The following is a 57671-nucleotide window of genomic DNA, read 5'->3' as shown; positions in this document are numbered from 1 at the left end:
GAAAAGAAGGTGCCTGCGACTGTAGCCGCTACAGGAACACCACGTTTGCTGATTTTCATAAAGCGTTTCGGTGCTTCGCCTCTTTCTGCCAATGAATAAAGCATTCTGGACGTTGTGTACAACCCAGAGTTTAAGCAAGATAGAACGGCTGTTAAAACAATGACGTTCATGACTTGAGCAGCTGATGAAACGCCGATGTATTCTAATACCGCAACGAACGGGCTTGTTAAAATACTCGCTGAATTCCATGGAAGCAAAGTCACAACGACAGCGATGGATCCGACGTAGAACACGATGATACGCCATACAACAGAGCGGGTAGCTGTTGTCACAGACTTGACTGGGTCTGCTGATTCTCCGGCCGCTATTGCCACAATCTCGGTTCCCATGAAGGAAAAGATGACGACGACAATTCCGAGTAAAACAGAGCTGAATCCATTTGGAAGGAAACCACCGTTCCCCGTTAAATTGGCAAGACCTGCAGTATGATGACCGCCAAAACCAAAGATAAATGCAAAACCGATGAGTAGAAAGAGAATAATGCTGACGACTTTTATTAATGAGAACCAGTATTCAAATTCGCCAAAAGATTTAACAGAAAAGATATTCGTTAATGTTAAGAGGATAGTGAGGATAAGACTTGTGAGCCAAACAGGTGCATCTCCATACCAATACTGAATAATGGCAGCACCGGCAATGGCTTCGATGGCGATGACGATCACCCAGAAGAACCAGTAAAGCCAGCCGATTGTAAACCCGGCCCATGGACCGATGGCATCACTCGCATATTGTGAGAAGGAACCGCTTGTCGGATAGGCGCATGCCATTTCTCCAAGCATTCTCATAATAAAGATCACCAGAAGTCCGGCAAAAGAATAGGAAAGAATGGCTCCAGGCCCTGCAGAATGAATGACAGCGCCGCTACCAACAAATAGCCCTGCGCCAATAACCCCAGCAATGGAGATCATTGAAATATGTCTTGTTTTCAGATTTTTTTGAAGACCGTTTGTCATGTTGGACATGTCTTTACCTCCAAACATTTCTCTTCATAGAGAAATTGTTTTTAGAATATTTTAAATTTTATCATACTGAATTGTCATTCAGCATTGGACAGGTTATCAAACTGACATTTCAAACCTCTTAACATGATGTTAAAAAGTATAAAGGATTTGAGAGATTATGTTCCCTCTTTTTCCTCTGTTCATTCTTAAAAATAGCATAAGATAGGATGGGGAGAAGTTGGCTCTCAAAATAAAATTATTCTGACAATTTTCTAGAAAGAGTGATATTGCCAGATGTTCATCACAGAGTGAATTGGAAAAAGGTTGATGGGAGTAGGTCTTGAGGTCAATTGACCTTATAAAAATAAGTTTACTTAGGTCAACACATTTCTATGTATCCTATTTTGCTGACACAAGCGAATCATGTTGCTGTAGACCCACACGGGCTTTGCTTTGTAAGATAAATAATAGAAAAGTGATGTGTGAGGAGGCGCGGTTCGACATGGAGCGCTATAACGAATTAAGACAAGGTGAAACAGGTGCTTGGGTCAGCATCATTGCCTATGTGATCTTATCAGCGGTGAAACTTCTAATTGGGTATGTGTTTCATTCAGAGGCTCTTTCGGCAGATGGATTGAATAATACGACGGATATTATTGCATCCCTTGCTGTGTTGATTGGGCTGCGTATTTCTCAAAAGCCGCCTGATGAAGATCATCCATACGGTCATTTTAGAGCAGAGAATATTGCGTCTCTTGTGGCGTCCTTTATTATGATGCTTGTTGGACTTCAGGTTCTGCTGAGTGCGGGCCGGTCGCTCTTCTCATCTGAGCATCAAACGCCTGATATGATCGCAGCTTGGACGGCAGCAGGAAGTGCTGTGGTGATGTACGGCGTGTATATTTACAACCGCAATCTGTCCAAACGGATCAATAGCCAGGCTCTTCATGCAGCAGCAGCTGATAATAAATCAGATGCGTATGTGAGTATTGGAACATTTGTAGGGATTATCGCCTCTCAATTTCAGCTGGCATGGATTGATACGCTTGCAGCGTTTGTCATTGGCCTCATTATTTGTAAAACGGCGTGGGAGATTTTCAGAGATGCTTCTCATTCGTTAACGGACGGTTTTCATATAAAAGATATGTCCAAATATAAAGAGACCATTGAAGCAACACCTGGAGTGGGCGATTTGAAAGATATTAAGGCACGGTATCTCGGAAGTACGGTCCATGTGGATGTAGTAGTGGAGGTCGAGCCGCACTTGAACATTGCAGAAAGCCATGATATTGCAGATGAGATCGAACGTAGAATGAAGAAGGAACATGATATTTTACACTCTCATGTTCATATGGAGCCAGCAGGTGAGACAAAAGAAGAGAAGAAGTCTTTTCCATCGTGAGAAGGCTTCTTTTTTCTACATGCTGATGTTTTATGCAAATGCGCGTTGTATGGTAAAGTTAGACTATATGAAATTTAACGGAAACGTGATAGGAGGATCAGGATGGCATTTGATGAACCGATGCATTCAGATTTACAAAAAATCGTAGATAACATCAATAAAGTCATGGTTGGGAAAAAAGACATTGCGATATTAAGCCTTGTTGCGATTTTGGCGAAGGGGCATGTGCTGCTAGAGGATGTGCCTGGTGTTGGGAAGACGATGATGGTTCGTGCTTTGGCAAAATCGATTGGCTGTGAGTTTAAGCGAATCCAATTCACTCCTGACCTTTTGCCTTCAGATGTAACAGGTGTGTCGATTTATAATAAAAAGACAAATGAATTTGAATTTAGGCAAGGACCGATTATGGGGCAGATTATTTTGGCTGATGAGATCAACCGGACCTCTCCTAAAACACAGTCGGCATTGCTCGAAGCGATGGAGGAAGGCAGTGTCACAGTGGACGGAGAAACAATGCCGCTTGCGGATCCTTTTTTCGTCATGGCGACGCAGAATCCAGTGGAATATGAAGGGACCTATCCGCTGCCAGAAGCGCAAATGGACCGGTTTTTATTCAAGCTGCAGATGGGATATCCGACCATGCTGGAGGAGCTAGAGGTGCTCAATTTGCAGGAAAAGCAGTCCCCGATTAATACGCTCCAAGCAGTGATGACAAAGGATCATATCCATGCGTTGCAGCAAGCTGTTCAGACCATTCATGTGGATGCATCCATTAAAGAATATATTGTGGAAATCGCTCAAGCGACGCGTCAACATCCATCTGTTTATTTAGGTGTGAGTCCAAGGGGATCGATCGCCCTCATGAAAGCGGCTCAGGCGTATGCACTGTTGAATCAGCGAGATTATGTGATTCCTGATGATGTACAGTATTTGGCGCCATATACATTGCCGCATCGAATGATTTTGACATCAGAAGCGACGTATGAAGGGAAGAAGACGGAGACACTGCTGCGACAAATGCTTGAGCAAATTGGCGTGCCAGTTCAAAAGTCGATGACTCAATGAAGTCACGTCATCGTTTCGCTGTTTCATTATGGTTACGGGTAATGATGCTCATCATCCTCACTGCGGCAGTCTTTTGTTATGCCATGTTTCAGGGGGGGTTTGTGAGTTGGTTCCTTTTTTATGCATTTTTACCATATACTTTGTATGCTTTGCTGTTTGCGCTCATTCCGCTGCGAGCGACAGCCAAAAGGACATTACAGCAAACCCGCTTGAAGGCGGGAGACGTGCTGTCCGTTGACCTTGAAATCAAGCGGACAAATCCATTTCCATACGTTTACGTCTTGATTGAGGATGATCCGCCGGACACCTTTCATTTACAGGAACAAATTGAAATGAAGCAAATGCTGTTTCCATGGTTTCGGAAAACGTGGCGTTTTTCCTTTCAATTGAATGATGTCAAGCGCGGGGAACATCATTTGTCAGCGGTTCGAATCAAAACGGGTGATATGTTTGGTTTTGTGGAGAAAGAAGTGATCATTCCGTTAGAAAAAAAGCTGCTGGTCTATCCGAAAATGCTGGATCTTCAGGTGGAGTCAGCTGAGTCAGCGAATGAAAATGGAGGCAAAGCGGTTCACTCGTGGTTCAATGAACCGACCCATGTGACAACAGGCGTGCGGGAATACCAGCAAGGAGACCGTTTTGCTTGGGTGGACTGGAAGACGACGGCTAGAAGGGATCAGCTGATGACGAAGGAATTTGAACAGAATCAAACAAAGGATCTTGTCGTGTTTGCTGATTTTACAGATGAAGCGGTTTTTGAGACCGTCGTGTCTATTACAGCTTCTGTTCTCCAAACGGCAGTGAAAAAAGGGGTGCCTTCAGGTTTTGTACCTCTAGGAGATCAGCGTGCCTTTCGAGTGGATCAAGGAGAACTTCATTTACAGGACATGCTCTATTATTTAACAAGGGTGCAGCATCAACCTTCTCGCGCACAAGAATATAAGGCGTTAGCAGCGAGTGAGTACCAGCACTCTGGAAAATATGTCGTCACGGGTCAGCTGCAAGAAGAGCTTGCTGCGAGCCTGCTTGGAAATCGAAACAGAAAGAACATCACTGTTCTTTTAGTGAAGAGAGCCTTGGATCGATTCACGCCAAAAGAAAAACAGCTTGTAGACCGGCTCAAGGCATCTGGAATACGCACGACCCTTTTATTTGAAGACCGGCTGCACGAAAGAACTGTGAGGTGACAAACATTTATGCTGCATACGCATCAGCGGCAAAGCCGTTTTGAGTTGTTCATCTATTATGCTGTAGCATTTCTGCTGCTTTGGGAGTGGCTTCGTCCGCTTCAAGATTTTACAGAGACGAGTCATACGTCTTATTTCATCATTTTTATAGGGCTTACGTGTTTGTTTACATTCTTTCGTTTGAAGTGGTATGTGACGTTTCCTATTTGTACTGGCATGATCTTGCTCGCCTTATATTTGATCTTTTATCAAGCAGAGCCAAGCTATCCGGCTGCATTATTTGCTGATATCAAAGATAATATCACCTTCATGAGCACAGGCATGTGGAGTGACATGTACCCCTCTTTCCGCACATTATTGTTTTATATTTTGCTGTGGCTGCTTGTCTACTTGCTTCATTATTGGGTGGTCTATCAGCAGCGTATCTTTTTCTTTTTACTCATGACGATTGTGTATGTCACGATTCTGGATACGTTTACGCCATATGATGCTGCCTTTGCGATCGTTCGCATTATGGTGTTTGGTTTTTGTTTGCTTGGGTTGCTGTATTTCGATCGACTGCGTTCGGCTGAAGGCATCCGGGTGTCACAGAAGGCGCGTCTAAAATGGTTTTTGCCCATGCTGGCGCTCGTTCTTCTATCAGCGGCACTCGGCGCTTCTTTGCCAAAGTCTGATCCGAAATGGCCTGATCCTGTCCCGTTTTTTAAGGCGGTGACGAATCAAGATAACGCAGCCGGGCAGAATAAGGTGGGATATAGTGCAGATGATTCAGCGCTTGGCGGACCGTTTAGTGAGGACCGCACACCGGTCTTTAAATGGAGCGGAAAGGAGCCGTCTTACTTTCGTGTCGAAACAAAAAGCATCTACACAGGAAAGGGCTGGAAGGATGCCTCAAATGATACAAAGCCTACTCGGCTAAAGGACGATGATGTGCCAAATCGGTGGTTTACCGAGCGTGTGAAAACAGAGGTGCATGAAACGAGAGTCGATATGGAATCTGACTATCGATTTAATCATGCCGTCTATCCAATTGGGACGATCACACTGATGCCAATGGAAAATATTCCGCTGCAAATGATGGGGAAAACGGAAAAAATTGTCCCATCCAGTCAAAATCCGCCGAAAAATTTAGGGAACTACCAAGTCACCTTCTTATCTCCTACATTTATCCTTGAGGATTTGCAGAGGATTAAAGTGCCAACAAAGAAGCAGGTAAATCAGGAGGTTGGCCGTGAATACTTGCAGCTTCCTTCCTCATTGCCAGAGCGTGTGAAGACGCTGGCAAACAGCTTAACGGAAACGAAGGATAATATGTATGATAAAGCCAAAGCGATCGAGGATTATTTAGGATCTGCGAAGTTCTCATATGAAACGCAAAATGTCGCTGTGCCTGGTCGTAATGAAGATTATGTAGACGAATTTTTATTTGATACGATGATCGGCTACTGTGATAATTTTTCATCCTCTATGATTGTGATGCTTCGTTCGATCGGGATTCCGGCGAGATGGGTGAAAGGATATACGTCAGGTCAGTTATATGAAACACAGATGGATGGAAACAATGTGTATGAAGTGACCAATAACAATGCGCATTCATGGGTAGAGGTTTATTTTCCAAACAGAGGCTGGGTCACCTTCGAACCGACAAAAGGATTTACGAACCCAGAGACATTTACGAATGAAGCCGTTTCAAGCGATCAAACGGATGATCAAAAGGAAGAAGATCAGCCTAGCTCTGATGCACGCGAAGAGCAGCCGGCAGAACAGCCGCAGCAGCAGGAGACAGAGCAGCCGGCAGAACCAAAGAAACAAACAGCACAAGCAAAGCCAAGTATGGTGCATGTTGGTTCAATCTTGGGATTTGCGGCAGGATCTATGGTCCTTCTAGGGTTGATGAGCTGGTTGCTTTATCGATTCAGAGCAAGATGGCTGCCATTCTTTATTGTGAGAAAGGTGAAACGTCTGCCAGAGGAGGAAGCATTCTTCTATGCGTATGCTGCTTTATTAAAGCAGCTGAAGCGCAGGGGAATTGAGAAAAAACCTGGCATGACGCTAAGAGAATTCGCTTCATTGATCGATGACAAGCATGGAGATCATCGCATGTCTGAGCTGACGCAGCTCTATGAGCGGGCACTCTATCGAGGAGAGGATGCGTCGGTGCTTTGGCGGCAATCGGCAAAGTTATGGGAAAATTTAATAAACAGGAGATAGTCTTGACCCCGTACCTTCCTGTTGTTAGAATAGGTGAATATTAAAACCTTCTAAAATACATGAAATTGAAGCGTTCGGATGTGAGTCTGGGCGCTTCAAAAGCGTGATTCACACTGAGAGCAGGTTTTCTCCTCTCATTTTTTCTGTGCGTTTATAAAAAACTATATTGGACATAGAGGTGACACCATGACAAATTTAGTAAATGAAATGATTTTGGTTCTAGATTTCGGCAGTCAGTACAATCAGCTGATCACACGCCGTATTCGTGAATTTGGTGTGTACAGTGAGCTTCATCCGCACACTTTAACTGCTGAAGAAATTAAAGAAATGGCGCCTAAAGGAATCATCCTTTCTGGCGGACCAAACAGTGTTTATGATGAAGGATCTTTCCGCTGTGATGAAAAGATTTTTGATCTAGACATTCCGGTTCTAGGCATTTGCTACGGCATGCAGCTCATGACTCACTATTTAGGCGGGAAAGTAGAAGCGGCAAGCCAGCGTGAATATGGAAAAGCAGATATCCACATTAATGGAACGCCTGCTTTATTCAAAGACCTTCCGACTGATCAAGTCGTTTGGATGAGCCATGGTGACCTCGTTGTTGAAGTACCAGAAGGCTTTACAGTTGATGCAACAAGTGCACATTGTCCAAACTCAGCGATGAGCTTAGCTGAGAAGAATTTCTATGGTGTTCAGTTCCATCCAGAGGTTCGTCACTCTGAGTATGGAAATGACCTATTGAAAAACTTTGTCTTTGGCGTGTGTGACTGCGATGGCAAATGGTCAATGGAGAACTTCATTGAAATCGAAATGCAGAAAATCCGTGAAACAGTAGGAGACAAACAAGTATTGTGCGCATTAAGCGGCGGTGTGGATTCATCTGTTGTGGCGGTATTGATCCACAAAGCCATCGGCGATCAGCTGACATGTATTTTCGTTGACCACGGTCTTCTTCGCAAAGGCGAAGCAGAAGGGGTTATGAAGACATTTAGCGAAGGTTTCAACATGAACGTGATTAAAGTAGATGCGAAAGATCGTTTCTTAAATAAGCTAAAAGGTGTATCTGATCCTGAGCAAAAACGTAAAATCATCGGTAACGAATTCATCTATGTATTCGATGATGAATCGGACAAGCTAAAAGGAATCGACTACTTAGCACAAGGAACGCTTTACACAGATATCATTGAGAGCGGAACAGCAACGGCACAAACAATCAAATCTCACCACAACGTAGGCGGTCTTCCAGAAGACATGCAGTTCGAATTGATTGAGCCTTTGAATACACTATTCAAGGATGAAGTCCGTGCCCTAGGTTCAGAGCTGGGCATTCCTGACGACATCGTCTGGAGACAGCCATTCCCAGGTCCAGGACTAGGTATCCGTGTACTAGGTGAAATTTCTGAAGAAAAACTAGAAATCGTCCGTGAATCGGATGCAATTCTACGCGAAGAAATTGCCAACTTCGGCCTTGAGCGCGACATCTGGCAATACTTCACGGTTCTCCCAGACATCCGCAGCGTAGGTGTTATGGGTGACGCAAGAACATACGACTACACAATCGGTATCCGTGCTGTTACATCTATTGATGGTATGACGAGTGACTGGGCAAGAATCCCTTGGGACGTGCTTGAAAAGATCTCAACTCGTATCGTGAATGAAGTGAAGCATATTAACCGTGTGGTGTATGATATTACGAGTAAGCCGCCTGCTACGATTGAGTGGGAATAGTTATAATAGAGCTAGAAACCTTTGTGTATCAAGGGTTTTTAGCTCTTTTTTATTTTTAACTGCACTTTTTCCTTCCATTTTAATGTGTTCATTCATCATTCCATCTCTTACACACATCAATCCATTGTGAATAACCGGAGTATTTTTCTAATTGTTTTATTGTTAGTTCAATAGCACTTTTACTGCTCCCGCAGGCTGGATAGACTGTCTCAAAACGTTTTAGTGACATATCTAAATAAACAGAAACGCCATTCTTTATAGCAAAAGGACATACTCCGCCAATTTCATGGCCGACCAAGTCAACGACCTCATTAGGAGAAAGCATTTTAGCTTTTGTTTTAAAATATTCCTTGAATTTTTTGTTATCAACTTTTGCATCGCCAGAGGTAACAACTAAAATAGCTTGTCCATTTACTAGAAAGGAGAGTGTTTTTGCGATTCTTTCAGGTTCGCAGCCCAATGCAGAAGCAGCCAAGTCTACGGTTGCACTAGATACTGAAAATTCTTGAATTCGAGTATCCATATCATATTGTTTAAAATAATCTTTTACTTTTTTGATTGACATGATGATTTCTCCTTTTTATTAGTATTGATTTGACATTTTCTCGATTTTAAAATGGTCCTTTTAAGATAAGCGTCATTCATTCTGTTAATTTTTAAGTAATCTTTTTTTTCAAAATAACAAGTACAGTCTCTCCAAATACTAATACAATGGAGTCATTATGATCATTATCTATTATTTAAACGATATTGATGTGGTGTTAGGTGATACTTTCTCTTAAATAAACGAATGAAATGCTCTACATTCTGATAACCAACGGCTGCCGCAATATCATCTATTTGTAAATGGCTACCAGTGATCATTTCGCAGGCTTTTTCCAATCTTATTTCTTGTCGAATCTCACTAAATGATTTGCCAAGCTTACGAGCTATATATTTAGACAGATAAGATTGTGAAAGGTTAAATTCCTCTGCCATCTCCTGAATTGTTATATGCTCACAACATTGCTGAATATATTGGAGCATTTGAATAATACGTATATCACTATATTGTTTGACCTGATTTACGTTCATATGACTTGGTTTGAATCTTAATAAGAGACATAATAATATCTCAAACAAATTATTCATAATCAATTGGTAACTAGGAAACCGATTATAATTTTCTGTAAATAGTTGAAGAGAGCAGTCTAGCAAATTTTTATCCAAGCGACTATGGAAAATAAGAATATTTTTATTTTCTTTTATATACAATGCATTCAAAAAGAACTCTGAAATGACATTATTTCCTTTTAACATTTTAAAAAACACTTTTTGAAAAGTACTTTTACGGATCATGATTTGTATTGCGATTGTATTCTCCATTACAATTGGCTTGTGTATTGTGTCAGGTGGAATAAAGGCAATATCTCCTGATTGTAAAGCCATTTTTTTATCTTCCACTTCTACATACATCTCATTTTCCAGAACATAGATCATCTCAAAGAAATCATGGATAGCCGACAATTGAGGCATAAAACGGCTATACTTTCTCACTTCGATATCATTCTCCTGACCTAACCACATGGTATCCTCTTTTTCAAATTCATTCTGCCCTTTTAGCAAAAATTCTTCTATATATATTTGCTTATGCATGAAATTGTTTTTATCATAATCCTTCAAAAATAATTGCAACGATTGATTGTCATGCTTTTTCTGTTGGTATTGTTGATAAAAGATTTCTTGCTCGTTATATTCTCTTAAATATTGCATCGCTTCATGTTTTTCAAGTTTATCTTTTTCCATCTACATCCAAACCTCTAGTCTATTTACTGCAACCACCAGGGCCTTCACTGTTGCTTCTATAATATCTTTATCAATTCCAGCACCCCAATGCATTTTTCCTTGATATGAAATTCCAATCTGTGCACAGGCTTTTGCTTGAGAATCCTTGCCCAAAGAATTCTGTTCATAGACTTCCAAAACATACTCGAGATGAAAATATGCTTTTAACGCATTACTGATTGCATCTAAACTTCCAGTGCCAGTTCCTTGTATTTCAATTTGTTGATGACCTCTCAGCAAAGTTAAGGTGACTTCCTGCTTCTCTCCTTTATGAAATTGATAATCAAGCAGCTGGAAATGAGGGTGAAAATCAACATACTGCTTTTCAAAAATATGATATATTTCTTCGACAGACAATTCCCTATTTGTCTGATCAGATACTTTCTTCGCTTCATATCCCATGGCTTCATTCATTTTATAAGGAAGTTGAATGCCATAATTTGTTTCTAGTATATAGCCTATGCCGCCTTTTCCAGACTGGCTATTGATTCGAATCACATCCGTTTGATAATTCCTCCCCAAGTCAACTGGATCTACTGGGATATACGGAACGTCCCATTTATCAACATGATTTTCCTTTCTATATTTCATACCTTTAGATATAGCATCTTGATGTGACCCAGAGAATGCTGTGAAAACCATCTCGCCAGAATATGGCTGTCTCTCATGAACAGTAATTTTGGTTAGTTTTTCATATTTTTTACGAATAGCTTCTAGGTTATTGAAATTCAATTTTGGATCATAACCTTGTGAATACATATTCATCGCCAAGGTAATCAAGTCTACGTTCCCTGTACGTTCACCGATACCAAATAATGTACCTTCGACTCTTTCTGCGCCAGCTAGCACGCCAAATTCTGCATCACTCACCCCAGAGCCACGGTCATTATGAGGATGAACAGATAATGTCACACTGTCTCGGTAAGACAGATTTTTGTGTATATACTCAATCTGACTTGCAAAGATATGAGGCATTGAATATTCAACTGTTGTCGGAATATTGATGATCGCTTTATGATTTGGTGTCGGTTTCCAAATATCTAAAACACTCTTACAAATATCTAATGCATAATCAACTTCTGTTCCTGGAAAGCTTTCAGGACTATATTGAAAATAAATATCGCTTTCTGTTTTTTCGGCCAGTTCCTTGACTAAAATAGCTCCATCCATTGCCATTTGTTTCACTTCATCTTTTGTTTTCTTAAATACTTGTCTGCGCTGCGCTTCTGAAGTCGAATTATATAAATGAACAATCGCTTTCGGTACCCCCTTAATGGCTTCGAAGGTTCGGCGGATAATATGCTCTCTCGCTTGCGTGATCACCATAATCGTGACATCGTCTGGAATCATATGATGATCAATCAGTGTCCGTAATAGCCTAAACTCCGTATCAGAAGCAGCTGGAAATGCGATTTCAATTTCTTTAAAACCTATCTCTACTAGTAACTGAAACATTTCCAATTTTTCTTCTAAGTTCATAGGAATAGGTAATGCTTGATTTCCATCCCGTAAATCCACACTGCACCATATCGGAGCACTTTCTAATGTTTCTTTCTTTACCCAATCATAAGTAAGGTTCGGTGGCAAAAAGTATTTCTTTTCGTATTTTTTGTGGTTAAACATAATCGATTCCTCCTGTAATTGGAATATAAAAAAAGCCTATCATCTCCAAGATTTAACTTGGAGACGAAAGACTTCTTCTTACGCGGTACCACCCCTGTTTCATGATAACCATACATTATCATGCCCTTATTCGGATACAGATTGTTATATCTTATATCCTTCCCATATAACGGTGGGGTACCGACCTTAACTACATCAATACTTTTCATTTCACTAAGGCTACTCTAAGGTGAGTTCCCTGCCTTTTTGTTATTGCTTCTCATCAACCAGCAACTTTCTGAAAACATTTCGGCAAGTACTATTCCTTATCAACGCATTCTAATTTTTCTGATTTTTTCTATTATACCAAGTCTACAAAAAAGAGATAGTGATAGGGATATCTTTTTTAATTGATTTTTTTTGTCCTAAGGGTGCTTATCTTCATTTTACTTCTGTTTTAATGTGGTATCCTCCTCACCAAATAAAAATCCAAGGCCACAAATAAAGGTGAGTGAATTCAAAGCGAACAATAAAATTGCACCAATTTTTTTCATGGCAATTAACCTCCTCTTAAATTCAGTCTGTCAGCCTTCAAAATTTAAATTCACTGGTTCATCCTCTAAATGATCCACAGTATTTTGTTCTGTCACTGGCACACTTTCATCTACAATTTTAAAACTAAGTTCGTCCATCCAAATTTGCCCTGGACCTTGTAGTAAAATGCCAAACGCAAGAACTTCACTTTTTACTGGAACATCTAGTACTACACTAAAGTGATTCCATCCGTTTGTTCCTGTAATAGGACGGTTCATCATATTGTCAAATGCAAGAACTTCACCTGAAGAATGGTCGATTCTCATCCATAAACCAGCTGAACCTTTCACATCTTCACTTTTGACAAAAGCAGAAAATTGAAGCCGTTCCCCTCTGTAACGCTCAGATTTAATTTGCTGCATCAATGTTGCGAAACCTCCAGCTTTTTCATCTTTTGCTTTTAAATAAGCGGAGTTAGTCCCACTGTGTACAATTCTGTTATCCAAACCTGTTTCATAGTCAGATGGGGTGTCCCCTGTCATAATCCAGCCAGTAGGTGTGTTCTGATTATCAGCCATAATTGTTTCCTCCTCATCAATCACATTCCTTAATAATTTCCGATAACGTGCGGGTGACATGTCATATATTTTCTTAAAGGCTCTAGTGAAGGATTCCTGTGAACTAAAACGATACTGCAATGCGATGTCAATCGCCCTTTGGTCCGTATGAATTAAATCCTTCGCCGCTTGGGTCATTCGACGTTCCCTAATATAATCAACAACTGACTTCTTCATCACTTTTTTGAACATACGGTGAAAGTGAAACCTAGAATAACCAGCGTGTTTCGCTAGAGTTTGAAGCGGTAAATCATCTTTCAGATGCTGTTCAATATAATTTAATGTTTCTTGAATCATTTTTTCATGTTCTTGATAGGACAACCGACCACCTCCTTGCCTTACGAGTTTAGTATAGCGGAAATCATCTTTTAGAAACTTGACTTTTTGTGCTATGTTGCAATTTCAAAGAATAGAGGGACAAGCATTTTAAGAAATATATAAGGAAACTTTCTGTTTGAGAAATTTAATGATTATTTGTAAAAGGCTATTAAAAAATAAACAATTAGCACAATTGATCAAAAAAAAGATGAGGGAAGTAATAAAATAAAAGATAGAGGGGGGAGAAACAATGGATTACTACGAGAGAATACAACATTCGATTGAGTTTATTGAGAAGAATCTCCAAAACAATATAAGTATAAAGGATATTTCCTCGAAATCCTGCTTTTCAGCGTTTCATTTTCAGCGTTTGTTTCAAGCCATTACAGGTTATTCTGTGCAAGAGTATATTAGAAATAGAAGGCTCACTGAAGCTGCTAGATTATTGAAAGAAACAAAGCAGAACATTTTACACATAGCGATTTCTTTCCAGTATGGTTCTCAAGAAGCATTTACTCGCGCCTTTGTACAATTCTTTGGGGTGACACCGGGTAGGTTTCGAAAAGAGGAAATGGTGTTAAAGCAACAAAGCAAAATGGATTTTTTATCGTACCAATATAAGCTAGACAGTGAACTCAATATGAATAAACCTGTTATGACTCAATTAGGCAAGTTTTATATCATTGGTTACGAATATCAAACAAATCTTCAGAATGAGGAATATTTCACGGACATTCCTTTGTTTTATATGGATTTTTGGAAAAAAGAAGTATTATCAACAGATTCCAAAGAAAATAGCACCTCATATGGCTTATGGTGTATCTACTCATTTTCAAGATGATGGCCGTTTTTCGTTTGTTGTAGGGGAAGAAGTGGAGGAATCCGACGATATAGAATTAAATGAGGGATTTGTAAAAATAGTGATTCCTGAGGGGAAATATGCAGAATTTAAAGTGAGTGGATCGCATGAAATGGTGCAAAATACTAGAAGATATATTTATGGTAGCTGGCTTCCAAATTCTAATTATGAAAGAACGAGTGGACCAGATTTTGAAATAACAGATGTCTTACATTCGAATGGCCCAAACGATATCAAAATGAGAATCTATATTCCTATTGAGGAATAAACAAAGGGGATCAAGAGATGAAAATAGAAAGTCTTTTTGGAACTTTTCCTGTATTAGCGTCAAAGAATCTATTGTTAAAAAAGGTGGATGAACACCATTTACCAGAGTTATTTTCAATTTACGACAATGACACAGTCTTTCAGTATTGTGGGATCATTCCCAAACATAACCTCCAAACGGTAAAGAAGATGATCGCTCATTTTGAACGAGATTATACTAAGAAAAGCAGAGTGAAGTGGGGAATCTTTCAAAAGGGCAAGCCTCATACGCTGGTCGGCATCATCGAAACAATGGACCTCAATCAAAAAGTGAATGCGGTGACGATTGGCTATTTCTTGGCAGAAGAACATTGGGGCAAGGGCATCGCAACAGAAGCTGTCTTTACACTTGTGACATTTCTGTTTGAAGAGATTGATATCAATAGAATTCAAGCGGAGGTCATGCCGGCAAATGAGGTATCAAAAAAAGTCCTTTTGAAAAATGGTTTTATCAAAGAAGGACTGCTTAGACAAGCTGTTTTATGGTCTGGCAAAGGAATTGTTGATTTAGAAATATACAGCATGTTGAAAGAGGATTACATGCATGATGAATAAGAAGCTTGATAACATGATGCTGATATGGCGTTTAGGATATCAGCATTTAGTTATGATCTTATTTTTATGTATTTGGGAACTCCTTTTAGAAAATAAAAAAGCGAAGCCTGTGCTCGCTCATTATGGTTTATATCATTTCGTTGGAAAATCGAATTTGTCTATCTTTTAGTTCATCATAAAATGTGAAGTGTTGTAACTTCAATTCTTCACAGACTTTTTTGATGATCCATTTGCCTCGTTCTTCAATCCTGAGATTGACTTTATGTAGATACTCACTTAATTCTTGTTCATTTTGAGGTTTTAATTGATTGTAATTCCTATGCTATCAAAATGTCCTTCCCAAAATTTACTCACTGTCCATTCTTCATCATTATTCACATCAGGTTGAAGGAAACAGGATGCCTCGAAAAATACCTTCTTCAAAAATACCTACAAACACCATGAAGAAACAAAGTGCAGTAAAGGAAGGTAAGGATAGATCCTAATGCTTGAATATAAAAACGTGAAATCATCACTTTGAATTGAATGATTAAAGGTGAGGAGAAAGCCGTCGTATCAAAGATTTGAACAGTTTGTGTGTGGATAGGGTACTATTCATCCGCAAATGAGACTCTCTTTTATTCACATTATTTGTGAAAAAGGAGAGTCTTTTTTATGACTGAAATTACAGACTTACTAGATGATTTTAAAATGAAAAAGATCAACATCATTAGGATAAGCCGCGAGTCAAGATCGTGGCTTACCTTTTTGTGTTTTCCCATGTTCGGAGCAGGTGCAGTGCATTTAAGTACATTCACCTAACATAGTGCATAGGATAATTTGATAAACTCTGAAGGGATTGAGAAAAATGTATTACTATCCAAATATGTATCCATATCATTATCCTTATTATGTTAATGTACCAATGAATAACTATGGTAGACAGTCTGTTTATTGGAATATGCCCGTTGAGGGACATGCAAACAGTTCTTTTCGTTTTTCCAATAGTGATGCTGCAAGCATTTTATCAAAAGATTATGGAGCAGAACCGTTTGCCGTTAATATCAATGAGGCTACAAAGAAAAACAATACGTATCGTACCGCTTTATGGACAGGAACTCATTTGCAAGTTACCTTAATGAGTCTCAATGCTGGCGAAGATATCGGTTTGGAAATGCACCCTAACGTTGACCAATTCTTACGTGTTGAACAAGGTCAGGGGATTGTTCAAATGGGCAAAAAGAAAGATAAATTAAATTTTAGAAGAAATATCTATGATGATACTGCAATACTGATACCTGCTGGAACATGGCACAACGTAACCAATACAGGTAGTATTCCGCTTAAACTTTATTCAATATATGCTCCTCCTAACCACCCGTTTGGTACTATTCATGTAACAAAGGCAGATGCAGTGGCTGCGGAAGAAGGTGACGGTCACGGCAACAAAAATACAGTTATTTTTGGCAGAACTCCAGATGAATGGATAAAGCACACGGAATTTTTAGTAAATGAAGGGTTAGAGGATGTTAAAAGAGGAATAAATGCTACACACATTCTTCAAGAATTTATTCTAATGGGCGTTCTTGTAGGGAAAGGGTATTCTCCCGAAAATGCTTATGAAACAGTAGAAGAATGGGAACGGACAGGAGAATCTAAACTTCTTCAGCTAAGTAAAAATATGTAGAATTAGAGTAAATGCATATAGTGAGGAGAAAAAACCTTTTGATAAAAGATTTACTTAACCTTTAGGTTCCACTAGTTAACAATACAAAAGGAGTATGATTTCATTAATAATCATACTCCTTTTTCTGTATTTAAAACTAATGAAAAAAGGATTATATTGGAAAAGTGATTCATGTAAATTGACATCATTACACCTTCATCTAAAAGGCTCCTGCGAGACCTCTTTCAAATGCTTCAAGATGATTCAAAGAGGCGTTACGAAGTTGTGAAAAAACTGTTCTCATATCGTTAGGGATATCAAGTGATAAAAATCTTTCATACATAGAAATATTGTCTATTTCCCCCTGAACACCAGCAGCATATGCTGCCTTAATGTTTTCTGGAGTCGAAACGAATGATTGTGATATATCTAGAGGTAAAGGAACTTGATAACGTTCAAATAGGGGTAACAACGCATTTATATGTCTCATTTCGGCTTCTTTTATTTGTGCAAATGTACGAATATATCCAAAATTTCCTAGAATATTGTCATATCTTGCTTGTGCCAAGTATTCGTCTTGAAGGGCATAAGTCAGCATTTGAGGGACGGACAATGTGGGAGCACTTAACGCTCCTTTAGCACCGTAATTTTCAACTTGCCGATTAGTGTGTGTTACCTTTGAATGTTGAAAAAAAACAAAAACCATACAGCGTGATTTTGTTCATCTGCTGCTGCACGCCGAAATCTATCTTTAATAGTAACATCCTGTGCCTTATCTGCTATATCTAAATAAAAATCAACCGCTTCTTGTTCATCTTTAAAGGCAAATTCGATTCCTACTCTATACTTATCTGGACATTCCTCACTGATTTTAAAAGTTGGCTGCCTACCTGTTAGATTTCTATAAATTCTGCTGAACTCTTCAAGATGACGCCTTTCATCTTTTTGTATCTCAAGTATTTTGTTACTTTCATCCTGTGTAGGTGCTTGTTTGGCTAACTTTTCATAACAAGCAACAGCACTATACTCTGCATTAATTGCTTTCTGAATATCATTTACAAGTTGAGTGTCATTTGTTGTACGATCATAGTTATTATCATAAAGACCATAATGATTGTAATTTTGATTTGAATACATGATTGTCCTCCTTCTGTTTAATTGTCAACGTATCTTATGTCTTATACATAGGTAGGTGTGCAAGGTCAATTATCGGAGATATAGTAAGTTAGAGAAATTGGAGGTTTCTTACCCCTTATGTTTTGGATTGAATCTGGAGCATATTATGAAGTCTACTGTGAAGTTCCGTGTTAATTTGTAGGTAGATACAGAAACCAAGCTCATCCACACAAGCATTCTTTAAATTTCCGATATTTTAAATAAAAATATCTCGATCATTCAGCCAAGCTACTCTTCATCAAAATACGTATCCCACTCACAGTCCTCAATTTTATAAAATTCATTCACTGTCTATTCTTCATCGTTGTTCACATAAGGTTGAAGGTAATATATTTAGACGAATTTTTTTCAACAGCCTAATGGTTGAAAGAGTTCAAATAGTGAATGCATAAATAAATAACGGCCCGAATTCATCCAATGTGATAATACAGTGAAATTCCCAATGCAGTGGGTGGCAGTAGCGAATTTTTCAAACTTATGGTTGATATGAATATCAGAAGTTAGTTTTTTAGAATGATTGAAAGTCGTAATGAATGTATTCATTGTTTCTCCACGGAGCAAGTTGTAACGATCTAAATAAAGCTGTGTTTTGGCTTTGGTTCATAATCAGTACTCCAAAGTAATTGATAAATATAAAAAGAAGGTTCTTTATCACAGTCAGCTTTGCGACCAGCTTTTTTGGTGACATTACAGATTCCAATTTCTTTGAGTTTACGACTTTTATAATCTAATATTAACTCAATAGATGATTTATCTTTTGATATCGGTTCTTTGATATAACTTTGTTTAAAATCCCATTCCCATGGCTTTATTTCAAGTTCTTCGCACTTTTGAAACCATTCTGTTATCCAAGTGTACTCCTTCATATCTTTCCTCCTGTTCTACTCATTTTTCAGTATGAAGCATTCGATTTTTAATTCTTCTCCACAACATCAGCGCAAGAACCAGCAAAATGACACATTGAACCGAAAGTAAAAGCATTTGCATTGCCATAGGCGTTTGCCCATTTGTCATTTGATCCACGATATTATGCACCGCGTGCCAGATGATGACCCATTGCAGGCTGTGAGTAAGCGCCACGATTTCAGCCGCAACGAATCCAAATAAAAAGGCGAATATGATTTGTGCCACTGTTAAGGTGAGGCTTTTTCCACTTAAAAGATTAGCAGCATGACCAAGACTGAATAGTACGGCGGAGCCCCATATGGCAGTGCTTAGATTGATTCGTTTTAAATATTGGAACAGAATGCCGCGAAAAATACCTTCTTCAAAAATACCGACACAGACCATGAAGAAGCAAAGCGCCGTAAAGGAAGAAAGGAATAAATACGTGTTTAATCCAGCAATAAACGGGATGGCCTCAATGAAAATGATGGGAATGACCCACATACCAAGAGACCCTTTTCGAAAACCTATTTCTTTCAAGTGAAAACGGCTTTTTTGAATAATGAATAGAAGTAAAAGACACCCAGCCAGCATCGCACTGCCATTGATGATATAGATGGTCATTGGATCGGTCACTTCTTTGATGGATATATAAACACCTGCACTTGTTGGAATGATTAAAGAAAACAGCAGTAGAAGCACAGCTTTTCGAATGATTGTGATTGGTTTCATGTTTTGATTCCTCCTCTAATCTCAGAGTAGTGGAATCAAGCAGAAGCCTCAATCAAATGTTCCTAACATGTCAATTTTTAGCCCTAAGATGCATATTAAGATGTTGTTCGTTTTTTCGCTGCTGTAAAAGCTCATTGATTTCCGCAGCGGTTGCTTTGTCTTTTTTATACAAGAGGTACTTGATCAAAAAGAATAATGCCATAACCACAAGGAAATTCACGATGAACGAAAGGAGACTGATTTCCCCGCTGACGATAATGATAGTTGTCATAATCATACACATCACAAGGACAACATACAGGATTTGTTGAAAAAGAATCCGGTGATGGCTATATGTTTGTTTTGGGTATAGCAGGAAAGTCAGTGCGCTTGAAAAAAAGGAATTTAAAATGATCGCTTGTAAAATGTAAATCGGCATTGATCCAAACGTGAAACAGTAAATCAACACTAACGCCGTAAAGATGATACAAAATGTGATGAAAAGATTGCTGATGTAACGTTCCATACTATTCACTTCCTCCGTAATCCAAGCTTCTCTTTTAATGCTTTAATATAAAAACGAGAAATCATTACTTTTTCTTCATTTGTAAGGATTGCCTCGAAACGGCCACTCGTTTTAGGAGAAATGGTGACAATTGAATCAATATTCAGAATCATCGATTTCGAGATCCTGACATAATCATATGCTTCAAGCCGTTCTTCAAGTTCAAACAACTTTTCTTTTATGAGAAACACCCCATCTGTCGTATATAAAAACGATCTTTTATCAACACTTTCTATATACAAGATGTCGTGATAATAGATCTTTTTCATGCTTTCTTTCTCAGGGTCTTTCGCTAGGAAGAAGGGGACTGATTGCTCCACTTGCTGGATAAGTTTTTCAATCGTCGAATTGAGCTCATAAATGTGAAAAGAAACATACTCTACTTGCGGCTTTTGAATGAAATGAATATCTGTTTTCATTTATTTTGTTCGTAATCCCTCTTCAAAATCGCATACATAAACACATCATCAAACCCATTCTGACCAAGATCATACTCTCTCAATAAACCCTCTCTCACAAAATCAAAGTTCTCCAATAATTGAACAGAAGACGTATTTGCTGGATCAATGATGGCTTCAATCCGGTTCAGATTCATCTCCCCAAATCCATATCGTAACACTGCAGCAATCGCCTCGCTCATAATGCCTTTTCGCCAATGATCATGGTGCAATTCATAGCCGATTTCCGTGCGGCAGTGCTGTTTTGCTAGATTGAGAAATCCGCAGCTGCCGATGATGGCTGGATTCTCTTTTAGAGAAATGCCCCACCGGATGCCTGTTTGTTCTTTGAAGATGTTGTCATACCACTTGATTTCTCCTTTTGTGTCTTCAATCGTTTTATGAGCATCAATTCCCATGTAGCGACACACCGTTTCATTGGATAAATAGATGTGCATATCTTCAGCATCTTCGATCGTCGCTTGTTTTAAGATTAGTCTTTCGGTATGTATTGTTGGAAATGATTGTGGAAATATCAGCTTATGTCTAGTCATATGTATCTCCTATTGTTTATTTTATTTAAATTATACCTGTATTGGTACAATTTGTGGAATGCTCTGATATAATATGAATTTATTATCGAGGGAATCATTTACATTCGAATTATACAAAAGAAAAAGAGGATAAGAAGGAATGGGCATTTTTTTGATCATGATTTGTATCATGATGATCACCGTATCTTTAATGATTTATTTATTTAAAAATGGAATCATTCGTTCTAAAGTGTTAGTGATAGTAGGTTCTGTTTTAGGAGGAACCGTACTAGTTGTTTGGATAGCAATGTTTTTTAATTTTCACTCTATCACTTTAACAGATGAATCGATAGGTCATTTTAAGATCGGTCAAACATTCAAGGGAGATCATCATTTTGTGGAGAATTCTCAATTCTCTCATCCTAAACAGACGGTCTATATGGAAAAAGAAAATCAAGATTTTTTAGTATCAGTTGATCAACATCATCGAGTTATATCTATTTACAATCAGTCAAAACAAAAAAATCTTCAAACATCTAAGGGAGTTAAAATTGGAGAAGATTATTCATCTGTGATACAAACATATGGAGATCAATTCAAGAACCTCTGGTTTGTCGAAGGGTATAGCAAAGGTATACAATATCAAGATCAATCAAATGGTCTCATTCTGGAGTTCTTTTTCAATGACAATACACTAGCACTCATTGAACTTCGTAGTAAGCGGAAATAAAAAAGTAGAAAGTAAAAACAAGCATTTCAATTGAAATGCTTGTTTTTATGTTGTTTTTTCATAACATGCCTTACAATAAAAAACCCCTTCATTTCTCAGCCAAGCCTTCACTTCTGTCATACCTCTTCTCTTTGGATAGACCAGCTTGACGTACTCTTCTTCGTTTCCTTCTATTTTTTTCTGACAGCTAGCACACGTGGGTTCTTCGAATCGAAACAATCGACATACTCCTTTTTGTAGATATTTCTTCCATTATATCAAAAGTTCAAGTTGATCTTTCGACTCCATTCTTCACTTTTTTTGTTTTTGTCCGACATATGCTAAGTAAAAGAAATTTCCGTTTGTTGAAACCGTTTGAGAGAAAGCTTGCTCTAACAGGTGTAGGAGGTGTGAGTGAGATGAAGCAAGTGTGTCTAATTAAAAAAGCACAAAAAGGGAATGTCCCGGCATTTGAGAAATTAATGCTGATGTATCAGGAGCGTTTATATAAAACCGCTTTTCTCTACACAAGAAATAAAGAGGATTCGTTAGATGCTGTTCAAGAGACGGTATTTAAAGCGTTTAAGCATCTATCTGACTTGAAAGAACCAGCTTATTTTTCTAGCTGGCTGACTCGGATTTTGATTCATACGATTTTTGCGATGAAGAAAAAGCAGCAAGATGTTGTTCCGTTTGAACAGCAGCATGAAAGCGTTGAGCGTCATGATTTTTTGGAAGACAAGTTAGATTTAAAGCATGCTCTTGATGTGTTAGACGAGCAATATCAGGTTGTGATTCAGCTATTTTATTTTCAAGATTATTCGATTTCGATGATTTCTGAACAGATGGGGATGCCTGAAGGAACAATTAAAACTCATTTGTATCGTGCAAGAAAGTTATTAAAGCAAACATTGGAAAAGGAGGAGAGTGTCGATGGAACGAAAAGAAATGAAAAAGCTTTATGATGAGATTGAAGTACCGATGGTGGAAGTAACTTCTGCGGTTCGCCAAGCAATAGGAGATGTGAAAGCGGAAAAGAAAAGACGTTGGTTCACATGGAATTGGCGAACGCCAATATACTCTGTCATTGTGCTGATCGTCCTTTACTTTTCATCAGGCTTCCTTTTTCCTTCTCTTAATACAGCGATGGCACGTGTCCCGATTATTGGGCAGTTTTATATGATGTTTCACGATAAAGTAGGAATGTCTCTTTTTCAGAGTGATATGGTGAAGCATGTTAATGAGGGGGCTGAATCAAGAGGGGTTACTGTGAAAGTAAACAGTGTATACTATGATGCCGGGCGGCTTGTTTATACGTTTACGGTGGAGAATTTCCATACAAAAGAAGAATTTGTATCGTTCAGAGTGAATGCAGAAAAAATCGATGGAAACTTCCAACTAAATTATGATAAAACAGAATTGAAAAAATTAAAAGATGGCCGCTATGTTGGACAGACGGAAGTCTATACAAATGGACAAACGATCAAACAAGGTCAGCAAGTGCCACTTGTCATTTCGAAGATAGGGGATATTGTAGGGAATTGGCGCTTCAAGTTACCTGTGGTCAAGCAAAAAACCACTTTATTATCGGGACAAAAAGACGTGTCTATTTTAGATGGGCGTTATCAAATAAGGAATGTAAAGGTAGAAAATGGAGTGAAAGGCTCTGCTATTCAATATGCCATTGATTATAATGGTTTTGCCAAAGATGATAGAGTCAGTATAGATGGAATGAAGGATAATTTAGGGAATGAGTATGAGCTTGAGATTGGAACCGTTTTAAGAAAAAAACAACTGACTTCTGACAAAACTAGAAAAGATCATTTGACGATTTTGAATCAACCGATTAATCCAAAGGCGACTGAATTGACATTTTACACGGATGTGAGAAACGAACGAGAATACAGCCACATTATTCCTCTTCAGACAAAGCTGCCTGTTCAGTTCAAAACAAAGCATCATGGGGTCGGAATCAAAATCAATAAAATAGAGCAAAAAGACCGATCTGTGATTGTTGATTATCAATTTACTGGAGTAGATCAAAAAGAATTAGATCAGGATGTGATGGAGAATATAGGTGAATTCATTGGATTAGGCGATGTTGAAAAGATGAAATCATGGCCCGATCCACAAGCAGACTATGAAAGCGGATATTACTTGAAGGGGAACCATGCGAATGTGACGAATTTAAAGACAGCTTCCATGCAATCCACCTTTGAATTTGATGATAAGAATTTAGAGACTTTATCATTAAACCATTTTTCTTTTAAAGAATATGGGCTTTATCTTGATTTGACTGAACTGAACATGTTGGCACCACAGAAAGCGATAAAGGTAACCATTCCAGTCAAAAAAGAAACTTCAAAAGCTAGTCGATAAATAAGAGAGCGAACATGATTATACATGTTCGCTTTTTGTCTGTTGTTCCGCCAGTCGATGACGGTTGAACGAATACCTGATCAACATCAACGCCGCAAAACTAGCTATCCCACCAATCCAACTTAAATTCGTTACATTTGTATACTGTATAATCACGCCGCCCATGGACGATCCAAGCATCATGCCGATGTTCATTATTGCTGTATTAAAGCTCAGCACGGTTTCTGATGCCAGGGGTTTAAGGGAGATCAGATAGTATTGCTTTGCTGGCGTTGTCGTCCATGTTGCGATGCCCCATATGGCTAGTGTGATCAAGACGCTAATTGTAGAGAATTGTGTGAAAAATAAGGCGAAGAGAGCGAGCATCTGGATCATGATGCTGATCGAGATGGTTCGGTTTGGTCCCCATTGATCAACGGCGAAGCCGCCAAATCGTGAGCCAATAAAAGCAGCGATTCCTAAAATGAGTAAGGCGATACTTGTCATTTCAAGAGAAAAGCCAGCGGTCTGTCGTAATAAAGGCGAGATATAAGCGAATACCATTGTGTAGCCTAAGATCCAAAAGACGGTCGTGGCTAAGCCGCTGATCACCCTGCTATCTTGAAGGAGATGTAATTGTTGCTTCAATGGCAGATGTGAATGTCCCTCCATGGGTGGCAGTAATTGATAAAGCAGTAATAAAAGACAAGCAGTACCTAGTGCAATGATGAGAAAAATATAGTGCCAATCCACATGACCTGATAAAAATGTGCCAATAGGGACACCAAGTACGAGTGAAATGGTAAAACCAGTAATGACCGTTGCCATCGCGCTTCCCTTTTTTTCTGGAGGGGCGATCTGCGCTGCATAATTCGTGGCGACGACAATATATAAGCCGCCACTCATCGCCATGATAATTCGGGATAGCAGGAGCAGCACAAAGTGATGGCTAAAAAAGGCGACCACATTGCCTAAAATAAACACAAAAATAGCCGATAACAGAACCTTTTTTCGGTTCAATTTCGATGTTGCCATGACTAAAAAGAGAGCGCCTACTGCATAAAATAGAGAGTAAACGGTGATAAGCTGCCCGGCAGCAGGAATGGAGATGTGTAAATCAACTGCAATTATATCTAGAATGCCAGACACGACGAATTCTGAAGTGCCTGTGACAAATGAACCGACAGCTAAAAGAATAATCAATAGCTGATGAGATGTGTTTTTCATTTTTGAACCCTTCCTTCATTTTGATACGTTGTATTTAGTTTAAATTCCGTGCTAACATAAGTAAAATTGATGTTTTTCATGAAGGAGATGAGTGAATACTCATGAGCTTTGTTCGCTTTGATATTATTGCAAAAGTGGTCGAGCTTGGCAGTTTTACCGCAGCAGCTGAAGCATTAAATATGACGCAGTCCGCGGTGAGTCATGCAGTGGCGAGTTTAGAAACGGAGTGGGGTGTGTCTTTATTCATTCGCGACCGAAAAAAGGGCATTATGCTGACAGACATCGGTCAAACCCTTCTCCCGCATATTAGAGAAGTGTTAAATAGGGTGGAGAAGATTCAGCAGGAAATTGCGTTAACGAAAAATATCGAAACGGGCTTGATTCGTATCGGAACATTTGCCAGTGCATCTGCTTGTTTATTGCCTAAGCTGCTTGTGAGCTATCAGAAAAAGCATCCGAAAATCGAATTTAAATTTTATGAGGGAACGTATGAAGAAATATTAGAGTGGCTGGACTCTGGCATCATTGATGTTGGTTTTGTTGTGAAAGGCCATGCAGATGAAGCCTTCGACTTGCTGCCGCTGATCAAAGATGAGATGGTGGTCGCCTATCATCCAAATCATCGATTTCACCGGCAGTCCATTGTAGATATCACAGATTTGGCGGATGAACCGTTTATTATGCCGACTGGCATGTATCAATCACATGTAGAGGATATTTTTGCTGAGGCTCAATTGAAGCCAGCTACTTTATTTGAAGTACACGATTGTACGACCATTGCTCGTATGGTTGGGGAAGGGCTTGGTGTCACGATAGGTCCTGAGCTGTTTTTAAAAACGCAGCAGCTTGTGCACATTCGTCAGTTGAATGTCTCTCATCACCGTGAGGTTGCGCTTGCCTGTCCGTCTCTTTCCCAAGCTTCTCCGGCAGTGAAAGAGTTTTTCCATGTAGCCGAAACGGTTTTTGTAAAAGAGAAGGATTTAGAGAAGGGTGTATAAAGAACTAGATGTGATTTTCCAAATTCGTGTAATAAGACGAATGAAGCGGACATTTCTTTGAAAATTGTTCGCTTTTCGTATTGTGTTTTAAAAATGAAGTTGGTACAATAGACACAGAAATCAAATAGATAGAAGTCGTATAATCGCGGGGATATGGCCCGCAAGTTTCTACCAAGCTACCGTAAATGGCTTGACTACGTCAATTCACACTCGTTTGATATAAATCATGCATTGTTCTTGTTTTATGTCACGGTCTGAATTCACACTTGTAGTCAAGCGTCCCAAAACTGTTGGGGCGTTTTTTATTTGACTTGTGAATGGGACAGACTAAAGCAAAAGGACATGAAGGGAGTCAGTTGGCTTTGAAACAGTTTTTTCAGTTTGATGAGTTAGGAACGAATTACCGCAGAGAAATCATCGGTGGTTTAACCACATTTTTGTCGATGGCTTACATTTTGTTTGTCAATCCGATCACACTTGCTTTAGTGTCTGTACCGGATTTTCCAGATAAATTACGAATTGATCAGGGCGCTGTCTTTACAGCGACGGCGTTAGCCTCTGCCGCAGGGTGTATTCTGATGGGGTTGATTGCCAGGTATCCGATTGCGATTGCACCGGGTATGGGATTGAATGCCTTTTTCGCCTTCTCGGTTGTTCTTGGCATGGGCATCACATGGGAAGCAGCACTTTCTGGTGTGTTTGTTTCAGGATTGATCTTTGTTGCCCTTTCTTTAACAGGTTTCCGTGAAAAAATCATCAATGCCATTCCGACTGAGCTAAAGCTAGCGGTTGGTGCGGGTATTGGTCTATTCATTACGTTTGTCGGTCTGCAAGGCTCTGGCATTATCGCCAATAATGATAATACGCTCGTTTCGATTGGAAACATTCACAGTGGTCCTGTCTTATTAACGGTGTTTGGTATCGTTGTGACCGTCATTTTAATGGTTCTTCGAGTGAATGCAGGTGTCTTCATCGGGATGCTTGTGACAGCTATTGCAGGAATGATTGTTGGTCTTGTCCCAGTACCGACGCAAATTGTGGGAAGTATTCCAAGCTTATCTCCAACCTTTGGACAAGCCTTGATTCATTTGCCAGAAATCTTCTCGATTCAAATGCTTGTCGTGATTTTAACGTTCTTATTCGTTGGGTTCTTTGATACAGCAGGAACGCTTGTGGCTGTTGCAACACAAGCTGGTTTAATGAAAAATAATGAGCTGCCGCGTGCAGGAAGAGCACTTCTGGCGGATTCATCTTCAATCGTTGTAGGTTCTGTCCTTGGAACATCGACGACAACGTCTTATGTTGAATCCAGCTCTGGTGTAGCTGCTGGTGCGCGATCTGGATTTGCAGCTGTCGTAACGGGTATTTTCTTCTTGCTTGCGATGTTCTTCTCGCCGCTATTATCCATCGTTACATCGAATGTGACAGCACCTGCTTTAATCATTGTCGGTGCACTGATGGTGGCTCCGCTTGCGAAGATTGCCTGGGATCGTTTTGAAATTGCAGTACCAGCCTTCTTAACGATGATTATGATGCCACTCACATACAGTATTGCAACAGGGATTGCGGTTGGCTTTATTTTCTACCCGATTACGATGATCTTTAAAGGGAAAGCCAAAGAAGTACATCCGATTATGTACGGATTGTTTGTGATCTTTATTCTCTACTTTGCTTTCTTAAATCATTAATTGTTGACAAAGGGTTAAAATGATCTTTATTTTAACCCTTTGTCTTCTTTTTTCAGTGTGATAGAAAACCTTTGCAGTCTAGGAAGGACGAGCACTGACGCGGAGCGAATTTGACATTCGTGAGCACCAGCGCGCAGGACTGACAAAGAATGCGAGGGTTTGTCTACACGCTGAAGCAGCAGCTCATGGAAGCTGCTGTTTTTTTGTTTTGTCTAATTTTCTTACCATTTTAAAACCTCTGCTGCCCTTTATCCGTCTATTCGTATGAACGTCAAGGAATCTTGACTGAACAGAGAGACTCCGCTACTTTAATAGGAGTCATCGGAACAGGACATTCGTATGAGCCTGTTTGGATTGTGCTGGATAGGAGTTGATATGAATGTTAGAAAAAGATCAAGAGCAAAGTACATCAGACTTAAAAAATGAAGAGCCATCAATAGATCAAGAAACGAGGCAATCCCGCCTCAGCAGAAGTGCCGCAAAACGTGGAAGAACCTCGAAAGCAAAAGCAGCAGCGGCTGATGAGCGTTCTGCCATTCAGCGTATGCTGCAAGGTGTAGGAGGCGCGTTTAAGCGCTATGGCTCATATGGACTTGCGATGTTAAAATCACCGAGTCGGGCCATCAATCAAGCGGAAACATTACGGATGAAGTATGCCTGGATCTCGATTGTGTTATTCAGCGTGTTTTTTGCTTTAGGCAACTATGTTCAATTAAAGGCGTCAAAGACCCGTTTATTAGGCTTTGGCATTCATTACTCTTTTGGTGACGCCTTTTTGAGGGTAGCGGTCTTTACACTCATCCTGTTGACATTGATGATGCTTACCGTCTGGTTACTCGGAAAGTACATGCTAAAAGGAAACATATCACTGAAAGAAGTGATCAAGAAGTTTGGCGCTGCGCTTGTGCCGGTTTTAGTTTTATCCATCCTTTGGCTTGTATTTGCCATGCTGAATATTCCATATGTGACCGTCATATTATCCGTGATGATGTTTGTCGGCCTTCAGTTGATTGCGGTCGTACTCTTTCGCTCGATTCAATCGGAGCATGATGCCGAACGTGGAGATTTGATGTATGCGGGCTGGGTCTTTTTATTGGTTGAGCTTGTCATCATCGCGCTGCTCTGGAGCATTGTCGGAGAGTATTTGATTCCATCACTTGTTCCTGTTCGATTTGGATAAACACACTGAAAGCCTCCTTTTTTGAAAAAGGAGGCTTTCATGTTGAGAAGAGGAAAAAACGGGTAAACTCTTGGTAACAAAGACCACCTTTGTTGTCGAAAGATATATGTGTTTTTCTCGCGCAAATTTGATTGTATCAAGGTATGTTCTCTAGTAGAATATGGGGTGCTTTATTTGATTTTTAGTGCAGGGGGTTCGAATCGTGCTTCAACAACTTTTATCCAATGCGTTCACCATGGTTTTGATCATTTTAGTGATTAATATTGTCTATGTTTCTTTTTCCACTATGCGTTTGATTTTAACAATGAAAGGCAGACGGTACGCAGCTGCTTTTGCTGGTACGATTGAAATGCTTATTTATGTCATTGGGTTAAGTATCGTACTTGATAACTTAGATCAGATACAAAATGTCATTGCGTATGCGCTAGGTTATGGGATGGGAATCATTGTCGGGATGAAAATTGAAGAGAAGCTGGCACTTGGCTACACAACTGTTAACGTGATCACAAAAGAATTGGATGTCGATCTCCCAAGACAATTGAGAGAAAAAGGATATGGTGTCACCAGCTGGGTAGCAGGCGGTCTTGAAGGAGACCGGACAGCATTGCAAATTTTAACACCGAGAAAATATGAACTGCAATTATATGAAACGATTAAAACGCTGGATTCAAAGGCGTTTATCATTTCGTATGAGCCCAAATCGATTCACGGCGGCTTCTGGGTGAAGGCTGTGAAGAAAAGGAGAATTAAAGAATGACCGCAAAACCAAAGAAGAAGAAATTCTATGTGGAAGACAACATGACGATCGATCAAGTGTTGTCCCAGATGGCAGCGGAAGGCTACTCGCCTGTCCGACGAATGGAGGAGCCCATTTTTCAGGAAAAGAAGGAAAATGGGTCGATTCAGATCATTCCGATTGGGAAAAAAATCGTATTTGAAGGAAAAATAGTCTAAATCCGAACATTAAAACGACGACTTCATAGATTGTTCGATAAATCCGTTGACATCATGAACATCCGTTGTTAAGATAAACATGAAATCAAAACACGAGCCTCATATAATCTTGGGAATATGGCCCATAAGTTTCTACCCAGTTACCGTAAATGACTGGACTATGCAGGATAGTGAACAAAACTGACATGGCGTTTCAAAAGCGAACAGCGCTTACCATGGCCCGGTTTGTGTTGCTTCCTAACAATGCAATGCAAATCGGGCCTTTTTGTTCGGCGTTTGACAAGCTGCTTAGGTTTGGGAAGCGTGTCAAACGATACAAAATCGAATATCAGCTTAAAGGTGGGGACAAAATGAAGCCGCTTGTAGGTGTCATCATGGGAAGTACATCTGATTGGGAAACAATGAAACATGCGTGCGATATCTTAGAGGAATTAGACATTCCGTATGAAAAACAGGTGGTATCCGCACATCGGACACCTGACTTGATGTTTGAATATGCGACAGAAGCAAGAGGTAAAGGACTAAAAGTCATCATTGCCGGTGCTGGAGGCGCAGCACATTTACCGGGGATGGTCGCAGCAAAAACGACACTGCCGGTCATTGGTGTGCCCGTACAATCAAAAGCACTAAATGGGCTGGATTCCTTATTATCCATCGTTCAAATGCCAGGCGGTGTACCGGTTGCTACAGTGGCGATTGGCAAAGCCGGTGCAACAAATGCAGGGCTTCTTGCCGCGCAAATGATTTCAGCATTTGATGAAACAATCGCAGCTCGCCTTGAAGAAAGAAGAGAGCAAACAAAACAGACTGTACTAGAAAGCAGTGATCAGCTTGGCTAAGCAGACCATTTTTCCAAACGCAACCATCGGTATTATCGGCGGAGGACAGCTTGGCAGATATATGGCCGTCAGCGCAAAACAAATGGGATACCGGGCAGCTGTGTTAGATCCAGTCGCACAATCTCCTTGTGGACAGGTTGCTGATACAGAAATCACAGGTGCATATAGTGACCTCGAAGCGATTCGACAGCTGGCAGAAATCAGCGATGTCGTGACATATGAATTTGAAAATATTGATTATGATGCACTTAATCAATTGAAGGAAGAAGCCAATTTACCGCAAGGAAGTGAACTTCTTCTTTTAACTCAAAATCGTGAAACGGAGAAAAAAGGGATTGTAGACGCAGGCTGTGAAGTCGCGCCTTATCGCATCATTCATGATGAAAAAGAGCTGGAAGACGCAGTGGCCGTGCTTGGTTTGCCAGCCGTGCTGAAAACATGCAGAGGCGGCTACGACGGAAAAGGGCAGTATGTGATCAAGGAAAAAGGACAGCTTCATGAAGCAGCAGCATTGCTCACACATGGAACTTGTATTTTAGAAAGCTGGGTCCCATTTCAAATGGAGCTCTCGGTGATCGTCACTCGTTCTATTCATGGGGAGATTGCGGTATTCCCAGTCGCTGAGAACATTCATAAGCATAACATTTTGTTCCAAAGCATTGTGCCTGCAAGGGTAGAGGAACGTATTCAGGAGAAGGCAAAAGAGCTGGCAACGACACTGGCTGAAAAGCTGGGGCTAGTCGGTACACTTGCTGTAGAACTGTTCCTGACAAACGAGGGAGAGCTGCTCGTCAATGAACTGGCGCCTCGCCCGCATAATTCTGGTCATTATACGCTCGATTTATGTGAGACGAGTCAGTTTGAACAGCACGTTCGCGCGATATGTGGTTTGCCGCTTGGCGGTACAGCCCTTTTCTCAGAGGGCATGATGGTGAACTTATTAGGCGATGAAGTGGACATCCCAACAGAGCATCCTGAGCTTCTCAAAGAAGCGAAGCTTTATCTATATGGAAAGCATGAAGTAAAAGCCGGCCGCAAAATGGGGCATATGACATTTATGAAACAGCTTGATGATGAATGGATGACAAACATCACAAAGATATGGACTGAAAGAGATGGAGGAAACGGGAAATGATCGAACGTTACGCACGACCAGAAATGTCAGCAATCTGGACAGAGGAAAACAAATTTAATGCATGGCTTGAAGTAGAAATTCTCGCTTGTGAAGCTTGGGCAGAGCTTGGTGTCATTCCGAAAGAAGACGTTGTGACTATGCGTAAGAATGCAAGCTTTGATATTGATCGTATTCTAGAGATTGAACAAGACACGCGCCATGACGTGGTTGCCTTTACGCGTGCTGTATCTGAATCTCTAGGAGAAGAAAGAAAGTGGGTTCATTACGGGTTAACATCTACAGACGTAGTGGATACGGCGCTTTCATATCTATTAAAACAGGCGAACGATATCTTGCTCAAGGACATTGAGAGATTTGTTGACATCCTAAAAGAAAAAGCAAAAGAGCACAAATATACCGTCATGATGGGCCGTACACACGGTGTACACGCTGAACCGACAACATTTGGCCTGAAGCTTGGTCTGTGGTACGAAGAAATGAAGCGTAACCTAGAACGTTTTAAACAAGCAAAAGCTGGCATCGAATACGGCAAAATTTCTGGTGCTGTTGGCACATATGCGAACATCGACCCGTTTGTTGAGCAATATGTATGTGAGAAGCTTGGCATCAAAGCTGCACCAATTTCAACCCAAACCTTGCAGCGTGATCGTCATGCAGATTACATGGCTACTCTTGCACTCGTCGCAACAAGCATTGAGAAATTTGCTGTTGAAATTCGTGGACTTCAAAAGAGTGAAACACGTGAAGTAGAAGAGTTCTTCGCAAAAGGACAAAAAGGATCATCAGCGATGCCGCATAAACGGAACCCAATCGGCTCTGAAAACATGACGGGAATTGCCCGCGTCATCCGTGGATATATGCTGACAGCTTATGAAAATGTACCGCTTTGGCATGAGCGTGATATTTCTCATTCGTCTGCTGAACGCATCATTTTACCAGATGCAACGATTGCACTGAACTATATGCTGAACCGTTTCTCAAACATCGTGAAAAACTTGACGGTCTTCCCTGAGAACATGAAACGCAACATGGACCGCACACTTGGCTTGATTTATTCACAGCGCGTTCTTCTTGCATTAATCGATACAGGCATGGCACGTGAAGAGGCATATGATACGGTTCAGCCAAAGGCAATGGAAGCGTGGGAGAAGCAAGTACCATTCCGTTCATTAGTAGAAGCGGAAGAGAAAATCACATCACGCTTAACACCTGAACAAATCGCTGACTGCTTCGATTACAACTATCATTTGAAAAATGTCGATATGATTTTCGAACGTCTAGGTCTTGCGTAAGAAAAGGGTCGCCTGCTTGTCAGGTGCCCAATCCTGAAAATTGCCAACATTCAAATTAGGAGGCCAACCTGAATGACTGTGAAACAAGAACTTCTCTACGAAGGCAAAGCGAAAAAAATCTATCAGACCGATGACGAGCATATTTTATATGTCGAATATAAAGACTCAGCGACAGCATTTAACGGCGAAAAGAAAGCTGAAATCGAAGGCAAGGGCAGACTGAATAACGAAATTTCGAGCTTAATCTTTCAAATGCTGCATGAGAAAGGGATCAACAATCACTTTGTGAAACGACTCTCTGACACAGAACAGCTCATTCAAAAGGTGCAGATTGTTCCGCTTGAAGTGGTAGTACGAAATGTGGTGGCAGGCAGTATGTCAAAGCGCCTTGGCATTCCAGAGGGAACAAAACTGGATACACCATTAATCGAGTTTTACTACAAAGATGATGCACTCGGCGATCCGCTCATTACAGAAGATCATATTCGCATTTTACATGCAGCGACACCAGAACAGGTCGAGGAAATGAAACAGATCACAAGACAAGTGAATGAAGAGTTAAAGCAAATCTTCTCAGACTGCCATGTAAATTTAATTGATTTCAAGCTTGAATTCGGAATAGATCACGAGAATCGTATTTTGCTAGCTGATGAGATTTCACCTGATACGTGCAGGCTTTGGGACAAAGATACAAACGAAAAGCTTGATAAAGACGTGTTCAGACGAAACCTGGGCGGCTTAACGAATGCATACGAAGAAATTTTCAAAAGACTTGGAGGCCATAAACATGTATAAAGTGAAAATTTTTGTCAGCTTAAAAGAGAGCGTTCTTGATCCACAAGGAAGTGCCGTGCAGCACGCCTTGCACAGCATGTCTTATCAGGAAGTAAAGGATGTCCGTATCGGAAAATACATGGAGCTTGTCATTGAAAAATCAGATCGTGATTTAGACACAGTCGTCAAAGAAATGTGTGAAAAATTACTGGCCAACACGGTGATTGAAGATTACCGCTATGAGGTGGAGGAGGTTGTCGCACAGTGAAGTTTGCAGTGATCGTCTTGCCTGGCTCTAACTGTGATATCGATATGTACCATGCGATTCAAGATGAGTTAGGTGAACAAGTTGAATATGTATGGCACGACGAAACGAGTCTAGACGGATTTGACGGTGTACTCGTACCAGGCGGTTTCTCTTATGGGGATTACTTAAGATGTGGTGCGATTGCTCGCTTCTCAAACATCATGCCGGCGGTGAAAAAAGCAGCTGCGGAAGGAAAGCCTGTTCTTGGTGTTTGTAACGGGTTCCAAATTCTTCAGGAGCTTGGCATTCTTCCAGGTGCGATGAGACGAAATAAAGACTTGAAATTTATCTGTCGTCCAGCTGAACTCATTGTAGAGAACAACGAAACGCAATTTACTAGCGGCTATCAAAAAGGCGAATCCATTACAATTCCTGTAGCGCACGGTGAAGGCAACTTCTACTGTGATGAAGACACTTTAGCGAAGCTCATTCAAAATGGCCAAATCGCTTTCACTTACGGAGACGATATTAACGGCAGTGTCAATCGAATTGCAGGTATAACGAATGAAGAGGGCAATGTACTCGGCATGATGCCGCACCCTGAGCGCGCGGTTGATTCATTACTAGGCAGCGCAGACGGACTTAAATTGTTTCAATCTATCGTGAAAAATTGGAGGGACACTCATGTCACTACTGCTTGAACCAAGTCACAAGCAAATTAAAGAAGAGAAATTGTATCAGCAAATGGGATTGAGTGATGAAGAATTCGCTTTAATTGAATCCATTATTGGCAGGCTGCCAAACTACACAGAAACGGGTATTTTTTCTGTCATGTGGTCAGAGCATTGCAGTTATAAAAACTCAAAGCCTGTTTTAAGCAAATTCCCGACAAAAGGAGAGCATGTTCTTCAAGGTCCTGGGGAAGGCGCTGGAATCGTTGATATTGGAGACAACCAAGCGGTTGTATTTAAAATCGAATCACATAACCATCCATCTGCGATTGAACCGTATCAAGGAGCGGCTACAGGTGTCGGCGGAATTATCCGTGATGTATTCTCCATGGGTGCGCGTCCAATTGCTGTATTAAACTCTCTTCGTTTTGGTGAACTGACTTCACCGCGCGTGAAGTACTTGTTTGAAGAAGTAGTGGCAGGGATCGCAGGCTATGGAAACTGTATCGGAATTCCAACAGTCGGCGGAGAGGTTCATTTTGATCAAAGCTATGAAGGCAATCCGCTCGTAAATGCGATGTGTGTTGGATTAATCAACCATGAGGACATCAAAAAAGGGCAGGCCAAAGGTGTCGGCAACACGGTGATGTACGTTGGTGCTAAAACGGGACGTGACGGTATTCACGGTGCAACATTTGCGTCTGAAGAATTTTCTGATGAATCAGAAGAAAAACGTTCAGCGGTTCAAGTCGGCGATCCGTTCATGGAAAAGCTGCTGCTTGAAGCGTGCCTTGAAGTCATCAAAAACGATGCGCTCGTTGGGATTCAAGATATGGGAGCGGCTGGCTTAACAAGCTCAAGCGCGGAAATGGCAAGTAAAGCAGGTTCTGGAATCGAGATGAATCTAGATCTCATTCCGCAGCGTGAAACAGGTATGTCGGCATACGAAATGATGCTGTCTGAATCGCAAGAGAGAATGCTGCTGGTCATTGAAAAAGGCCGCGAACAAGAAATCATTGATATTTTCGAAAAATACGATCTTGAAGCGGTATCAGTCGGTCATGTGACAGACGATAAAATGCTTCGTTTACTCCATCAAGGTGAAGTCGTATGTGAGCTTCCTGTTGACGCTCTTGCAGAAGAAGCACCGGTTTATCACAAGCCGTCAAGTGAGCCTGCATACTATCGTGAGTTTTTAGAAACAAAAGTTGAAGCTCCAGCCATCACAGATGCAGCCGAAACGTTAAAGCAGCTCCTTCAGCAGCCAACAATTGCAAGTAAAGAATGGGTTTATGATCAATACGACTACATGGTTCGGACAAATACGGTTGTTGCACCAGGCTCTGATGCGGGCGTACTAAGAATCCGCGGAACGAAAAAAGCCCTAGCGATGACAACAGATTGTAACGCACGCTATCTCTACCTTGATCCAGAGGTTGGCGGGAAAATCGCAGTCGCTGAAGCAGCACGTAACATTGTCTGCTCAGGCGCGCGTCCGCTAGCAGTGACAGATAACCTGAACTTCGGTAACCCGGAGAAACCAGAAATTTTCTGGCAAATAGAAAAGTCAGCTGACGGTATTAGCGAAGCATGCCGCACGCTAAGCACACCGGTTATCGGTGGGAACGTCTCTTTATATAACGAATCAAATGGAACAGCGATTTACCCAACTCCAGTTATTGGAATGGTTGGATTGGTTGAAGATACTGCTCATATTACGACTCAATCGTTCCAGCAGGCTGGCGATGTGATTTTCGTCATTGGTGAGACGAAGGAAGAATTCGCAGGCAGTGAGCTTCAAAAGATGACAGAAGGCCGTATTTACGGAAAAGCACCAGACATTGATTTGGATGTAGAGCTGACGCGTCAAGAAGCTCTGCTAGCCGCGATTCAAAACGGTCTCGTTCAATCAGCACACGATGTATCTGAAGGCGGACTAGGTGTAGCACTTGCTGAAAGTACATTTGGAACAGACGGTCTTGGCGCTGATATCCAAATCGATTTATACAGCGAAGCTTCCTTATTCAGTGAAACACAGTCACGCTTTGTTGTCACAGTCAGACCAGAGCACCGCGAAGCGTTTGCTGCGGCTGTCAAAGATGCGAAAGAAGTCGGAACGGTCACAAATGATGGTGTATTTACCGTCAAAAATCAAGAAGGACAACAATGGATTCATGCAGCGGTCAACGAGCTTGAACGTGCATGGAAAGGAGCGATCCCATGCTTGCTGAAATCAGAGGCTTAAATGAAGAGTGTGGTGTCTTTGGGGTTTGGGGACACGAAGAAGCCCCGCAAATCACATATTACGGATTGCATAGCCTTCAGCACCGAGGACAAGAAGGTGCGGGAATCATTGCAACAGATGGTGAGAACCTGACGTCACACAAAGGCCTTGGACTGATTACGGAAGTCTTTCAAAACGGTGAGCTAAAGGATTTGAAAGGAAAAGGGGCGATCGGACACGTTCGGTATGCGACAGCAGGCGGAGGCGGCTTTGAAAATGTGCAGCCTCTCTTCTTCCGTTCGCAAAACAATGGCAGCCTTGCCCTTGCTCATAATGGGAACTTAGTGAATGCAACGCAGTTAAAGCAGCAGCTAGAAAACCAAGGGAGTATTTTTCAGACCTCTTCTGATACCGAAGTGCTGGCTCATTTAATTAAGCGCAGCGGGCATATGGAATTGAAGGAACAGATCAAAAATGCGTTGTCTATGCTTAAGGGAGCATATGCTTTCTTAATTATGACGGAAACAGAAATGATCGTGGCCCTTGATCCGAACGGCTTACGCCCGCTTTCACTTGGTATGCTTGGGGATGCTTATGTTGTCGCTTCTGAAACATGCGCATTTGATGTTGTCGGTGCCACGTATTTACGTGATGTGGAGCCTGGCGAAATGCTGATCATTAATGATGAAGGCTTGAAATCTGAGCGCTTCTCGATGAACATTAACCGCAGCATGTGCAGCATGGAATATATTTATTTCTCAAGACCTGACAGCAATATCAACGGCATCAATGTGCATAGTGCGAGAAAGAATCTAGGCAAAAAGCTTGCCGAAGAAGCGCATGTCGAAGCAGATGTTGTGACAGGTGTACCAGATTCCAGTATTTCTGCAGCGATTGGATATGCCGAAGCAACAGGTATTCCGTATGAGCTCGGTTTGATTAAAAACCGTTATGTTGGCCGGACGTTTATCCAGCCGTCTCAAGCATTGCGTGAGCAGGGCGTACGGATGAAGCTGTCTGCTGTGCGCGGGGTTGTCGAAGGAAAACGTGTCGTGATGGTGGATGATTCCATCGTACGCGGTACAACGAGCCGCAGAATTGTCACGATGCTAAGAGAAGCGGGTGCGACGGAAGTCCATGTACGCATTAGTTCACCGCCAATCGCGCATCCATGTTTTTATGGAATTGATACGTCCACACACGAAGAGCTGATTGCTTCTTCTCATTCAGTGGAAGAGATTAGACAGGAAATCGGTGCAGACTCCATTGCATTTTTATCTGTAGACGGTTTAATGGACGGGATTGGCAGGAAGTATGATGATCCGCAGCGCGGTCAGTGTTTAGCATGCTTTACTGGGAAATACCCGACTGAAATTTATGAAGATACGGTTCTTCCGCATGTGAAGGAAACGGTCCTGACGAAATAATCGAATAAAGGAGCAGCAGTCAAGATGAGTTGATATGCTGCTCTTTCATTCTGCCGAAAATACATGGAAAGCAGCAGCTAAAAGGAGTGAATGGGATGTCAGAAGCATATAAAAACGCCGGTGTCGACATCGAAGCAGGGTATGAAGCCGTCAAACGAATGAAAACACACGTAGAACGTACAAAACGAGCAGGTGTCATGGGCGCTCTAGGTGGATTTGGTGGTATGTTTGATCTATCTGAGCTGCCATATAAAAAGCCTGTTCTTGTTTCAGGAACAGATGGTGTCGGAACGAAATTAAAGCTTGCCTTTTTAATGGATAAACACGATACGATCGGCGTCGATGCCGTGGCCATGTGTGTCAACGATGTGCTTGCACAAGGGGCAGAACCGCTCTTTTTCTTAGATTACTTAGCCGTTGGAAAAGCAGATCCGCTAAAAATTGAATCCATTGTCAAAGGTGTGGCTGACGGGTGTGAGCAGTCTGGTTCAGCACTTGTCGGCGGTGAGACAGCCGAAATGCCAGGTCTTTACACAGAAGAAGAATATGATATTGCTGGTTTTTCGGTAGGTGTCGTTGAAAAGAATGAAATCGTGACAGGAGACAGCATCAAAGAGGGACATTTGCTCATTGGACTGAGCTCAAGCGGAATTCATAGCAATGGCTACTCTCTCGTTCGTAAAGTTTTGCTGGAAGACGCTGGTCTTGATCTGCACCAAACGTATGAACCTTTTACAAGACCGCTCGGTGAAGAGCTTCTTGAACCGACAAAAATTTATGTGAAGCCCGTTCTCAAACAAGTAAAAGCCGGCAAAGTTGACGGCATGGCACATGTGACAGGCGGTGGCTTTATCGAGAATTTACCACGTATGCTGCCTGAAGGTCTTGGCGTTGAGATTGATAACGGCTCATGGCCAGTACCACCAATTTTCTCCTTTATTCAAGAAAAGGGTCAGTTGAAGGCAGAAGAGATGTTCAACGTGTTTAATATGGGCATCGGCTTTGTCCTAGCTGTAAAAGAGGACGATCTTGTGGATGTGATTAGTGAGCTTGAACAAGATGGAGAGAAAGCATTTCTCATCGGACGTGTTCAAAAAGGAGAAGGTGTCACATTCGGCGGTGGAAGCCTCTCATGAAGAAGTTTGCGATCTTCGCCTCTGGAAGCGGGACGAACTTTCAAGCCATTATAGATACGTTAAAAGAAGAACAGTGGCAGGCAGAGGCCGCCATTGTGATTTGTGATAAACCGGGTGCGAAGGTGCTGGAGCGTGCTGAGAAAGAGGGCATTGCCTCCTTTGCTTTTACCCCGAAGGCTTTTCCGAATAAAGCCGCTTTTGAACAAACGATCATCGAACAGCTTAGGCTTCATGAAGTAGAATGGGTTTTCCTTGCTGGGTATATGAGACTGATCGGTCCGACATTACTTGAAGCGTATAGAGGGAAAATCGTGAATATTCACCCATCTTTGCTCCCAGCCTTCCCAGGTCTTGATGCCATCGGACAAGCCTATCAAGCAGGTGTCAAAGTGGCAGGCATCACTGTCCATTTTGTCGATGAAGGGATGGATACAGGTCCGATTATTGATCAAGCCGCGATTTATATTGAACAAGGCGAAGAGCTTGCATCGATTGAAAAAAGAATGCATGAACTAGAACACACACTATATCCAAAAGTGATCAAATCACTTTTAGAATTATCTTAATGAGGTGACGAAGGCATGACGATCAAACGCGCATTAATCAGTGTTTCCGATAAAACGAATCTAGTACCTTTTGTGAAAGAATTAACAGAACTTGGTGTTGAAGTGATTTCAACTGGAGGTACACATAAGCTTCTTCAAGAGAATGGCATTGATGTCATTGGGATTTCTGAAGTCACTGGATTCCCTGAAATCATGGACGGACGACTCAAAACACTTCACCCAAACATTCATGGTGGATTATTGGCAGTGAGAGAAAACGATGAGCATATGGCACAGATTGAAAAGCATGGCATTCAGCCGATTGATCTTGTTGTCGTGAATCTCTATCCTTTCAAAGAGACGATCTCAAAAGACGATGTAACGTATGAAGAAGCAATTGAAAACATTGATATTGGCGGACCGGGAATGCTTCGTGCGGCATCGAAAAACCACCAAGACGTCACAGTGATTGTCGATCCTCGTGATTATGGTACAGTCGTTCAGCAAATCAAAGAAGGCGGCGTGTCACTTGAGAAAAAACGTGAGCTTGCGGCGAAGGTATTCCGTCATACAGCTGCTTACGATGCCCTCATTGCAGATTATTTAACGAACTTTGTTGGCGAAACAGAGCCAGAGCAGTTCACCGTCACGTTTGAGAAAAAACAATCCCTTCGTTATGGAGAAAATCCGCACCAAGCGGCGACTTTCTATGAAAATGCTCTTCCAAGCAAAGGCTCTTTGGCTACTGCAACGCAATTACATGGAAAAGAACTTTCTTATAACAATATCAAAGATGCAGATGCAGCTCTTCAAATCGTACGTGAATTTTCGGAGCCAGCGGCTGTGGCTGTAAAACATATGAATCCGTGCGGCGTTGGTACAGGAGAAACAATTGCTGAAGCCTTTGACCGTGCATTTAAAGCAGATGAAACCTCTATTTTTGGCGGCATTGTGGCGCTTAACCGTGAAGTAGACAAACAAACGGCTGACGTGCTGCATACGATTTTCTTAGAAATCGTCATCGCCCCATCTTTTAGCCAAGAAGCACTTGACGTGTTAACAACGAAAAAGAATCTTCGTCTATTAACACTAGATGTAGAAGCGAATCTTGAGAAAAAAGAAAAGCAGCTGACAAGTGTCCATGGCGGACTGCTCGTGCAGGATATTGACACGTACGGCTTAGAGGAAGCAACCATCTCTATTCCAACGAAAAGAGAACCAACAGAAGACGAATGGAAAGATTTAAAGCTTGCATGGAAAGTCGTCAAGCATGTGAAATCAAATGCCATTGTCCTCGCGAAGGATCAAATGACAGCAGGTATAGGCGCTGGTCAGATGAACCGTGTGGGCTCAGCGAACATTGCGATTGAACAAGCAGGTGAAAAAGCGAAAGGAAGCGCACTAGGCTCTGATGCATTCTTCCCAATGGGCGATACAGTGGAAGCTGCTGCGAAGGCAGGCGTCACAGCGATCATTCAACCAGGCGGTTCCATTCGTGATGAAGAATCGATTCAAAAGGCAGATGAATACGGCATCGCCATGGTCTTCACTGGCGTTAGACATTTCAAACATTAAGGGGATGACAGTGTGAACGTATTAATTATCGGCAGAGGCGGAAGAGAGCATACCATCGCATGGAAAGTGAAGCAAAGTGAACTTGTCAGCCAAGTATTTGTCGCACCCGGCAATGATGGAATGACAGATGCTGCGAAGCTTGTCCCAATCGATGAAGGTAATCATGAGGCATTAATTCGTTTTGCAAAAGATAATGAAATCGGCTTAACGATTGTCGGTCCAGAGGTTCCTTTAATTGCAGGTGTAGTGGATGCATTTGAAGAGGCAGATCTAAAGGTATTTGGACCAAATGCAAAAGCTGCGGTGATTGAGGGCTCAAAGGAATTTGCAAAAGACTTAATGAAAAACTATGATATCCCGACCGCCGCTTACGCTACCTTCACATCGTTTGAAGAAGCGAAGGCTTATGTGGAAGAAAAGGGTGCGCCAATTGTCATTAAAGCAGACGGTCTTGCAGCAGGAAAAGGCGTGACAGTCGCTATGACACTTGAAGAGGCGATCAACTGTCTGCACGACTTTTTGGAAGATGAAAAGTTTGGCGATGCGAGTGCATCTGTCGTCATCGAGGAATTTTTAACAGGCGAGGAATTTTCACTGATGGCCTTTGTCAATGGAGAAAAGGTGTATCCAATGGTGATCGCGCAGGATCACAAACGGGCATTCGAAGATGACAAAGGGCCGAATACCGGCGGGATGGGGGCTTATTCGCCAGTTCCGCAAATTTCAGAAGAAGTCGTCCAAAAAGCGGTGGAAGATGTCGTCAAACCGGCGGCTCGCGCAATGGTGCAGGAAGAGCGTCCGTTTACAGGCATTTTATATGCAGGCTTAATGCTGACACCAGAAGGCTCAAAAGTCATTGAGTTCAACGCACGCTTTGGTGATCCTGAAACGCAGGTGGTTCTCCCTCGTCTTGAATCAGATCTAGTTCAAGTCTTCCTCGACATTCTGGACGGAAAAGATGTGGACTTACAGTGGAAAGACACTGCCGCTATCAGTGTCGTTCTTGCTTCAGAAGGATACCCGGAGGACTACGCAAAAGGCACACCAATCGGTGCTTTGCAAACAACGGTGTCTGATGTCGTGACCTTCCACGCAGGAACAAAAAAAGAAAACGATCAATTCGTCACAAATGGCGGCCGTGTAGCGAATGTGACGGCATTTGACGATACATTTGAAGCGGCAAGATCAAGAGTGTATGAAGCGGTTGAAGAAATCATGCAGCCAGGTCTATTTTACCGCCGTGACATTGGCGCCCGTGCACTGAAGGCTACGGGGAAATCCGTTTAATTAAAACACCTTTCTATCTGATGAGATGGAAAGGTGTTTTTTGTTCATGAGAAGGGATGCCGATAGAATATGAAGAAGTAGTATGGGATCACGAATAGATATAGGGAGGAAACATGGAAATCAAAGCATTTATCATCTTTGCAATCGTCATGCTTATTTTATATCTCATAACTATAAATAACATCATGTTGACTGCCATTAAGCAGAATAAATTGAAAAAAGGCTTAGCCATTAGTTATATGATCATTTCAATTGTTTCTGGCATTGCTATTTCTTCATTTTTAATTTGGAAGTTTTTCATTAGCTAAGAGAGGATGAGTATATGGTGCAATTGAAGAAACTTGCAAACGAGCGTTTTTCTGCCTTGATCTGTATTGATTCATTTAATGAGCGAATCCGTTTGGATGACTATAGCGGCAGGGTGCGGGATGTGATTCAGTCGGTACTTCAGGAAGCGGCGGACTGTAAGGTTTCTAAGGTCATTGTGAAAGTAAGACGTGAGCATGTACCTCTTTTTTTAGAAAAAGGCTTTCGGCTTGAAGGGGTGTTTTCTCATTATTTCCTCGGAAGTGATGCGTACGGCATGTCGCTTTTTCTCACTGAGGATCGAATGAACAGTTCGTATTGGCTGGAGGAAGATAAGATCGTCGCATCCATTCAAGCGAAGGAGATGAAAAAAGACCAAGGCACGTGGCAGGATGAGTATGTGATGAGGAAAGCCGATCCGAAGGATATTCACAAGCTGGCAAAGCTCTATGATACGGTCTTTGAAACGTATCCTACGCCAATGAACGAGCCAGATTATATCCAAAAGGTAATGGCGGAAGGGACTGTCTTTTATGTTGTTGAACATGACGGACACATTGTGAGTGCAGCATCCGCTGAAATCAATGCGTTATATGGCCATGCGGAATTAACAGATTGTGCGACCCTTCCATCATACAGAAAACTAGGATTCATGCATCATTTGATTCTAGCACTTGAAAAAGAACTCCAGTCGATGCATATCTATGTCTTTTATTCTCTTGCACGTGCACTGTCCTATGGGATGAATCAAGTGTTTTATCAGCTCGGGTATACGTATACCGGGCGCTTCCAAAACAACTGCTATATTTTTGACAAAATTGAAGATATGAATCTATGGGTCAAAACGCCGAATGAATCATGAAATGGTTCTCATCTGATCTAGCAGACCAGATAGACGGTACGCCATGATACTGAGCTGCAGCTTCATCCGATCATCAGTGGATTTGAGGCTGCAGCCTGTTCTCGTTTCAATTTGTTTCAGCCGGTAGCTTAATGTATGTCTATGAATAAACAATTCTCCCGCAGATTTTTGAATATTTTCATTGTGTGCCAAATACACTTCGAGTGTATGGATCAGGTCAGCCCCTTGTTTTTTCGTAAAAAGCAAAGGACTTAACAGCTCCACGTAAAAGTCATGCAAATTCATACCCGCTTCATTCATTTCAAGAAGCATGCCATATAAGCCAAGCTTTTGATAATGAATGATGCTTTCGTCTGTTTTTAAAAGCGGAAGGAGCCTTGCTGCATACTGCGCTTCCTTCGCGCTTTTTGCAAAGAGACTGATCTGGTCATAGGCTCTCCCGATGCCAATGACAATCGGATGGACGGGAAAAAAATACGACCAAGTGCTCCGGCACTCCTCTGCTGCGCGATACCACTCCGCTTCTTGAAACGCTTTTTTTCCTGCGGGTGTCAGGACAAAAATGGAATCGAGTCTCGTCTTTAGTAAAAAGGGAATATGTCTGCGTTCAAAGATCGAGGTGAGTAATTGAGAGAGGCGCTGCATCATTTGATGATCGAGCTGTGTGTGCTGATGCTGAAATTGAAAGTAGATCACCACCTGCTCATCGCTCATATCATATTGCAGCTTTGTTGCTTGTTCGACCACGTAGCTTTCTTCTGTATATTGCTGCTGCAAAATATCATCTAACAAATGTCCCTGCATTTGGTTTTCTGTATCTTGAATGGCCTTTTGCTTCAGCCATTCAATCGCATACACTGCCCCGGCATGCTCGATGGCAATCGCATCTAGATGATGCCACGCTTCCTTTTTCTTTAAAGACACAATAAACCCGAAAATATCCCCCATCGCAATCACCGGACATGCGGCGAGGACAAACGCTCCGTACGTGTCATAGACGAGCCGGCCTTTCTCCTCTGCCTGCTTAAGAAGGGGCATGGTTTCAATTGGTTCACGATCTGTCAGAAAGCCAAAGGCAGGAGAGTACGTCACTTCATCTTTGATGAGATGAGCCGCTGTTTGATGTAAAAAGACATCAAGCACGACAATGTTCGCTGCAGTGAGATGTGCCAGTTCATCTGTAATTTGCGTCACATTTTTATTCCTTACATTTAATTGGGTCAGTCTTTGATGAATCGCTGATGAATATTTAAGCTGATGGAGCTGACTGCTCACGATTTGTTCTAGGACGGCTTTTGTAATGTCTGAGAAATTGATGTGCGGCGGAATTTCGATGAGCGGAATGCCGCTATTTTTCGCTGCTTGAATGAGTGATGCTGGAATGTCGCTTAAGTATACACCTTTATAAATAGCGATGGCTGATAGCCTTTGAGATTGAATCAATTCCTCAAGCCGGTCGCGTCTTTCTTGATTGTCCGCGAGTCCGAATCCGGTTGTGACGAGTAATTCCCCTTCGGAAAGCCTCGAGGTGTCCTCGATAATTTCCACGATGGTCACCCACTGTATGAGGCGGTCCAGTCCATTTTCTCCAGCAAGCAGCTTTGTTCCCTTCATGATATCGAGCGAGAGTGCATCTTTGACGAGAATCGCCATAGACTCATGACCTCCTTTTGAACACTCTTATACACGATGTATAAAAAATGCGTGTGAAATTCGGGCATGTGGCGAATGGAGGATGACTGCCCTCTTGATTAAGCTAATCTTATAACAAGTATACAAAATTTTCTTGCGATTCATGAAAAAAGAAAGATGCAGCTGCTGACAAGAGAGGGAGGAATGGCAAAGTGGAGACCCGGGATTACTTAATCAAACCGATGTTGAATCAGCATTATCCTGTGGCTGTGAAAGGAGAGGGGATTTATTTATATGATCGGGACGGGAAAAAATATTTAGACGGCTCTTCGGGGGCTGTCACGGCAAGTATTGGACATGGCATACGTGAGATCATTGATGCCATGACAGAGCAAGCGGAAAAAGTGAGCTTTACGTACAGATCGCAATTCACAAATGAACCAGCAGAAGAACTTGCCTATGAATTGAGTACGCTTTGCCCAGGTAACCTGAACTGGTCTTTTTTTGTCGGAAGCGGATCAGAGGCAACGGAAACTGCTATGAAAATTGCTATTCAGCATTGGCAGGAGCAGGGGAAGGCTGAGAAAAATCACATTATCTCAAGATGGATGAGTTATCACGGCATCACACTCGGTGCGCTGTCGATGTCAGGACATATTGCAAGGAGAGAGCGCTTTGAACCATTGCTCGAAAAGCATCCGGTGCTGTCTCCGCCATATAGCTATCGTTCATGGCTGCCAAAGGAAGAGGTCAAGCAGGTCGAATGGTATGTCCAGGAATTTAAAACCGTCATTCAGCGTATAGGAAAAGAGAGGATTGCCGCTTTTATTGCAGAGCCGATTGTTGGAGCATCGGGAGCGGCGCTTGTACCGCCAGACGGATATTTTGAAGCGATGAAGCGTGTCTGTGAGGAAAACGATATTTTAATGATTGCAGACGAAGTCATGACAGGCTTTGGACGAACTGGGAAAATGTTTGCGATGGAACATTGGGGCGTCGTACCAGATATTATGGTTCTCGGCAAAGGCATGAGTGCCGGCTATTCACCGATTGCGGCAGCCGTCTCAGCAGATCATGTTATCGCACCGATTCTGAGCGGTTCAGGTTCTGTGATGGCAGGTCACACCTATAGCGGCAATCCGCTTTCAGCAGCCGTCTCACTAGCTGTCATACGATATATGAAAAAACATCAGCTTCCTGAACGAGCGGATCTGTCTGGCCGATATTTAATGAATGCTTTAAAGGATTTGCAAACAAACCATTTCATCATAGGAGATGTGAGAGGAAAGGGACTGCTCATTGGCATTGAGTTTGTCGCAGACCGCTTATCGAAAACACCATTTCCTGCCCATGCTCAAATGACGCATTTAGTCGTTGAGACGGCCAAGCAAAATGGCTTGCTCGTTTACCCAGCAAGCGCTGGAGAGGATGGAGTGGGAGGTGCAGCGGTCATGATTGCACCGCCGCTTTCCATCACGCAGCAGGAGATGGATGAACTCATTCAATTATTTGAGCAGACAATCACGCAGGTCGAACAAGAAGTCATCAACCGAGGGTTTTTCCCATCTGCGATGTAGGGAGGAAAGATGATGAACAAAACAGCGAATGTTGATGAAGTGATCACGCATTTTAGGGACGGCATGACCATCATGTTTGGCGGGTTTGGCGGCGTAGGGTCCCCGCCATCATTGATCGACGCCATCCTAGAAGCGAATATCAAAGATCTGACATTGATCGGAAACGATGCAGGCTTCCCGCAAATAGGTGTTGGCCGGCTGATCACAGAAGGAAGAGTCAAGAAGATCATTGCTTCTCATATTGGCTCAAATCCAATAGCCGGACAGAAAATGCAGGCAGGTACACTAGACGTTCATTTTTACCCGCAAGGCATTCTAGCAGAAAAAATTCGAGCAGGCGGGATGGGCTTGGCAGGCATTGTGACAGATGTCGGCATGGATAGCCTCAATCTCGATGAGAAGCAGCTCGTTCCGCTAAACGGGAACACATATATCCTTGAGCCTGCGCTAACAGCGGATATTGCCATTGTGAATGCCCTCAAAGCAGACGAAGCAGGAAATCTGATTTTTGATAAAAGTGCACGGAATACAAACCCGATTGTGGCGATGGCAGGAGACTGGACCATTGCGGAAGTGGAAGAGATCGTGCCTGTGGGCAGTCTTCATCCAGAAGAAATCGTGACACCAGGGGTATTTGTGAACCAGATCGTGCAATCAAAAGGAGTGAACTGGACATGGGCATGGGAGACATCGATTTAAGACACCGCATAGCCAAACGCGCGGCGCAGGAAATTGAAGATGGTATGATCGTCAATCTAGGGATCGGCATCCCGACACTTGCAGCTGAATACATCCCAGCGCATTACAGGGTGTGGCTGCATGCAGAAAACGGCATTATGGGGGCAGGAGCCTCACCAGCACAAGGAGAAGAAGATCCGAATTTGTGCAATGCAGGCGGTTTTCCCATTACATTAACAAAAGGCGGTTCATACATGGACAGCACGACAGCTTTTGGCATCATTCGGAAAGGTATGCTTGATATGACCATTTTAGGTGCACTTGAAGTAAGCAGTCAGGGTGATCTTGCGAATTGGATTGTGCCGGGCAAACGAGTACCGGGGATGGGCGGAGCGATTGAGCTTGCGCAAAAGGCGAAAAAGGTTGTGGTGGTGATGAGCCACCTTGATAAACACGGTGAGTCAAAGGTGAAATCTGCCTGTACACTGCCCTTAACCGCTAAGTCTTGTGTGGATCTGATTATTACGGATATGGCAGTCATTGAGGTCAAATCACAGCTGCTCATTTTACGTGAAGTCATGCCGCCGTTTCAGCCGGAAGATGTCATAAGGGCGACAGAGGCCCCATTAATTTTAGCGCCTGATGTCAAATCTGTTGTGTAGAAAGGATGACTGACTTGCAGCCAATTACACGGATCAGAAGCTGGATGAGAGAGCACCAAGATGAAGCGATTGCGCTTCTTCAGCAAATGGTGCAATGTGAAAGCACCCAAGGGAATGAACAAGATGTGCAGCAAATTGTAGCAAATAAGCTTTCCGCAATTGGTTTTGATGTAGATGTATGGGACATTGGCGGAGAAGACCTGCTGGAACATCCGTATTTCTATTCCCCGAGGCGTTCCTTTAAAGGAAGTCCCAATGTCGCCGGACGATTGAAGGGGAAAGGCGGCGGCAAATCCATTTTATTAAATGGGCACGTGGATGTTGTTCCAGCAGGAGATACGAAACAATGGACATATCCGCCCTACAGCGGGCATATCATAAACGGGAGACTTTATGGACGCGGGGCAACAGATATGAAAGGCGGAAATGTTTCTTTACTCTTCGCACTAGAGGCACTGCATGCGCTTCAGATTCCGCTGAAAGGAGATGTTGTGTTTCATAGTGTCGTCGAAGAAGAAAGCGGCGGTGCAGGCACCCTTGCAGCCATACTGAGAGGGTATACAGCAGATGCGGCCATCATTCCAGAACCAAGTCATATGAAAATCTTTCCGATTCAGCAGGGATCTAAGTGGTTCAGACTGTATATTAAAGGAAGGGCAGCTCATGGCGGAACAAGATATCACGGTGTTTCCGCTATTGAAAAGAGTATGATCGTTCTTACGCATATAGCGGCACTTGAAGAAGAACGAAATCAGCGCATCACCGAGCCGTTATTTCAGCATATCCCAATTCCGATCCCCATCAACATGGGGAAAATTCAAGGCGGTGATTGGCCGTCCTCTGTAGCAGATCTGGTCACAATGGAGGGCAGACTTGGAGTGATGCCAGGTGAGACGGTTGAGCAGGCAGAGAAGGAATTAGAAAATTGGATGACGGGACTTGGGGAAAAGGATGAATGGTTCAAAGATCATCCTGTCGAGGTCGAATGGTTTGGGGCAAGATGGCTTCCAGGCTCAATCGATACGGATCATCCACTTTTATGTCTATTGAAGGAACAATATGAAGCAGTCAAGAAGGAGCCGCCAAAGATCGAAGCCGCTCCTTGGGGAACAGACGGCGGATTACTGTCACAGGCGGCAGGTATTCCGATCATCGTGTTTGGACCTGGAACAACGGAGCTTGCCCATTTTCCGAATGAATCCATCGACATTGAGCATGTGATTGAAGCAGCAGAAATTATCGCAGGTACGATGGTGGAATGGTGTGAAGCAGCGGAGTGATGAAAGAGGCAGAAAATAATTACAAAAAAAGAAGGCTGTCTCACTCAGCCTTCTCTTTATGTGTGTCCTGCTGCTCACACATATACGTCACTGGACAAAAACGAAGAATGCCAGATGCCAGTTTCATCCCGCCGCACATGATGCTGAAAAGCAGCATTTTACTCCATGGTTTTCTAGCATATAAAGAACCAGCCACAGTACATATTGTCATTCCGCAAGCAATTCGAATGAGCGCTTCCATTAAGCCGAGATTAGGTTTCATTGAAGGTGAATCTCCTTTTTTAAATATTTTAAGTGTGATTTCAAGAAATTGTAACGTTTCATTAATGCGTAACGTGGTTCGTTATGTTACGATAGTGCTAATACAAATGAAGGAGAGTATGTGAATGTCCGAACGTACTTTTAATTGGAGAAACAATGACATCCGCACACAAATCGATGTAGTCGACTCAAAAATAGTTCCAACACTCCTTTTAATGAATGGACTCGTGCTAAACCCATTTTTGAAACAATGGGTGAAGGCAAATATTTGGATACATGATGATCGAATTGTTTATGTCGGAGCAGAGCTTCCTCAAAATAAATCAGCTAAACGTGTGATTGATTGTGAAGGGAAATACATTGTGCCTGGGTATATAGAGCCTCACGCGCATCCGTTCCATATTTATAATCCCCAATCACTTGCAGAATATGTGTCTCAATTTGGCACAACAACGATGGTCAGCGATAACTTATTTCTTCTTTTGCAGAGCAATGAAAAGAAAGCGCTTTCCACTCTGTGTGAATTAAAACAGCAGCCATTTCAGTATTTCTGGTGGTCTAGATACGATCTTCAGACTGAAGTCAGATATGAAGATGAGATGCTTCCTATCAACTATCGCAAGGAATGGATTGATCATCCTGATGTCCTTCAAGGCGGCGAATTAACAAGCTGGCCAAGATTGATGGACGGTGATGATCTCATTTTATATTGCATGCAAGAAACGAAGAAGCAGAGAAAACGAATTGAAGGGCATTTCCCCGGAGCTTCCGAGAAAACGCTAACAAAAATGAAGCTGTTTGGCGCGGACAGCGATCATGAAGCGATGAATGCGGACGATGTGCTAAAACGCTTGTCCCTTGGCTACCATGTCTCACTTCGTCATTCTTCCATCCGCCCAGATTTAGTGAACATTTTAAGAGAACTGCACGAGCGTGATTTTAGACACTATGATCACTTTTTCTATACAACAGACGGAGCTGCGCCTCATTTTTATGAGGAAGGTATGATTAATCGTTTGATTTCAATTGCCCTTGAAGAAGGTGTGCCTATCATTGATGCGTATAATATGGCGACATTTAACATTGCAAAATACTATCAAATTGATGACCTATTAGGTGTTGTCGGTCCCGGCCGGCTGGCTTCTTTGAATATTTTAGATGATCCGATGAACCCAAATCCTGAAACGGTGATATCTAAAGGGGTTACTCTCAAATTGGATGGCGAGAACCAGCATCAATTTCAAGAAACTAAATGGAAAAATGGCGGGCTTGTTCCATTAGATTTATGCTATGATCTGACGATGAGTGATTTGCAATTTTCCATGCCGCTAGGTGTCAAAATGAGAAATGCTGTCATCATGGAGCCTTATACAGTGGAGATTGATAACTCGGTGAACCAGCTGTCCTGTGACCATGATCAAAGTTTCTTTAGCTTGATTGACCGAAAAGGCGAGTGGCGTGTGAATACGATGCTCAAAGGTTTCGCAAACAAAGTGCAAGGCTTTGTCAGCTCATTTTCGCTCACGGGTGACATTTTAGTGATTGGGAAAAATAAAGAGGACATGATGCTGGCACATAAGAGAATGAAAGAAATCGGCGGGGGGATCGTCCTCACAGAGAACGGGAAAATTTTGCACGAAATCCCGCTGCAATTATCAGGCTGTGCATCGGCTGAACCGTTTGAGACTGTTCTTCAGCAGATACAAACATTACGCGAGCTGCTCATTGAGCGAGGCTATCCATTTGATTGCCCAATTGATACACTTGTCTTTTTCCAAAGTACACATTTGCCGTATATTCGAGTGACACCAAGAGGAATATTTGATGTCATGAAAAAAACTGTACTCTTTCCGTCTATAATGCGTTAAAATATAACAGAGTGGAGCTGTATCATCTTTGCCACATTTCTGACAGCTGTTATAGGGCAGAAGTGAGCAATGGATCTCTTCGCTGCCATGTAAGTGAAAATGCTTATGTGGAGTTGTTGAAGCAGAGGGCTTTGACATGACGAGTGAAATGCCCTAATTGAAAAATGAATCTGTCGGTTACGCTGGCCGACCAACATATTTTGAATAATTGAGCGAGGCGGGGCGCATGTTTGTGGTCTCGCCGAGCTTTCCGCACAACCTGTATTTTAGGGCATACCTAATCAAGCAGAAGTGATTCTGATATCGAAAGCAAACAAGTTTGTCAGATTGTCGTACAAGGAAAATGACAGAACTTGTCGAATTTGTATACGATAAAGAAGCTTCGGCTTACGAAAGAACTGACGGCATTTCCAGCGTAGAACCAAACCTGTCATGATTCGTTCAAAGCTCATTGCTGAGGTTGAAAAAAATTAGTCAGGAAAGATACCGCTTTTCTTCATAGAATGTCGTGCGAAGCGGTGTGCCAATAGTAAAGGAGAAGATGTATAAAGATGCAAATTGATAAATTAAGGGGCAAAAGCTTAGATCAGTTATTCAACTCCATCTTATCCCTTAAAGACCTGGAAGAATGCTATCGATTCTTTGATGATTTGTGTACCATCAATGAAATCCAATCTTTATCACAGCGTCTTGAAGTAGCGCGTATGCTTCGCGAGGGGAACACGTATCATAAAATTGAGACGGAAACAGGTGCGAGCACTGCAACCATCTCACGTGTCAAACGCTGCTTGAACTACGGAAATGATGCCTATACGATGGCACTTGACCGCGTAGCAGAACAGCAGGCAAATGACGAAACAAAATAAAACAGCTTTCACTGTAAACAATCCTTTTCAACAAGAATGGAGTTGTTTACAGTTTTTTTATGGAGAGCGCTGAAAAGACAAGCAAGGACTGGCTGAATCAAGCGGTCCTGTTTTTTATTTTAGCTCGCCTATAACCTCACGCATCCTCCATCTCCTATCATTTGTCTAAGTTCTTTATACGCGATTGAGCCAAAATGTCAACGAAAAAAAGGTGCGAAAACGCACCTTTTCTCAAACTAGACAGATGGCTGTGTCCCTGAAAACATCGGCACTTCACTTGTCTGGCCATTTTCTTGTCTGTAGATAATATGTTTTTCATTAAAATGAATGGGAGATTCAATTCCAGCGGCTGCGGATAAGTTAAACAAACCTTCTCTTAGAGAAAGGATATAATTGCAGACTCGGTATTTCTTTTCTTCAATTGATAAACCCTTTTGCAGCTTTGGATCCGTTGTGGCGACCCCGACTGGGCATTTATTCGTGTGGCACACTTGTGCGCGAATGCATCCGACTGAAAACATGAGTCCCCGTGCGATATTTACAAAGTCAGCACCCATGGAAAGGGCAATCGCAATTTTATCAGGTGAGAGAAGTTTGCCGGAAGCAAAGAGTTTTACCTGATCTCTGACACCGTATTCTTTCAATATTTGATGAACCATTGGGAGCGCCGTGAAAATGGGCAGCCCTGCGGAATCTGCCAATTCATGAAAGGATGCACCAGTGCCGCCTTCTCCGCCATCCACTGTAATGAAATCAGGATGCTTTCCGCTTTTTTTCATATACGCTGCAAGCTCTTCAATGTTTTCTTTATGTCCGACAACAAGCTTGATGCCAACAGGCTTTCCGCCTATACTTCGTAGCTGTTCAATGAAATCAAACATATCAGGAATGGAGTGGAACATCTCAAATCGGTTTGGGCTGTCAATGGATTGATGGGGCGGCAATTTACGGATATTCGCAATTTCTTCGGTGACCTTTTCGCCGTCAATATGTCCGCCGCGTGTTTTTGCTCCTTGAGCCAGCTTCAGCTCAAAGGCTTTGACTTCCTCGTGCTCACTTTTTTTCTTAAATTCTTCAAAGGAGAAAGCACCATCCTCTGTTCTGACACCAAATAGACCGGGCCCAATCTGGCAAATGATATCGGCTCCGCCTTTGAGGTGATATGGGGAAAGCCCGCCTTCACCTGTGTTCATCCACGTACCGCCAGCCATTTTTAATCCAGAGGATAGTGCTGTAATGGCCCTGTCGCCTAAAGATCCGTAGCTCATGGCAGACTGTCCAATCAGGCCTTTTACACGGAAAGGCTTTTGACATGTGTGTTCGCCAATCACTTGTACATCGTCTTGATGGAGATAGTAAGGTTTTGCTTCGACCTCTTTGGTATGTTCACTTCTTCGCAGTAAATTGTCTTGATCAATCTGATACACTTTTGTATATATTTTTTCAGATTGATCGATGCGTAATTCATCTCGCTGCTTTGGAAATAGGACGTTGCGAATGTAGTAACCAGGCTTGTCAAAATCACGTTTTGATCCAAAGCCCATCGTCCGGCTTTTGTACTTCCCAGACATGACAGCTTGCTCATATTCTCTTCTTGAGAAAGGAAGCTCCTCCCGATCATTCAGAAAAAGATATTGGCGCAGCTCAGGTCCTATTTTTTCAAAAATAAACCGCAGCTTTCCAATGACCGGATAATTTCGCAGGACAGAATGCTCTTCCTGTTTTTCATCTCGCATCCAAATCCAGATGAATAAAATGATTGGTAAGATGAAACAAATCACTAATAGTGCGCCAATGACAATGAAAGTTGTTGTCACGAAGATCCCCTCTTTTCTCTATCATTGCTGTTGTTATTCCACTTTTCATTGAAAGAGAAACCACTTCAACAGATTGTGACGTTTAGAAATAAAAAGGCGGGGTAACTTACAAATAAGATCATAAGGGGAGGGAACATACATGAATAAGCGTCCAAATGCGTATGTACTTGCAGGATTAGGGGTTGGTGGTGCTGTGTTATTAGCGGTAAAAAATAAACAGCATCTCAAAAAATGGGCAAGCATGTTCCGCTCAGATGAAAAGATTCCTGAAAAAGCCGGACACCCTGATCCATTAGATATTCAAGACAACAAGATGGTCGATGAAGGGGCCATGACATCCGTCCATTATTTCAATGAAGTGAGACAATAGTTTGAAAAAACCGTTTTGACCATTCAAAACGGTTTTTTCTTGTCTTTCTTTTGACGTTATATCGAAGAGGATCGACAATCGTAAAACCGATCAGCCCTTTGTGATCAGGCGTCGAGAATTGAATTTCAATGCCCGATAAATGATAGGTTGAGAGAACTTCCTGATCCGTAAAACGTAACGAAAGCTCGTCCTCATAAACGGGTGCATGCTTCAAAACCTCGGCTTCTTCTGCAAATAGCTCCAGCCCAGCCACTCGGCCCTCTTTATCAATATCTGCATTCACACATTCATTTACGTCAAATTCAATGGTTTCTTTGATTGTTCCGATTCTAGGCGGGATGAGATCAATGTATCCGATGTCGATCGTTTGATCATATGTGATGGTTCTTTTCAAATCATTCACCTGCTTATTAGATAGTAAAATGTTCCTTTATTGTATAATATCATGTGATGAGACGAAGCAGCTCGCATTTCAGTTCAGTATTAATATATTTATCTCCCTTAGTCCTCTTGAAGTGGATCTTTTCACATAGTCTCCATTAGCCTCATTTAGAGTTAAAATCGTCCATTTTCAAAAGAATGAAACTTTTAGCTGAAGGAGGTTACCCATTTTTTGCGGTCACTGATTTTGTTATAATATTTAAATGGAATGAAACGAATGGAGGAACGTTTTTCATGTATGATGTTACCGAGTGGAAGCATGTCTTTAAACTCGATCCAAATAAAGAAATATCCGATGAACAGCTGGAGGCGATTTGTGAATCTGGTACGGATGCCATATTGATTGGCGGCAGTGACAATGTGACAGAGGACAATGTGCTCCAATTGATGTCAAAGGTCCGCCGATTTCTTGTGCCATGTGTGCTCGAAATCTCAACACATGAGATGATTGTGCCGGGCTTCGATCTGTATTTCATCCCGACCGTCTTAAACAGCTCTCATCCTGATTGGATTGTTGGGCTTCATAAGGACGCGATGAAGGAATTCGGTGATTTGATGTCAATGGAAGAGATTGTGCCTGAAGGCTATGTTATTTTAAATGAAGAGTGTAAAGCGGCCAAGCTCACAGAGGCAAATACAGCGCTGGACATCGATGACGTAAGGGCATATGCAAGAGTGGCAGAGCATTTGATGAAGCTGCCCATTTTTTATCTAGAATACAGCGGAACGCTTGGAGATATAGAGCTTGTGAAAGAAACAAAAGCAGTGCTTCATGAAACGGTCCTTTTTTATGGCGGGGGCATTGAAAACGCGAAGCAGGCAACAGACTTTGCGCAGCATGCAGACGTGGTTGTTGTAGGAAACGTCATTTATGACAATTTCAAAGAAGCATTAAAGACAGTGGGCGCAGTCAAAAAGTCATCATAGTCAAACAAGACGAAACGGGTTAAAATAGAACATAAGTTCGAATTGGCGGTGAATGGAATGAATGAAATATCGAATCATCTATTAGAAGGGCTGAATGACGCGCAGAAAGAAGCGGTCAAAGCAACAGACGGTCCCCTCCTCTTGATGGCAGGAGCAGGAAGCGGAAAGACACGGGTGCTCACACATCGAATTGCCTACTTAATGGCCGAAAAGCATGTGGCTCCGTGGAACATTTTAGCGATTACGTTTACAAATAAAGCAGCACGTGAAATGCGTGAGCGTGTACAAGCCATTTTAGGGCCTGGTGCCGATGACATTTGGATCTCTACGTTCCACAGCATGTGTGTGCGCATTTTACGACGCGATATTGACCGTATTGGTGTGAATCGCAACTTCTCTATATTAGACACATCTGATCAGCTTTCAGTCATAAAAAATATTCTGAAAGAACGAAATATCGATCCTAAAAAGTTTGATCCACGCAGCATTTTAGGTTCAATCAGCAGTGCAAAAAACGAACTCATAGACGCAGAGGAATACGCCAAAACAGCTGGTGATTTCTATGATCAAGTGGTCAGCGACGTCTATACAGATTATCAAAAACGGTTACTCAAAAACCAATCACTCGATTTTGATGATTTAATTATGATGACGATTCGTCTGTTTGAGCGCATCCCTGAAGTATTAGAACACTATC

At 42.0% G+C, this 57671-nt stretch carries 57 protein-coding genes, 2 pseudogenes, 2 riboswitches and 1 other annotated feature (2 of these 62 only partly in view); of the genes and pseudogenes, 41 read left to right on the top strand and 18 right to left on the bottom strand.

The genetic code is table 11. The annotated features are described in order from the left end of the window. A protein-coding gene (gabP, locus tag C6347_RS17385; protein ID WP_106071918.1) for a GABA permease crosses the window boundary here: on the bottom strand, window positions 1-1022 show its 5' portion. It extends 367 nt beyond the left edge of the window; only the first 1022 of its 1389 coding nucleotides appear in the window; the start codon lies at window positions 1020-1022; its stop codon lies off the left edge, out of view. A 481-nt stretch (window positions 1023-1503) separates the two neighbouring features. On the opposite strand from gabP, the gene C6347_RS17380 reads away from it, so the two are divergent. The 5 genes from C6347_RS17380 (at window position 1504) to guaA (ending at window position 8594) form a co-directional block, all read left to right on the top strand. Next, window positions 1504-2403 carry a cation diffusion facilitator family transporter gene (locus C6347_RS17380; protein WP_060595662.1) on the top strand — a complete coding sequence of 300 codons (900 nt, stop codon included), beginning with the start codon at window positions 1504-1506 and terminating at the stop codon, window positions 2401-2403. Window positions 2404-2505: 102 nt separating this feature from the next. Beyond that, on the top strand, window positions 2506-3468 hold the full coding sequence (locus tag C6347_RS17375; protein ID WP_106048634.1) for an AAA family ATPase: 963 nt from the start codon (window positions 2506-2508) through the stop codon (window positions 3466-3468). After that, window positions 3465-4655: a DUF58 domain-containing protein gene (locus C6347_RS17370; protein ID WP_060595664.1), complete on the top strand. Its 1191-nt coding sequence runs from the start codon at window positions 3465-3467 to the stop codon at window positions 4653-4655. The genes C6347_RS17375 and C6347_RS17370 overlap by 4 nt, the downstream gene beginning before the upstream one ends. A 9-nt stretch (window positions 4656-4664) precedes the next feature. Then, window positions 4665-6866, top strand: coding sequence for a DUF4129 domain-containing transglutaminase family protein (locus C6347_RS17365; protein WP_106071917.1), 2202 nt, complete (start codon window positions 4665-4667; stop codon window positions 6864-6866). Window positions 6867-7052: 186 nt separating this feature from the next. Then, window positions 7053-8594 (top strand): glutamine-hydrolyzing GMP synthase, encoded by a 1542-nt coding sequence (gene guaA, locus C6347_RS17360; protein ID WP_060595666.1) that lies wholly within the window; start codon window positions 7053-7055, stop codon window positions 8592-8594. Between the two features lie 88 nt (window positions 8595-8682). On the opposite strand, the gene C6347_RS17355 is transcribed toward guaA, so the two are convergent. The 4 genes from C6347_RS17355 to C6347_RS17340 form a co-directional block, all read right to left on the bottom strand. Beyond that, entirely contained in the window at window positions 8683-9159 is a 477-nt protein-coding gene (locus C6347_RS17355; RefSeq protein WP_106061969.1) for a YbaK/EbsC family protein, read from the bottom strand. A 164-nt stretch (window positions 9160-9323) separates the two neighbouring features. Next, complete coding sequence (locus C6347_RS17350; protein WP_106071916.1) at window positions 9324-10379, bottom strand: helix-turn-helix domain-containing protein; 1056 nt, start codon at window positions 10377-10379, stop codon at window positions 9324-9326. After that, window positions 10380-12041 (bottom strand): 2-isopropylmalate synthase, encoded by a 1662-nt coding sequence (locus C6347_RS17345; RefSeq protein WP_106071915.1) that lies wholly within the window; start codon window positions 12039-12041, stop codon window positions 10380-10382. A 56-nt stretch (window positions 12042-12097) separates the two neighbouring features. Next, window positions 12098-12362, bottom strand: a binding site (T-box leader). Window positions 12363-12604: 242 nt separating this feature from the next. Next, window positions 12605-13492 carry a helix-turn-helix domain-containing protein gene (locus C6347_RS17340; protein WP_106071914.1) on the bottom strand — a complete coding sequence of 296 codons (888 nt, stop codon included), beginning with the start codon at window positions 13490-13492 and terminating at the stop codon, window positions 12605-12607. A 247-nt stretch (window positions 13493-13739) separates the two neighbouring features. Here C6347_RS17340 and C6347_RS17335 point away from each other — a divergent pair. From C6347_RS17335 to C6347_RS17310, 5 genes and pseudogenes are all read left to right on the top strand, one after another. Continuing rightward, a pseudogene (locus C6347_RS17335) lies at window positions 13740-14616 on the top strand (AraC family transcriptional regulator). 17 nt (window positions 14617-14633) lie between these two features. Continuing rightward, complete coding sequence (locus C6347_RS17330) at window positions 14634-15209, top strand: GNAT family N-acetyltransferase (RefSeq protein WP_106071913.1); 576 nt, start codon at window positions 14634-14636, stop codon at window positions 15207-15209. Next, a complete protein-coding gene (locus C6347_RS19315; protein ID WP_066031239.1) occupies window positions 15199-15378 on the top strand; it encodes a hypothetical protein in 180 nt (59 codons plus the stop codon). Before C6347_RS17330 ends, C6347_RS19315 begins: the two co-directional genes overlap by 11 nt. Window positions 15379-15863: 485 nt before the next feature. Then, window positions 15864-16010, top strand: a complete 147-nt coding sequence (locus C6347_RS19310; protein ID WP_181185483.1) for a hypothetical protein — start codon at window positions 15864-15866, stop codon at window positions 16008-16010. A gap of 46 nt (window positions 16011-16056) precedes the next feature. Further along, a pseudogene (locus C6347_RS17310) lies at window positions 16057-16617 on the top strand (cupin domain-containing protein); the annotation flags it as partial. A gap of 457 nt (window positions 16618-17074) precedes the next feature. On the opposite strand, the gene C6347_RS19675 reads toward C6347_RS17310, so the two are convergent. The 7 genes from C6347_RS19675 to C6347_RS17280 form a co-directional block, all read right to left on the bottom strand. Further along, window positions 17075-17422 (bottom strand): ferritin family protein, encoded by a 348-nt coding sequence (locus tag C6347_RS19675; RefSeq protein WP_374955745.1) that lies wholly within the window; start codon window positions 17420-17422, stop codon window positions 17075-17077. 104 nt (window positions 17423-17526) lie between these two features. Beyond that, on the bottom strand, window positions 17527-17991 hold the full coding sequence (locus C6347_RS19670) for a ferritin-like domain-containing protein (RefSeq protein ID WP_374955744.1): 465 nt from the start codon (window positions 17989-17991) through the stop codon (window positions 17527-17529). A gap of 611 nt (window positions 17992-18602) precedes the next feature. Further along, the gene (locus C6347_RS19305; RefSeq protein WP_181185482.1) at window positions 18603-18896 is read right to left on the bottom strand and encodes a hypothetical protein; all 294 of its coding nucleotides are present in this window, start codon (window positions 18894-18896) and stop codon (window positions 18603-18605) included. A 19-nt stretch (window positions 18897-18915) separates the two neighbouring features. After that, window positions 18916-19647 carry a CPBP family intramembrane glutamic endopeptidase gene (locus C6347_RS17295; protein ID WP_106071912.1) on the bottom strand — a complete coding sequence of 244 codons (732 nt, stop codon included), beginning with the start codon at window positions 19645-19647 and terminating at the stop codon, window positions 18916-18918. A 70-nt stretch (window positions 19648-19717) separates the two neighbouring features. Next, the gene (locus tag C6347_RS17290; RefSeq protein WP_106071911.1) at window positions 19718-20152 is read right to left on the bottom strand and encodes a hypothetical protein; all 435 of its coding nucleotides are present in this window, start codon (window positions 20150-20152) and stop codon (window positions 19718-19720) included. 5 nt (window positions 20153-20157) lie between these two features. Further along, window positions 20158-20610, bottom strand: coding sequence for a LytTR family DNA-binding domain-containing protein (locus tag C6347_RS17285; protein ID WP_066031233.1), 453 nt, complete (start codon window positions 20608-20610; stop codon window positions 20158-20160). Next, entirely contained in the window at window positions 20607-21182 is a 576-nt protein-coding gene (locus tag C6347_RS17280) for a GNAT family N-acetyltransferase (RefSeq protein WP_106071910.1), read from the bottom strand. The genes C6347_RS17285 and C6347_RS17280 overlap by 4 nt, the downstream gene beginning before the upstream one ends. Window positions 21183-21321: 139 nt before the next feature. On the opposite strand from C6347_RS17280, the gene C6347_RS17275 reads away from it, so the two are divergent. Further along, window positions 21322-21891: a hypothetical protein gene (locus tag C6347_RS17275; protein WP_106071909.1), complete on the top strand. Its 570-nt coding sequence runs from the start codon at window positions 21322-21324 to the stop codon at window positions 21889-21891. 45 nt (window positions 21892-21936) lie between these two features. Here C6347_RS17275 and C6347_RS17270 read toward each other — a convergent pair whose 3' ends face one another. Continuing rightward, complete coding sequence (locus tag C6347_RS17270; protein ID WP_106071908.1) at window positions 21937-22110, bottom strand: Fe3+ hydroxamate ABC transporter substrate-binding protein; 174 nt, start codon at window positions 22108-22110, stop codon at window positions 21937-21939. A 179-nt stretch (window positions 22111-22289) separates the two neighbouring features. Here C6347_RS17270 and C6347_RS17265 point away from each other — a divergent pair, with 179 nt between their 5' ends. Continuing rightward, window positions 22290-22835 carry a sigma-70 family RNA polymerase sigma factor gene (locus tag C6347_RS17265; RefSeq protein WP_106071907.1) on the top strand — a complete coding sequence of 182 codons (546 nt, stop codon included), beginning with the start codon at window positions 22290-22292 and terminating at the stop codon, window positions 22833-22835. Next, the gene (locus C6347_RS17260; protein ID WP_106071906.1) at window positions 22804-24249 is read left to right on the top strand and encodes a DUF4179 domain-containing protein; all 1446 of its coding nucleotides are present in this window, start codon (window positions 22804-22806) and stop codon (window positions 24247-24249) included. The genes C6347_RS17265 and C6347_RS17260 overlap by 32 nt, the downstream gene beginning before the upstream one ends. An 18-nt stretch (window positions 24250-24267) precedes the next feature. Here C6347_RS17260 and C6347_RS17255 read toward each other — a convergent pair whose 3' ends face one another. Then, window positions 24268-25455 carry an MFS transporter gene (locus tag C6347_RS17255; protein ID WP_106071905.1) on the bottom strand — a complete coding sequence of 396 codons (1188 nt, stop codon included), beginning with the start codon at window positions 25453-25455 and terminating at the stop codon, window positions 24268-24270. A gap of 101 nt (window positions 25456-25556) precedes the next feature. Between C6347_RS17255 and C6347_RS17250 the strand changes: the two genes are divergently transcribed. The 19 genes from C6347_RS17250 (at window position 25557) to ablB (ending at window position 44595) form a co-directional block, all read left to right on the top strand. Continuing rightward, the gene (locus tag C6347_RS17250) at window positions 25557-26453 is read left to right on the top strand and encodes a LysR family transcriptional regulator (RefSeq protein ID WP_066031229.1); all 897 of its coding nucleotides are present in this window, start codon (window positions 25557-25559) and stop codon (window positions 26451-26453) included. A 115-nt stretch (window positions 26454-26568) separates the two neighbouring features. Further along, a riboswitch (purine riboswitch) is annotated at window positions 26569-26670 on the top strand. A gap of 145 nt (window positions 26671-26815) precedes the next feature. Then, complete coding sequence (locus C6347_RS17245) at window positions 26816-28141, top strand: NCS2 family permease (protein ID WP_106071932.1); 1326 nt, start codon at window positions 26816-26818, stop codon at window positions 28139-28141. A 379-nt stretch (window positions 28142-28520) separates the two neighbouring features. Beyond that, window positions 28521-29321 carry a hypothetical protein gene (locus C6347_RS17235; protein ID WP_066031228.1) on the top strand — a complete coding sequence of 267 codons (801 nt, stop codon included), beginning with the start codon at window positions 28521-28523 and terminating at the stop codon, window positions 29319-29321. A gap of 202 nt (window positions 29322-29523) precedes the next feature. After that, window positions 29524-30078 carry a DUF2179 domain-containing protein gene (locus tag C6347_RS17230; protein WP_024424505.1) on the top strand — a complete coding sequence of 185 codons (555 nt, stop codon included), beginning with the start codon at window positions 29524-29526 and terminating at the stop codon, window positions 30076-30078. Beyond that, window positions 30075-30275: an NETI motif-containing protein gene (locus tag C6347_RS17225; RefSeq protein WP_012009137.1), complete on the top strand. Its 201-nt coding sequence runs from the start codon at window positions 30075-30077 to the stop codon at window positions 30273-30275. Before C6347_RS17230 ends, C6347_RS17225 begins: the two co-directional genes overlap by 4 nt. 79 nt (window positions 30276-30354) lie before the next feature. Beyond that, a riboswitch (purine riboswitch) is annotated at window positions 30355-30456 on the top strand. Window positions 30457-30625: 169 nt separating this feature from the next. After that, a complete protein-coding gene (gene purE, locus C6347_RS17220) occupies window positions 30626-31114 on the top strand; it encodes a 5-(carboxyamino)imidazole ribonucleotide mutase (protein ID WP_044141605.1) in 489 nt (162 codons plus the stop codon). Next, the gene (gene purK, locus C6347_RS17215) at window positions 31107-32249 is read left to right on the top strand and encodes a 5-(carboxyamino)imidazole ribonucleotide synthase (RefSeq protein ID WP_106071904.1); all 1143 of its coding nucleotides are present in this window, start codon (window positions 31107-31109) and stop codon (window positions 32247-32249) included. Before purE ends, purK begins: the two co-directional genes overlap by 8 nt. Beyond that, window positions 32246-33541 carry an adenylosuccinate lyase gene (gene purB, locus C6347_RS17210; protein WP_034664786.1) on the top strand — a complete coding sequence of 432 codons (1296 nt, stop codon included), beginning with the start codon at window positions 32246-32248 and terminating at the stop codon, window positions 33539-33541. Before purK ends, purB begins: the two co-directional genes overlap by 4 nt. 72 nt (window positions 33542-33613) lie before the next feature. Then, window positions 33614-34336, top strand: a complete 723-nt coding sequence (purC, locus tag C6347_RS17205; RefSeq protein ID WP_106071903.1) for a phosphoribosylaminoimidazolesuccinocarboxamide synthase — start codon at window positions 33614-33616, stop codon at window positions 34334-34336. After that, window positions 34329-34583 carry a phosphoribosylformylglycinamidine synthase subunit PurS gene (gene purS, locus C6347_RS17200; protein ID WP_003214349.1) on the top strand — a complete coding sequence of 85 codons (255 nt, stop codon included), beginning with the start codon at window positions 34329-34331 and terminating at the stop codon, window positions 34581-34583. Before purC ends, purS begins: the two co-directional genes overlap by 8 nt. After that, the gene (gene purQ, locus C6347_RS17195) at window positions 34580-35263 is read left to right on the top strand and encodes a phosphoribosylformylglycinamidine synthase subunit PurQ (protein WP_106071902.1); all 684 of its coding nucleotides are present in this window, start codon (window positions 34580-34582) and stop codon (window positions 35261-35263) included. The genes purS and purQ overlap by 4 nt, the downstream gene beginning before the upstream one ends. Next, window positions 35247-37478: a phosphoribosylformylglycinamidine synthase subunit PurL gene (gene purL, locus C6347_RS17190; RefSeq protein ID WP_106071901.1), complete on the top strand. Its 2232-nt coding sequence runs from the start codon at window positions 35247-35249 to the stop codon at window positions 37476-37478. The genes purQ and purL overlap by 17 nt, the downstream gene beginning before the upstream one ends. Next, window positions 37454-38884 carry an amidophosphoribosyltransferase gene (gene purF / locus C6347_RS17185; RefSeq protein WP_058015529.1) on the top strand — a complete coding sequence of 477 codons (1431 nt, stop codon included), beginning with the start codon at window positions 37454-37456 and terminating at the stop codon, window positions 38882-38884. Before purL ends, purF begins: the two co-directional genes overlap by 25 nt. A gap of 95 nt (window positions 38885-38979) precedes the next feature. Continuing rightward, on the top strand, window positions 38980-40020 hold the full coding sequence (purM, locus tag C6347_RS17180) for a phosphoribosylformylglycinamidine cyclo-ligase (protein WP_066031224.1): 1041 nt from the start codon (window positions 38980-38982) through the stop codon (window positions 40018-40020). Beyond that, window positions 40017-40586, top strand: coding sequence for a phosphoribosylglycinamide formyltransferase (purN, locus tag C6347_RS17175; RefSeq protein WP_060595684.1), 570 nt, complete (start codon window positions 40017-40019; stop codon window positions 40584-40586). The genes purM and purN overlap by 4 nt, the downstream gene beginning before the upstream one ends. 15 nt (window positions 40587-40601) lie before the next feature. After that, window positions 40602-42140, top strand: coding sequence for a bifunctional phosphoribosylaminoimidazolecarboxamide formyltransferase/IMP cyclohydrolase (gene purH / locus C6347_RS17170; protein ID WP_106071900.1), 1539 nt, complete (start codon window positions 40602-40604; stop codon window positions 42138-42140). Window positions 42141-42152: 12 nt separating this feature from the next. Continuing rightward, window positions 42153-43427, top strand: a complete 1275-nt coding sequence (purD, locus tag C6347_RS17165; protein ID WP_106071899.1) for a phosphoribosylamine--glycine ligase — start codon at window positions 42153-42155, stop codon at window positions 43425-43427. Between the two features lie 113 nt (window positions 43428-43540). Next, complete coding sequence (locus C6347_RS17160) at window positions 43541-43735, top strand: hypothetical protein (RefSeq protein WP_060595687.1); 195 nt, start codon at window positions 43541-43543, stop codon at window positions 43733-43735. 14 nt (window positions 43736-43749) lie between these two features. Further along, a complete protein-coding gene (gene ablB / locus C6347_RS17155; RefSeq protein WP_106039485.1) occupies window positions 43750-44595 on the top strand; it encodes a putative beta-lysine N-acetyltransferase in 846 nt (281 codons plus the stop codon). On the opposite strand, the gene C6347_RS17150 is transcribed toward ablB, so the two are convergent. Then, a complete protein-coding gene (locus tag C6347_RS17150; protein ID WP_106071898.1) occupies window positions 44590-46248 on the bottom strand; it encodes a PucR family transcriptional regulator in 1659 nt (552 codons plus the stop codon). The genes ablB and C6347_RS17150 overlap by 6 nt on opposite strands. Before the next feature lie 191 nt (window positions 46249-46439). Between C6347_RS17150 and C6347_RS17145 the strand changes: the two genes are divergently transcribed. From C6347_RS17145 to C6347_RS17130, 4 genes are read left to right on the top strand one after another with little or no spacing between them, the layout of a single operon-like run. Continuing rightward, window positions 46440-47804, top strand: a complete 1365-nt coding sequence (locus tag C6347_RS17145) for an aspartate aminotransferase family protein (protein WP_066031219.1) — start codon at window positions 46440-46442, stop codon at window positions 47802-47804. Between the two features lie 12 nt (window positions 47805-47816). Beyond that, window positions 47817-48503 (top strand): CoA transferase subunit A, encoded by a 687-nt coding sequence (locus C6347_RS17140; RefSeq protein WP_081311440.1) that lies wholly within the window; start codon window positions 47817-47819, stop codon window positions 48501-48503. Continuing rightward, window positions 48479-49144: a 3-oxoacid CoA-transferase subunit B gene (locus tag C6347_RS17135; protein ID WP_066031218.1), complete on the top strand. Its 666-nt coding sequence runs from the start codon at window positions 48479-48481 to the stop codon at window positions 49142-49144. Before C6347_RS17140 ends, C6347_RS17135 begins: the two co-directional genes overlap by 25 nt. A 14-nt stretch (window positions 49145-49158) precedes the next feature. After that, entirely contained in the window at window positions 49159-50424 is a 1266-nt protein-coding gene (locus C6347_RS17130) for a peptidase (RefSeq protein WP_060595693.1), read from the top strand. 40 nt (window positions 50425-50464) lie between these two features. On the opposite strand, the gene C6347_RS17125 is transcribed toward C6347_RS17130, so the two are convergent. Continuing rightward, window positions 50465-50686, bottom strand: a complete 222-nt coding sequence (locus tag C6347_RS17125; protein WP_060595694.1) for a YgaP family membrane protein — start codon at window positions 50684-50686, stop codon at window positions 50465-50467. 124 nt (window positions 50687-50810) lie between these two features. Here C6347_RS17125 and C6347_RS17120 point away from each other — a divergent pair, with 124 nt between their 5' ends. Beyond that, on the top strand, window positions 50811-52553 hold the full coding sequence (locus tag C6347_RS17120) for an adenine deaminase C-terminal domain-containing protein (protein WP_106071897.1): 1743 nt from the start codon (window positions 50811-50813) through the stop codon (window positions 52551-52553). 551 nt (window positions 52554-53104) lie between these two features. Next, entirely contained in the window at window positions 53105-53419 is a 315-nt protein-coding gene (locus C6347_RS17115; RefSeq protein WP_003214053.1) for a YerC/YecD family TrpR-related protein, read from the top strand. A 236-nt stretch (window positions 53420-53655) separates the two neighbouring features. On the opposite strand, the gene C6347_RS17110 is transcribed toward C6347_RS17115, so the two are convergent. Next, window positions 53656-55236, bottom strand: coding sequence for an FMN-binding glutamate synthase family protein (locus tag C6347_RS17110; RefSeq protein WP_106037213.1), 1581 nt, complete (start codon window positions 55234-55236; stop codon window positions 53656-53658). A 139-nt stretch (window positions 55237-55375) separates the two neighbouring features. On the opposite strand from C6347_RS17110, the gene C6347_RS17105 reads away from it, so the two are divergent. Further along, window positions 55376-55606, top strand: a complete 231-nt coding sequence (locus C6347_RS17105) for a hypothetical protein (protein ID WP_003214314.1) — start codon at window positions 55376-55378, stop codon at window positions 55604-55606. Here the strand turns inward: C6347_RS17105 and C6347_RS17100 are convergent. Beyond that, the gene (locus tag C6347_RS17100) at window positions 55587-56009 is read right to left on the bottom strand and encodes a DUF2283 domain-containing protein (RefSeq protein WP_223251465.1); all 423 of its coding nucleotides are present in this window, start codon (window positions 56007-56009) and stop codon (window positions 55587-55589) included. The genes C6347_RS17105 and C6347_RS17100 overlap by 20 nt on opposite strands. Window positions 56010-56281: 272 nt before the next feature. Here C6347_RS17100 and pcrB point away from each other — a divergent pair, with 272 nt between their 5' ends. Together pcrB and pcrA are read left to right on the top strand one after the other, a co-directional pair. After that, window positions 56282-56974 carry a heptaprenylglyceryl phosphate synthase gene (gene pcrB / locus C6347_RS17095; protein ID WP_060595697.1) on the top strand — a complete coding sequence of 231 codons (693 nt, stop codon included), beginning with the start codon at window positions 56282-56284 and terminating at the stop codon, window positions 56972-56974. Between the two features lie 57 nt (window positions 56975-57031). Then, window positions 57032-57671: the 5' portion of a DNA helicase PcrA gene (gene pcrA / locus C6347_RS17090; protein WP_060595698.1), read on the top strand. It continues 1583 nt past the right edge of the window; the window shows 640 of its 2223 coding nt (coding positions 1-640); its start codon is at window positions 57032-57034; its stop codon lies off the right edge, out of view.

It is taken from the genome of Bacillus sp. NMTD17 (assembly GCF_002998735.1).
In the GTDB taxonomy this organism is placed as follows: domain Bacteria; phylum Bacillota; class Bacilli; order Bacillales; family Bacillaceae; genus Bacillus.
The sequence above is the reverse complement of the archived record's forward strand: the minus strand, read 5'-3'. Positions and strand labels throughout refer to the sequence as shown.

Coding starts and splice junctions, on each gene's coding strand:
- C6347_RS17225 (WP_012009137.1), top strand. CDS start 30,075: ATGACCGCAAAACCAAAGAAGAAGAAATTCTATGTGGAAGACAACATG.
- C6347_RS17135 (WP_066031218.1), top strand. CDS start 48,479: ATGGGCATGGGAGACATCGATTTAAGACACCGCATAGCCAAACGCGCG.
- C6347_RS17140 (WP_081311440.1), top strand. CDS start 47,817: ATGAACAAAACAGCGAATGTTGATGAAGTGATCACGCATTTTAGGGAC.
- purN (WP_060595684.1), top strand. CDS start 40,017: ATGAAGAAGTTTGCGATCTTCGCCTCTGGAAGCGGGACGAACTTTCAA.
- purS (WP_003214349.1), top strand. CDS start 34,329: ATGTATAAAGTGAAAATTTTTGTCAGCTTAAAAGAGAGCGTTCTTGAT.
- pcrB (WP_060595697.1), top strand. CDS start 56,282: ATGTATGATGTTACCGAGTGGAAGCATGTCTTTAAACTCGATCCAAAT.
- C6347_RS17260 (WP_106071906.1), top strand. CDS start 22,804: ATGGAACGAAAAGAAATGAAAAAGCTTTATGATGAGATTGAAGTACCG.
- purB (WP_034664786.1), top strand. CDS start 32,246: ATGATCGAACGTTACGCACGACCAGAAATGTCAGCAATCTGGACAGAG.
- C6347_RS17255 (WP_106071905.1), bottom strand. CDS start 25,455: ATGAAAAACACATCTCATCAGCTATTGATTATTCTTTTAGCTGTCGGT.
- C6347_RS17370 (WP_060595664.1), top strand. CDS start 3,465: ATGAAGTCACGTCATCGTTTCGCTGTTTCATTATGGTTACGGGTAATG.
- C6347_RS17285 (WP_066031233.1), bottom strand. CDS start 20,610: ATGAAAACAGATATTCATTTCATTCAAAAGCCGCAAGTAGAGTATGTT.
- C6347_RS17295 (WP_106071912.1), bottom strand. CDS start 19,647: ATGAAACCAATCACAATCATTCGAAAAGCTGTGCTTCTACTGCTGTTT.
- C6347_RS17250 (WP_066031229.1), top strand. CDS start 25,557: ATGAGCTTTGTTCGCTTTGATATTATTGCAAAAGTGGTCGAGCTTGGC.
- C6347_RS17275 (WP_106071909.1), top strand. CDS start 21,322: ATGGGCATTTTTTTGATCATGATTTGTATCATGATGATCACCGTATCT.
- C6347_RS19670 (WP_374955744.1), bottom strand. CDS start 17,991: ATGTATTCAAATCAAAATTACAATCATTATGGTCTTTATGATAATAAC.
- C6347_RS17330 (WP_106071913.1), top strand. CDS start 14,634: ATGAAAATAGAAAGTCTTTTTGGAACTTTTCCTGTATTAGCGTCAAAG.
- C6347_RS17365 (WP_106071917.1), top strand. CDS start 4,665: ATGCTGCATACGCATCAGCGGCAAAGCCGTTTTGAGTTGTTCATCTAT.
- purH (WP_106071900.1), top strand. CDS start 40,602: ATGACGATCAAACGCGCATTAATCAGTGTTTCCGATAAAACGAATCTA.
- purE (WP_044141605.1), top strand. CDS start 30,626: ATGAAGCCGCTTGTAGGTGTCATCATGGGAAGTACATCTGATTGGGAA.
- purC (WP_106071903.1), top strand. CDS start 33,614: ATGACTGTGAAACAAGAACTTCTCTACGAAGGCAAAGCGAAAAAAATC.
- C6347_RS17115 (WP_003214053.1), top strand. CDS start 53,105: ATGCAAATTGATAAATTAAGGGGCAAAAGCTTAGATCAGTTATTCAAC.
- C6347_RS17350 (WP_106071916.1), bottom strand. CDS start 10,379: ATGGAAAAAGATAAACTTGAAAAACATGAAGCGATGCAATATTTAAGA.
- C6347_RS17290 (WP_106071911.1), bottom strand. CDS start 20,152: ATGGAACGTTACATCAGCAATCTTTTCATCACATTTTGTATCATCTTT.
- C6347_RS17160 (WP_060595687.1), top strand. CDS start 43,541: ATGGAAATCAAAGCATTTATCATCTTTGCAATCGTCATGCTTATTTTA.
- C6347_RS17375 (WP_106048634.1), top strand. CDS start 2,506: ATGGCATTTGATGAACCGATGCATTCAGATTTACAAAAAATCGTAGAT.
- C6347_RS17235 (WP_066031228.1), top strand. CDS start 28,521: ATGTTAGAAAAAGATCAAGAGCAAAGTACATCAGACTTAAAAAATGAA.
- C6347_RS17105 (WP_003214314.1), top strand. CDS start 55,376: ATGAATAAGCGTCCAAATGCGTATGTACTTGCAGGATTAGGGGTTGGT.
- C6347_RS17120 (WP_106071897.1), top strand. CDS start 50,811: ATGTCCGAACGTACTTTTAATTGGAGAAACAATGACATCCGCACACAA.
- C6347_RS17265 (WP_106071907.1), top strand. CDS start 22,290: ATGAAGCAAGTGTGTCTAATTAAAAAAGCACAAAAAGGGAATGTCCCG.
- C6347_RS19315 (WP_066031239.1), top strand. CDS start 15,199: ATGATGAATAAGAAGCTTGATAACATGATGCTGATATGGCGTTTAGGA.
- C6347_RS19310 (WP_181185483.1), top strand. CDS start 15,864: ATGACTGAAATTACAGACTTACTAGATGATTTTAAAATGAAAAAGATC.
- ablB (WP_106039485.1), top strand. CDS start 43,750: ATGGTGCAATTGAAGAAACTTGCAAACGAGCGTTTTTCTGCCTTGATC.
- C6347_RS17280 (WP_106071910.1), bottom strand. CDS start 21,182: ATGACTAGACATAAGCTGATATTTCCACAATCATTTCCAACAATACAT.
- C6347_RS17345 (WP_106071915.1), bottom strand. CDS start 12,041: ATGTTTAACCACAAAAAATACGAAAAGAAATACTTTTTGCCACCGAAC.
- purF (WP_058015529.1), top strand. CDS start 37,454: ATGCTTGCTGAAATCAGAGGCTTAAATGAAGAGTGTGGTGTCTTTGGG.
- C6347_RS17150 (WP_106071898.1), bottom strand. CDS start 46,248: ATGGCGATTCTCGTCAAAGATGCACTCTCGCTCGATATCATGAAGGGA.
- C6347_RS17355 (WP_106061969.1), bottom strand. CDS start 9,159: ATGTCAATCAAAAAAGTAAAAGATTATTTTAAACAATATGATATGGAT.
- purM (WP_066031224.1), top strand. CDS start 38,980: ATGTCAGAAGCATATAAAAACGCCGGTGTCGACATCGAAGCAGGGTAT.
- guaA (WP_060595666.1), top strand. CDS start 7,053: ATGACAAATTTAGTAAATGAAATGATTTTGGTTCTAGATTTCGGCAGT.
- C6347_RS17125 (WP_060595694.1), bottom strand. CDS start 50,686: ATGAAACCTAATCTCGGCTTAATGGAAGCGCTCATTCGAATTGCTTGC.
- C6347_RS17380 (WP_060595662.1), top strand. CDS start 1,504: ATGGAGCGCTATAACGAATTAAGACAAGGTGAAACAGGTGCTTGGGTC.
- purL (WP_106071901.1), top strand. CDS start 35,247: ATGTCACTACTGCTTGAACCAAGTCACAAGCAAATTAAAGAAGAGAAA.
- C6347_RS19305 (WP_181185482.1), bottom strand. CDS start 18,896: ATGAAGGAGTACACTTGGATAACAGAATGGTTTCAAAAGTGCGAAGAA.